The sequence below is a fragment of the Pseudomonas mosselii genome (assembly GCF_003205295.1).
Taxonomy (GTDB): Bacteria; Pseudomonadota; Gammaproteobacteria; order Pseudomonadales; family Pseudomonadaceae; genus Aquipseudomonas; species Aquipseudomonas mosselii_B.
This window is the reverse complement of record NZ_QJRP01000002.1, coordinates 282,845-340,515: the sequence shown is the minus strand read 5'-3', so window position 1 is coordinate 340,515 and position 57,671 is coordinate 282,845. Positions and strand designations below refer to the sequence as shown.

50 protein-coding genes and 1 tRNA gene (2 of these 51 running past the window's edge) are annotated in these 57,671 nt (G+C 64.6%); 31 read left to right on the top strand and 20 right to left on the bottom strand.

All coding sequences use genetic code 11. The annotated features are described in order from the left end of the window. Window positions 1–1,782: the 3' portion of an esterase EstP gene (estP, locus tag DMX06_RS03455; RefSeq protein WP_110734619.1), read on the top strand. It extends 120 nt beyond the left edge of the window; 1,782 of the gene's 1,902 nt are visible here — the last part of the coding sequence; its start codon lies beyond the left edge, outside the window; its stop codon occupies window positions 1,780–1,782. 114 nt (window positions 1,783–1,896) lie between these two features. Here estP and trpE read toward each other — a convergent pair whose 3' ends face one another. The 9 genes from trpE to DMX06_RS03410 all read right to left on the bottom strand — a co-directional run bounded on the left by trpE (window position 1,897) and on the right by DMX06_RS03410 (window position 12,945). Then, complete coding sequence (gene trpE, locus DMX06_RS03450; RefSeq protein WP_110734616.1) at window positions 1,897–3,378, bottom strand: anthranilate synthase component I; 1,482 nt, start codon at window positions 3,376–3,378, stop codon at window positions 1,897–1,899. A 71-nt stretch (window positions 3,379–3,449) separates the two neighbouring features. Next, window positions 3,450–4,268 carry a phosphoglycolate phosphatase gene (locus tag DMX06_RS03445; protein ID WP_050703527.1) on the bottom strand — a complete coding sequence of 273 codons (819 nt, stop codon included), beginning with the start codon at window positions 4,266–4,268 and terminating at the stop codon, window positions 3,450–3,452. Then, complete coding sequence (gene rpe, locus DMX06_RS03440) at window positions 4,265–4,939, bottom strand: ribulose-phosphate 3-epimerase (RefSeq protein WP_110734670.1); 675 nt, start codon at window positions 4,937–4,939, stop codon at window positions 4,265–4,267. The genes DMX06_RS03445 and rpe overlap by 4 nt, the downstream gene beginning before the upstream one ends. A gap of 195 nt (window positions 4,940–5,134) precedes the next feature. After that, complete coding sequence (locus DMX06_RS03435; protein ID WP_110734614.1) at window positions 5,135–5,962, bottom strand: ABC transporter permease; 828 nt, start codon at window positions 5,960–5,962, stop codon at window positions 5,135–5,137. Window positions 5,963–5,973: 11 nt separating this feature from the next. Next, entirely contained in the window at window positions 5,974–7,221 is a 1,248-nt protein-coding gene (locus DMX06_RS03430; protein ID WP_110734611.1) for an ABC transporter permease, read from the bottom strand. Between the two features lie 185 nt (window positions 7,222–7,406). Then, entirely contained in the window at window positions 7,407–8,441 is a 1,035-nt protein-coding gene (locus DMX06_RS03425) for an ABC transporter substrate-binding protein (protein ID WP_110734609.1), read from the bottom strand. Between the two features lie 40 nt (window positions 8,442–8,481). Continuing rightward, complete coding sequence (locus DMX06_RS03420) at window positions 8,482–9,594, bottom strand: ABC transporter ATP-binding protein (protein WP_110734606.1); 1,113 nt, start codon at window positions 9,592–9,594, stop codon at window positions 8,482–8,484. A 321-nt stretch (window positions 9,595–9,915) separates the two neighbouring features. Further along, on the bottom strand, window positions 9,916–10,548 hold the full coding sequence (locus DMX06_RS03415; protein ID WP_181427775.1) for a response regulator: 633 nt from the start codon (window positions 10,546–10,548) through the stop codon (window positions 9,916–9,918). A 9-nt stretch (window positions 10,549–10,557) separates the two neighbouring features. Beyond that, window positions 10,558–12,945, bottom strand: coding sequence for a PAS domain-containing sensor histidine kinase (locus tag DMX06_RS03410; protein WP_110734602.1), 2,388 nt, complete (start codon window positions 12,943–12,945; stop codon window positions 10,558–10,560). Window positions 12,946–13,040: 95 nt separating this feature from the next. On the opposite strand from DMX06_RS03410, the gene DMX06_RS03405 reads away from it, so the two are divergent. After that, window positions 13,041–14,039 (top strand): alpha/beta hydrolase family protein, encoded by a 999-nt coding sequence (locus tag DMX06_RS03405; RefSeq protein ID WP_110734599.1) that lies wholly within the window; start codon window positions 13,041–13,043, stop codon window positions 14,037–14,039. Between the two features lie 63 nt (window positions 14,040–14,102). On the opposite strand, the gene DMX06_RS03400 is transcribed toward DMX06_RS03405, so the two are convergent. The 3 genes from DMX06_RS03400 to DMX06_RS03390 are packed head-to-tail and all read right to left on the bottom strand — an operon-like array spanning window position 14,103 to window position 16,556. Then, window positions 14,103–14,867, bottom strand: coding sequence for a TerB family tellurite resistance protein (locus DMX06_RS03400; protein WP_110734597.1), 765 nt, complete (start codon window positions 14,865–14,867; stop codon window positions 14,103–14,105). Between the two features lies 1 nt (window position 14,868). Next, the gene (gene murU, locus DMX06_RS03395; RefSeq protein ID WP_110734595.1) at window positions 14,869–15,540 is read right to left on the bottom strand and encodes an N-acetylmuramate alpha-1-phosphate uridylyltransferase MurU; all 672 of its coding nucleotides are present in this window, start codon (window positions 15,538–15,540) and stop codon (window positions 14,869–14,871) included. Next, on the bottom strand, window positions 15,537–16,556 hold the full coding sequence (locus DMX06_RS03390) for an aminoglycoside phosphotransferase family protein (protein WP_110734592.1): 1,020 nt from the start codon (window positions 16,554–16,556) through the stop codon (window positions 15,537–15,539). The genes murU and DMX06_RS03390 overlap by 4 nt, the downstream gene beginning before the upstream one ends. A gap of 132 nt (window positions 16,557–16,688) precedes the next feature. Between DMX06_RS03390 and DMX06_RS03385 the strand changes: the two genes are divergently transcribed. The 11 genes from DMX06_RS03385 (at window position 16,689) to DMX06_RS03330 (ending at window position 30,673) form a co-directional block, all read left to right on the top strand. Beyond that, window positions 16,689–19,496, top strand: a complete 2,808-nt coding sequence (locus DMX06_RS03385) for an LPS-assembly protein LptD (protein WP_110734590.1) — start codon at window positions 16,689–16,691, stop codon at window positions 19,494–19,496. Beyond that, on the top strand, window positions 19,477–20,796 hold the full coding sequence (locus DMX06_RS03380; RefSeq protein WP_028689030.1) for a peptidylprolyl isomerase: 1,320 nt from the start codon (window positions 19,477–19,479) through the stop codon (window positions 20,794–20,796). Before DMX06_RS03385 ends, DMX06_RS03380 begins: the two co-directional genes overlap by 20 nt. Beyond that, window positions 20,793–21,782 carry a 4-hydroxythreonine-4-phosphate dehydrogenase PdxA gene (gene pdxA, locus DMX06_RS03375; protein ID WP_110734588.1) on the top strand — a complete coding sequence of 330 codons (990 nt, stop codon included), beginning with the start codon at window positions 20,793–20,795 and terminating at the stop codon, window positions 21,780–21,782. Before DMX06_RS03380 ends, pdxA begins: the two co-directional genes overlap by 4 nt. Continuing rightward, complete coding sequence (rsmA, locus tag DMX06_RS03370) at window positions 21,779–22,579, top strand: 16S rRNA (adenine(1518)-N(6)/adenine(1519)-N(6))-dimethyltransferase RsmA (RefSeq protein ID WP_110734585.1); 801 nt, start codon at window positions 21,779–21,781, stop codon at window positions 22,577–22,579. Before pdxA ends, rsmA begins: the two co-directional genes overlap by 4 nt. 189 nt (window positions 22,580–22,768) lie before the next feature. After that, window positions 22,769–23,149, top strand: coding sequence for a Co2+/Mg2+ efflux protein ApaG (gene apaG / locus DMX06_RS03360; RefSeq protein ID WP_110734581.1), 381 nt, complete (start codon window positions 22,769–22,771; stop codon window positions 23,147–23,149). Next, window positions 23,149–24,006 carry a symmetrical bis(5'-nucleosyl)-tetraphosphatase gene (locus DMX06_RS03355; RefSeq protein WP_110734579.1) on the top strand — a complete coding sequence of 286 codons (858 nt, stop codon included), beginning with the start codon at window positions 23,149–23,151 and terminating at the stop codon, window positions 24,004–24,006. The genes apaG and DMX06_RS03355 overlap by 1 nt, the downstream gene beginning before the upstream one ends. Window positions 24,007–24,019: 13 nt before the next feature. Beyond that, complete coding sequence (glpE, locus tag DMX06_RS03350; protein WP_110734576.1) at window positions 24,020–24,349, top strand: thiosulfate sulfurtransferase GlpE; 330 nt, start codon at window positions 24,020–24,022, stop codon at window positions 24,347–24,349. Window positions 24,350–24,632: 283 nt separating this feature from the next. Next, window positions 24,633–26,555, top strand: coding sequence for a PrkA family serine protein kinase (locus tag DMX06_RS03345; protein ID WP_110734574.1), 1,923 nt, complete (start codon window positions 24,633–24,635; stop codon window positions 26,553–26,555). A gap of 119 nt (window positions 26,556–26,674) precedes the next feature. Next, on the top strand, window positions 26,675–27,946 hold the full coding sequence (locus DMX06_RS03340) for a YeaH/YhbH family protein (RefSeq protein ID WP_110734571.1): 1,272 nt from the start codon (window positions 26,675–26,677) through the stop codon (window positions 27,944–27,946). Continuing rightward, window positions 27,943–29,511 (top strand): SpoVR family protein, encoded by a 1,569-nt coding sequence (locus tag DMX06_RS03335; RefSeq protein WP_110734568.1) that lies wholly within the window; start codon window positions 27,943–27,945, stop codon window positions 29,509–29,511. The genes DMX06_RS03340 and DMX06_RS03335 overlap by 4 nt, the downstream gene beginning before the upstream one ends. Before the next feature lie 58 nt (window positions 29,512–29,569). Beyond that, a complete protein-coding gene (locus DMX06_RS03330; RefSeq protein WP_110734566.1) occupies window positions 29,570–30,673 on the top strand; it encodes a multifunctional CCA addition/repair protein in 1,104 nt (367 codons plus the stop codon). Window positions 30,674–30,778: 105 nt separating this feature from the next. Here the strand turns inward: DMX06_RS03330 and folK are convergent, their stop codons facing one another. After that, the gene (folK, locus tag DMX06_RS03325; protein WP_110734564.1) at window positions 30,779–31,288 is read right to left on the bottom strand and encodes a 2-amino-4-hydroxy-6-hydroxymethyldihydropteridine diphosphokinase; all 510 of its coding nucleotides are present in this window, start codon (window positions 31,286–31,288) and stop codon (window positions 30,779–30,781) included. Then, the gene (folB, locus tag DMX06_RS03320) at window positions 31,279–31,635 is read right to left on the bottom strand and encodes a dihydroneopterin aldolase (RefSeq protein WP_110734561.1); all 357 of its coding nucleotides are present in this window, start codon (window positions 31,633–31,635) and stop codon (window positions 31,279–31,281) included. Before folB ends, folK begins: the two co-directional genes overlap by 10 nt. A gap of 74 nt (window positions 31,636–31,709) precedes the next feature. On the opposite strand from folB, the gene plsY reads away from it, so the two are divergent. Beyond that, window positions 31,710–32,279 (top strand): glycerol-3-phosphate 1-O-acyltransferase PlsY, encoded by a 570-nt coding sequence (plsY, locus tag DMX06_RS03315; RefSeq protein ID WP_050703505.1) that lies wholly within the window; start codon window positions 31,710–31,712, stop codon window positions 32,277–32,279. A gap of 25 nt (window positions 32,280–32,304) precedes the next feature. Here the strand turns inward: plsY and tsaD are convergent, their stop codons facing one another. Next, window positions 32,305–33,330 carry a tRNA (adenosine(37)-N6)-threonylcarbamoyltransferase complex transferase subunit TsaD gene (gene tsaD, locus DMX06_RS03310; protein WP_110734559.1) on the bottom strand — a complete coding sequence of 342 codons (1,026 nt, stop codon included), beginning with the start codon at window positions 33,328–33,330 and terminating at the stop codon, window positions 32,305–32,307. Window positions 33,331–33,535: 205 nt separating this feature from the next. Between tsaD and rpsU the strand changes: the two genes are divergently transcribed. From rpsU to DMX06_RS03285, 5 genes are all read left to right on the top strand, one after another. Continuing rightward, on the top strand, window positions 33,536–33,751 hold the full coding sequence (gene rpsU, locus DMX06_RS03305; RefSeq protein ID WP_003255575.1) for a 30S ribosomal protein S21: 216 nt from the start codon (window positions 33,536–33,538) through the stop codon (window positions 33,749–33,751). Between the two features lie 280 nt (window positions 33,752–34,031). Further along, complete coding sequence (gene dnaG / locus DMX06_RS03300; protein ID WP_110734556.1) at window positions 34,032–36,020, top strand: DNA primase; 1,989 nt, start codon at window positions 34,032–34,034, stop codon at window positions 36,018–36,020. A gap of 67 nt (window positions 36,021–36,087) precedes the next feature. Then, window positions 36,088–37,938, top strand: a complete 1,851-nt coding sequence (rpoD, locus tag DMX06_RS03295; protein WP_110734553.1) for an RNA polymerase sigma factor RpoD — start codon at window positions 36,088–36,090, stop codon at window positions 37,936–37,938. A gap of 120 nt (window positions 37,939–38,058) precedes the next feature. Further along, the gene (locus tag DMX06_RS03290; RefSeq protein WP_110734551.1) at window positions 38,059–41,802 is read left to right on the top strand and encodes an EAL domain-containing protein; all 3,744 of its coding nucleotides are present in this window, start codon (window positions 38,059–38,061) and stop codon (window positions 41,800–41,802) included. Between the two features lie 17 nt (window positions 41,803–41,819). After that, window positions 41,820–41,896: transfer RNA gene (locus tag DMX06_RS03285), tRNA-Ile, on the top strand. An 80-nt stretch (window positions 41,897–41,976) separates the two neighbouring features. Here the strand turns inward: DMX06_RS03285 and prfH are convergent. Together prfH and DMX06_RS03275 are read right to left on the bottom strand one after the other, a co-directional pair. Continuing rightward, window positions 41,977–42,597: a peptide chain release factor H gene (prfH, locus tag DMX06_RS03280; protein WP_110734667.1), complete on the bottom strand. Its 621-nt coding sequence runs from the start codon at window positions 42,595–42,597 to the stop codon at window positions 41,977–41,979. After that, window positions 42,597–43,733, bottom strand: coding sequence for an RNA ligase RtcB family protein (locus DMX06_RS03275; RefSeq protein WP_110734548.1), 1,137 nt, complete (start codon window positions 43,731–43,733; stop codon window positions 42,597–42,599). Before DMX06_RS03275 ends, prfH begins: the two co-directional genes overlap by 1 nt. Window positions 43,734–44,183: 450 nt before the next feature. Here DMX06_RS03275 and DMX06_RS03270 point away from each other — a divergent pair, with 450 nt between their 5' ends. After that, window positions 44,184–44,558, top strand: a complete 375-nt coding sequence (locus DMX06_RS03270) for a hypothetical protein (RefSeq protein WP_110734546.1) — start codon at window positions 44,184–44,186, stop codon at window positions 44,556–44,558. Between the two features lie 160 nt (window positions 44,559–44,718). After that, a complete protein-coding gene (locus tag DMX06_RS03265; RefSeq protein WP_028689050.1) occupies window positions 44,719–45,180 on the top strand; it encodes an Lrp/AsnC family transcriptional regulator in 462 nt (153 codons plus the stop codon). Window positions 45,181–45,196: 16 nt separating this feature from the next. On the opposite strand, the gene DMX06_RS03260 is transcribed toward DMX06_RS03265, so the two are convergent. Further along, complete coding sequence (locus DMX06_RS03260) at window positions 45,197–45,487, bottom strand: DUF3077 domain-containing protein (RefSeq protein WP_028689051.1); 291 nt, start codon at window positions 45,485–45,487, stop codon at window positions 45,197–45,199. A 549-nt stretch (window positions 45,488–46,036) separates the two neighbouring features. Here DMX06_RS03260 and DMX06_RS03255 point away from each other — a divergent pair. The 10 genes from DMX06_RS03255 to DMX06_RS03210 all read left to right on the top strand — a co-directional run bounded on the left by DMX06_RS03255 (window position 46,037) and on the right by DMX06_RS03210 (window position 56,696). Then, entirely contained in the window at window positions 46,037–46,351 is a 315-nt protein-coding gene (locus DMX06_RS03255; RefSeq protein ID WP_110734544.1) for a helix-turn-helix domain-containing protein, read from the top strand. 160 nt (window positions 46,352–46,511) lie between these two features. After that, complete coding sequence (locus tag DMX06_RS03250) at window positions 46,512–48,194, top strand: flavin monoamine oxidase family protein (RefSeq protein ID WP_110734542.1); 1,683 nt, start codon at window positions 46,512–46,514, stop codon at window positions 48,192–48,194. 16 nt (window positions 48,195–48,210) lie between these two features. Continuing rightward, window positions 48,211–48,993 carry a carbon-nitrogen hydrolase family protein gene (locus DMX06_RS03245; RefSeq protein ID WP_110734540.1) on the top strand — a complete coding sequence of 261 codons (783 nt, stop codon included), beginning with the start codon at window positions 48,211–48,213 and terminating at the stop codon, window positions 48,991–48,993. 53 nt (window positions 48,994–49,046) lie between these two features. Next, window positions 49,047–51,362 (top strand): pyrroloquinoline quinone biosynthesis protein PqqF, encoded by a 2,316-nt coding sequence (pqqF, locus tag DMX06_RS03240; protein ID WP_110734537.1) that lies wholly within the window; start codon window positions 49,047–49,049, stop codon window positions 51,360–51,362. Between the two features lie 171 nt (window positions 51,363–51,533). Then, window positions 51,534–51,605, top strand: a complete 72-nt coding sequence (pqqA, locus tag DMX06_RS03235) for a pyrroloquinoline quinone precursor peptide PqqA (protein ID WP_003243383.1) — start codon at window positions 51,534–51,536, stop codon at window positions 51,603–51,605. Window positions 51,606–51,696: 91 nt separating this feature from the next. Then, window positions 51,697–52,608: a pyrroloquinoline quinone biosynthesis protein PqqB gene (pqqB, locus tag DMX06_RS03230; RefSeq protein ID WP_110734535.1), complete on the top strand. Its 912-nt coding sequence runs from the start codon at window positions 51,697–51,699 to the stop codon at window positions 52,606–52,608. A gap of 133 nt (window positions 52,609–52,741) precedes the next feature. Next, complete coding sequence (gene pqqC / locus DMX06_RS03225; RefSeq protein ID WP_110734532.1) at window positions 52,742–53,497, top strand: pyrroloquinoline-quinone synthase PqqC; 756 nt, start codon at window positions 52,742–52,744, stop codon at window positions 53,495–53,497. Further along, window positions 53,494–53,769 (top strand): pyrroloquinoline quinone biosynthesis peptide chaperone PqqD, encoded by a 276-nt coding sequence (gene pqqD, locus DMX06_RS03220; RefSeq protein WP_050703489.1) that lies wholly within the window; start codon window positions 53,494–53,496, stop codon window positions 53,767–53,769. The genes pqqC and pqqD overlap by 4 nt, the downstream gene beginning before the upstream one ends. Next, a complete protein-coding gene (gene pqqE, locus DMX06_RS03215) occupies window positions 53,741–54,889 on the top strand; it encodes a pyrroloquinoline quinone biosynthesis protein PqqE (RefSeq protein WP_110734529.1) in 1,149 nt (382 codons plus the stop codon). Before pqqD ends, pqqE begins: the two co-directional genes overlap by 29 nt. Next, window positions 54,870–56,696, top strand: a complete 1,827-nt coding sequence (locus DMX06_RS03210) for a S9 family peptidase (protein WP_110734527.1) — start codon at window positions 54,870–54,872, stop codon at window positions 56,694–56,696. Before pqqE ends, DMX06_RS03210 begins: the two co-directional genes overlap by 20 nt. Before the next feature lie 138 nt (window positions 56,697–56,834). On the opposite strand, the gene DMX06_RS03205 is transcribed toward DMX06_RS03210, so the two are convergent. Further along, window positions 56,835–56,993: a YqaE/Pmp3 family membrane protein gene (locus DMX06_RS03205; protein ID WP_009681539.1), complete on the bottom strand. Its 159-nt coding sequence runs from the start codon at window positions 56,991–56,993 to the stop codon at window positions 56,835–56,837. A gap of 156 nt (window positions 56,994–57,149) precedes the next feature. Beyond that, window positions 57,150–57,671: the end of an aspartate aminotransferase family protein gene (locus DMX06_RS03200; protein WP_110734524.1), read on the bottom strand. The gene runs 756 nt beyond the window's last position; only the last 522 of its 1,278 coding nucleotides appear in the window; its start codon lies off the right edge, out of view; its stop codon occupies window positions 57,150–57,152.

The window sequence follows — 57,671 nt, the reverse complement described above, 5'->3', positions numbered from 1 at the left end:
GCCGGGCAGTTTCCCGACCTGACCGGCGGTACGGCGGGCATGCGCTTCACCAACCGCGATGCCGATGGCAACTATGCACCGGTCTCGCCGATGATCCTGGGTGGCAAGCTGGGCTTTTCCGCGACCAGCCTGGGGCCCTCGACGTCGCTGACCAACCAGTTGCAAGGCACGCCGGACGGAAGCAACTGGGCCGTGGGCGGCTATACCACGCAACAGATCCTCGACTCGATCACCGACACCTCGCAAGCCGTCATCCCACCCGGTCGCCCCGGCGCGGGCACGGTCCTGCGCGAGCGTGACGGCTACCTGGCCAACGGCCTGCGGGCCGACCCCAATGCCCTGTACTACCTGACCGGTGGCGGCAACGACTTCCTCCAGGGCCTGGTCAACAGCCCCGCCGACGCGGCCGCCGCCGGTGCCCGACTGGCGGCCAGCGCCCAGGCGCTGCAACAGGGCGGCGCGCGCTACATCATGGTCTGGCTGCTGCCAGACCTGGGGCAGACACCGAACTTCAGCGGCACACCCCAGCAAGGGCCGTTGTCGCAGCTGTCCGGCGTGTTCAACCAGTCGCTGGTCAACCAGCTCGGGCAGATCGACGCCCAGATCATCCCGCTGAATGTCCCGGTACTGCTGCGCGAGGCCCTGGCCAGCCCCGCCCAGTTCGGCCTGGCCGCCGACCAGAACCTGGTCGGCACCTGCTACAGCGGCGACGGCTGCGTGGGCAACCCCATCTACGGAGCGAACGGTACGACGCCGGACCCGAGCCGGCTGCTGTTCAACGACTCGGTGCACCCGACCATCGCCGGCCAGCAACTGATTGCCGACTATGCCTATTCGATCCTCGCCGCCCCCTGGGAGCTGACCCTGCTGCCGGAAATCGCCCACGCCAGCATCCGCGCCCACCAGGATGAACTGCGCAACCAGTGGCAGACGCCCTGGCAGGCGGTCGGCCAATGGCAGGCGTTCGTCGCCACCGGCGGCCAGGACCTGGACTTCGGCAGCCAGCGCAGCGCCGCCAGCGGCGACGGGCGCGGCTACAACCTGACCCTCGGCGGCAGCTACCGGCTCGATGACGCCTGGCGCGTGGGGCTGGCGGCGGGCATGTACCGGCAAAAGCTCGAGGCCGGCCAGGAAGATTCCGACTACAAGCTCGACAGCTACCTGGCCAGCGCCTTCGCCCAGTTCCGTCAGGATCGCTGGTGGGCCGACACGGCACTGACCGCCGGGCACCTGGACTATCGCGACCTCAAGCGCACCTTCGCCTTGGGCGTTGGTGAGCGCAGCGAGAAAGGCGACAGCGATGGCGAAGCCTGGGCCGTCACCGGCCGGGTGGGCTACAACCTGGCGGCCGAGAGCAGCCGCTGGCAACTGGCGCCGTTCATCAGCGCCGACTATGCGCGGGTCAAGGTCGATGGGTATGACGAGAAGAGCGGCCGCTCCACGGCGCTCGGCTTCGACGATCAGGAGCGCACATCACGCCGGCTGGGGGCCGGCCTGCTGGGGAGCGTGCAGCTCCTGCCGACGACCCGGCTGTTTGCCGAGGTGGCCCGCGAGCACGAGTTTGAAGACGACCAGCAGGACTTGCGCATGCACCTTACCAGCCTGCCGGCGAACGACTTCACCCTGACCGGGTATACGCCGCACAGCAACCTGACCCGCGCCAGCCTGGGGCTGACCCATGAACTGGTGCCGGGGGTGAACCTGCGGGGGAACTACAACTGGCGCAAGAGTGATGAGTTGACCCAGCAAGGGGTGAGCCTGGGGGTCAGCGTCGACTTCTAGCTCTTTGGGGCCGCTCTGCGGCCCATTCGCGGCTAAAGCCGCTCCTACAGGTACTACGCCAATCTGTGGGAGCGGCTTTAGCCGCGAATGGGCTGCAAAGCAGCCCCAATCGATCTACTTGACGGAGGTCTGCTCGGCCAGCGCCACCGCACGGAACATCGCCCGGCGCTTGTTGATGGTCTCTTCCCACTCCAGCGCCGGCACCGAGTCGGCGACGATGCCGCCACCGGCCTGCACATGCAGTTCGCCGTCCTTGATCACCGCGGTGCGGATGGCGATGGCGGTGTCCATGTTGCCGTTCCAGGCAAAGTAGCCCACCGCGCCGCCGTAGACACCGCGCTTGACCGGCTCCAGCTCGTCGATGATCTCCATGGCACGGATCTTCGGCGCACCGGAGAGGGTGCCGGCCGGCAGGATCGCCCGCAGCGCGTCCATGGCCGTCAGCCCGTCACGCAGTTGGCCGGTGACGTTGGACACGATATGCATGACGTTCGAGTACCGCTCGATCACCATTTTCTCGGTCAGGCGCACGCTGCCGGTGGCCGACACCCGGCCCACGTCATTGCGGCCCAGGTCGATGAGCATCAGGTGCTCGGCGATTTCCTTGTCGTCCGACAGCAGGTCGTCTTCCAGCGCCCGGTCGGCTTCTTCGGTGGTCCCGCGTGGGCGGGTACCGGCGATCGGGCGCACGGTGACCAGGTTGTCCTCGACCCGCACCAGCACTTCCGGCGAACTGCCGACCACATGGAAGTCGCCGAAGTTGAAGAAGTACATGTAGGGCGTCGGGTTGAAGCAGCGCAGCGCCCGGTACAGGTCGATGGGCGCGGCCTTGAAGTCGATGGACATGCGCTGGGACGGTACCACCTGCATGCAATCGCCGGCCAGGATGTACTCCTTGATCCGGCCCACGGCGTTTTCGTAGTCGGCTTGTGTGTAGCTGGAGCGGAACGCCGGCTCGGCGGCCATCGGCCCGCTCAGGTCCAGGCCACGGCGCGGGGTGATCGGCTGGCGCAGGGTGTCCAGAAGCCCCTGCAGGCGAGCCTGGCCTTGCTCGAAGGCCTGCGCCTGGGCCGGGTCGACCAGCACGATGGCGTGCATCTTGCCCGCCAGGTTGTCGAACACCACCACGGCATCGGAGACCATCAGCAGGATATCCGGCACCCCAAGCGGATCCGGGTTGGGGCTGGCGCCCAGGCGTTTCTCCACATAGCGCACGCAGTCGTAGCCGAAATAGCCCACCAGGCCACCGTTGAAACGTGGCAAGCCAGGAATGTCGGCGACCTTGTAGCGATCCTTGAACGCCTCGACGAAGGCCAGCGGATCCTCGACGTCGTGGCTTTCCACCTCGACGCCATCCTGCAGGATGCTGACGTGGTAACCATGCACCCGCAGCACGGTGCGCGACGGCAGGCCGATCATCGAATAGCGGCCCCACTTCTCGCCGCCCTGCACGGACTCGAGCAGGTAGGAGTTGGGTTGGTCGGCCAGCTTCAGGTAGATCGACAGCGGCGTGTCGAAGTCGGCCAGGGTTTCGCAGGCCAGGGGAATGCGGTTGTAGCCGGCAGCGGCCAGGCGCAGAAATTCTTCGCGGGTCATGTGTAGCCTCGGGGCAAGCAGCAATGGGGAGCGGGCAAACGGATGTACCGGCAGGCGCCGGTGGGCAGGCGTCAGGCGCGCCAGCGCCAGCGGGCCAGGGCCTTGATGACTTTCATCCAGAATTTGCCGGTAACCACCACGTTGTTGTCTCTGCTTTGCGGGGCTTGAAGGTCCGCCAACGTTATCCCAGTGTCGGTGACTAAGCAACCGGGCAGCAGCAGGCGCAGGTCGTCAATGACCAGGCTGGGCGACTCGTCGTCGATCGGCCGGCCATGGTTGTAGCCGTAGCTCAGGCCGACGCACTGGACGCCGGCGGCCTTGGCGGCCAGCACGTCGCTGCGCGAATCACCGACGAACAGCGATTGTTCGGCGCTGACGCCGGCCATCTTCATGACGAACAGCAGCGCCGCCGGGTCGGGCTTCTTCTGCGGAAGGGTGTCGCCGCCAATGATCCAGCGGAAATAGCGACCGATCTTCATCTGGTCGAGCAAGGGGGCGACGAAGCGTTCGGGCTTGTTGGTGATCAGCGCCATCTCCACGCCCTGCTTGCGCAGCCAGCGCAGGGTATCGCGCACGCCGGGGTAGACCACGGTGAGTTCATGGTTGTCGGCATAGGCTTCCATGAACAGCGCCAGCGCGCGTTCGGCCAGCTCGTCGTCCACCGCGGCGTGATCGATATCGCCGGCCAGGGCCCGGCGCACCAGCACCTGGGCACCGTTGCCGACCCAGTGGCGCACCGCCTCCAGGCCTGCGGGCGGTCGCCCGAGTTCGAGCAGCGTGCGGTCGACGGCTGCTGCCAGGTCGGGTACCGAATCGATCAGGGTGCCATCCAGATCGAACATCACCAGCCTGGGCAGTGTCCCCGGGAACAGCTGCTCGAAGCCGCTCATGCGCGTGCCAGCGCCATTTCGGCACGCATTTTGTCGATGACTTCCTTGTAGTCCGGGGCGTTGAAGATCGCCGAGCCGGCCACGAAGGTGTCAGCGCCGGCGGCGGTGATCTCGCGGATATTGCCCACGTTGACGCCGCCGTCGATCTCCAGGCGGATGTCACGGCCACTGGCGTCGATCAGCGCGCGGGCTTCGCGCAGCTTGTCGAGGGTACCGGGGATGAACTTCTGCCCGCCAAAGCCCGGGTTGACGCTCATCAGCAGGACCATGTCGACCTTGTCCATCACGTACTTCAGCGCATCCAGGCCGGTGGCCGGGTTGAACACCAGGCCAGCCTTGCAGCCGCCGTCGCGGATCAGTTGCAGCGAGCGGTCGACGTGCTGGGAGGCTTCCGGGTGGAAGGTGATGTAGGTGGCACCTGCTTCAATGAAGTCGCCGATGATGCGGTCGACCGGGCTGACCATCAGGTGCACGTCGATCGGCGCGGTCACGCCGTACTTGCGCAGGGCGCTGCAAACCATCGGGCCGATGGTCAGGTTGGGCACGTAGTGGTTATCCATGACATCGAAGTGGACGATGTCGGCCCCGGCGGCCAGGACCTTGTCGACGTCCTCGCCCAGGCGGGCGAAATCGGCGGACAGAATGGAGGGGGCAATAGCGTAGGGCTGCATGGCGCACCTGTTGGGCAGAATCACGGTGGCGCGCATTGTAACTCAGGGAAGCGGATGAGGGCTGATTGGTATCAACGCAGGCGTAGCAGGTGATTGAACGGATGGCATGGCAGCGGGCTTGCCCCGCGATTGCGATGGTGAACTCGATATGCCATCGCGGGGCAAGCCCGCTCCCACGCCACCCGCTTCGAAGACTCAACCCGGCTGCTGGGTCCTCAATTTCTCGCTGCGCCCACGCAACCATTCCAGGGTCAGCAGCAGGATCACCGAAAAGGCGATCAGCAAGGTGGCCGCCGCCGCGATGGTCGGGCTCAGGTTCTCGCGAATGCCGCTGAACATCTGCCGTGGCAGGGTCGCCTGCTCGGGCCCTGCGAGGAACAGGGTCACTACCACCTCATCAAACGACGTGGCGAAGGCAAACAGTGCCCCGGAGATCACCCCGGGGGCGATCAACGGCAAGGTCACCCGACGGAAGGCCAGCAATGGCGAGGCCCCCAGACTGGCCGCCGCGCGCACCAGGTTGTAGTTGAAACCCTGTAGCGTCGCAGACACGGTGATGATCACGAACGGCACGCCCAGCACCGCGTGTACCAGGATCAGCGAGGTGAAGCTGTTGCCCATGCCCAATGGGGCGAAGAACAGGTAGCTGGCCACACCGATGATCACCACCGGCACCACCATCGGCGAGATCACCAGCGCCATCACCAGCGACTTGCCGGGGAAGTCGCCGCGGGTCAGGCCGATCGCCGCCAGGGTGCCGAACACCATGGCCAGCACCGTGGCCGCCGGGGCGACGATGATGCTGTTCTTAAGGGCGCGCATCCATTCGGCGGAGGCGAAGAAGTCCTGGTACCAGTGCAGCGAGAAACCTTGCAGCGGGTACACCAGGAAGCTCCCGCTATTGAACGACAGCGGGATGATCACCAGTACCGGCAGTACCAGGAACAGCAGGATCAGGCCGCACAGGATGCGCAGGCTGTAGAACCACACCCGTTCCACGGGCGACATGTAGGGGCTCAGCATGACAACGCTCCTCAGCTCAGGCGCAGGCGGCTGGCGCCGACCAGCCAGCTATAGATCAGGTACAGCAGCACGGTCGCCAGCAGCAACAGCCCGCCCAGGGCGGTGGCCATGCCCCAGTTGATGCTGGTGTTGGTATAGAAGGCGACGAAGTAGCTGACCATCTGGTCGTTCGGGCTGCCCAGCAGCGCCGGGGTGATGTAGTAGCCGATGGCCAGGATGAACACCAGCAGGCAACCGGCGCCGACACCGGCATAGGTCTGTGGGAAGTACACCCGCCAGAAACTGGCGAACGGATGGCAACCCAGGGAAATCGCCGCGCGCATGTAACTGGGCGAAATACCCTTCATCACGCTGTACAGCGGCAGGATCATGAACGGCAGCAGGATGTGCACCATCGAGATGTACACGCCGGTACGGTTGAACACCAGCTCCAGCGGTTGGTCGATGATACCGATGGCCATCAGCGCGCTGTTGATCAGCCCGCCCGACTGCAACAGCACGATCCACGCCGCCACCCGCACCAGGATCGAGGTCCAGAACGGCAGCAGCACCAGGATCATCAGCAGGTTGCTCTGCCGGGTCGGCAGGTTGGCCAGCAGGTACGCCAACGGGTAGGCCAGCACCAGGCAGATGGCGGTGATCACCACGCCCATCCACAGGGTGCGGGCAAAGATATCCAGGTAGATGGCCTGGTCCGGCGTGGCCTTGGCCAGTTCGCCGAGGTCGTCGATGCGGTGATCGACGGAGGCCAGCAGGTAGAAAGAGGTCACCGTGCTGGTGTTGCGGCGGATTGCCTGCCAGTAGGCCGGGTCGCCCCAACGCTCGTCCAGCGCCTGCAGGGCATCTTTATAGGACGCGGGCTCGCCCTTGAACGGCAGCGCCCGCGCGGTCTTGGCCAGCAGGCTGCGGTAGCCGGCCAGTTCCATGTTCAGGCGCTTGGAAAGATCGCCCAGGGTCTGGTTCTTGCGCGACTCGGCCAGGTCCTGGCCCAGGGCCTTGTAGACCTCCTCGCCGGGCAGGCTCTTGCCGTCCCACTGCGCCACCGCCTCGACGGTGCGCGGCAGGCCGGCGACCACCTCGGGGTTGCCGACGCTCTTGTACAGCAGCGCCGCGATCGGCACCAGGAACACCAGCAGGAGGAACAGCGCCAGCGGCGCAATCAACGCCTGGGCCTTCCAGCGGTTGACCCGCTCGGCATGCTTGAGGCGCTGCTTGAGGCTCGGACCTGCGCCTTCTTTGATAGGCATTGCAATGGCCATGACGAACTCCAGGAAAACAGGGGTGGGGACTATCAGGCCGCACGTTACATACTGACTTGGCGCGGACCCTGTGGGAGCGGCCTTGCGTCGCGATGGGTTGCGAAGCAGCCCCGGCAAGCATGGATGATGCCGAGATCCCAGGGCCGCTACGCGCCCCATCGCGACACAAGGCCGCTCCTACAGGGTTACTTCTTCGCCGCCCAGGCGTTGAAGCGTTGCTCCAGCTGCTCGCTGTTGTCGGCCCAGAAGGCCACGTCGATCTGCACCTGGTTGGCGATGTTCTCAGGCGTGGTCGGCATGTCCTTCTTCACCGCATCGGCCAGCAGCGGGACGGCCATGGAATTGGCTGGGCCGTAGGCGATGTTCTCGGAGTAGGTCTTCTGCTGCTCGGGCTGGACGGTGTAGGCGATGAATTTCTTCGCCTCTTCCACATCCTTGGCGCCTTTCGGAATGGCCCAGGCGTCGAAGTCGTAGATGCCGCCGTTCCACACGACCTTGAGGTTGCTTTCTTTCTGCACCGCGGCAATACGACCGTTGTAGGCCGAGCTCATGACCACGTCACCCGAGGCCAGGTACTGCGGCGGCTGGGCGCCGGCTTCCCACCACTGGATGCTCGGCTTGAGTTCGTCGAGCTTCTTGAAGGCGCGGTCCTGGCCTTCCTTGGTGCCGAGCACCTTGTACACCTCTTTCGGCGCGACGCCGTCGGCCATCAGGGCGAACTCAAGGGTGTACTTGGCGCCCTTGCGCAGGCCGCGCTTACCCGGGAATTTCTTCGTGTCCCAGAAGTCTGCCCAGCTGGTGGGCGCGGTCTTGAGCTTGTCGGCGTTGTAGGCCAGGACCGTGGACCAAACGAAGAAGCCCACGCCGCACGGCTGGATGGCGCCTTTCACGTAATCGCTCTCCTTGCCGAAAAGGGCCGGATCGAGCTCCTCGAACATGCCCTCGTCGCAACCGCGCGCCAGCTCCGGCGACTCCACCTCCACCAGGTTCCACGACACGCTCTTGGTGTCGACCATGGCCTTCACCTTGGCCATCTCGCCGTTGTACTCCCCGGCGACGATCTTGCCCTTGCCAGCCTTCTCCCATGGCTCGTAGAACGCCTTGACCTGGGCCGCCTTGTTGGCGCCACCGAACGACACCACCGTCAGGTCCGCGGCCAGGGCCTGCCCGGCTGCGAACAGGCCAAGGGCCAGGGCGGTCAGTTTCAACTGCTTGCGCATTATTATTCTCTCCACAGTTCAGGGTTGGTGAAGCAAACCATCAATGGGCTTCGGCAATCGGGTCGAGCGCGCGGGCGTGCTCCACCGCCCAGCCCAGCGGCACCACATCGCCCACGGCCAGGGCCGGATCGAGCTCGGCGATCGGCTGCTTGACGAAGAAATCGGCTTTGCCGCAGACCTCCAGGCGCACCCGCACGTGGTCGCCCAGGTAGATGAACTCAGCCACCCGGCCAGAGAAGCGGTTCACGCAGCTTTCACTGTGGCCGTTCAGGCGCACGCGCTCCGGGCGGATCGACAGGGTTACCGGCTCGCCGGCCTGGCCGACGTTCACCGCCAGCGCCTCGACCCGCTCGCCCCGGGCCAGTTGCACCTGGCAACGCTTGCCGTCACTGGCCAGCAAGGTACCGTTGAGGCGGTTGTTCTCGCCGATGAAGTTGGCGACGAAGGTGTTGCGCGGCTCTTCGTAGAGGGTGCGCGGGTCGGCGATCTGCTGGATCTCGCCCTGGTGGAACACCGCCACCCGGTCGGACATGGTCAGCGCCTCGCCCTGGTCGTGGGTCACGTAGACCACGGTCACGCCCAGGCGCTGGTGAATGTGCTTGATCTCCATCTGCATGTGTTCGCGCAGTTGCTTGTCCAGGGCGCCGAGCGGTTCGTCCATCAGCACCAGCTGTGGCTCGAACACCAGGGCACGGGCCAGGGCCACGCGCTGCTGCTGACCGCCGGAGAGCTGGCCCGGGTAGCGCTTGGCGAAGGCGTCGAGCTGGACCATGCCGAGCACGCGCTTGACCCGCTCGCTGATGTCGGTCTTGCTCAGGTTGCGCACGGTCAGCGGGAAGGCCAGGTTCTCGGCCACGGTCATGTGCGGGAACAGTGCGTAGTTCTGGAACACCATGCCGATGTCGCGCTTGTGCGGCGGCACGTTGTTGATCGAGCGCCCGGCCAGCTGGATCTCGCCGGCAGTCGGGGTCTCGAAGCCGGCCAGCATCATCAGGCTGGTGGTCTTGCCCGAGCCGGACGGGCCGAGCAGGGTCAGGAACTCGCCCTTGCGGATGTCCAGGTTGAGGTCCTTGACGATCAGCGATTCGCCGTCGTAGCTCTTCTGCACACCTCGGAAGCTGACCAGCGTCTCGTTCGAATTCGCCTCGCTCATGCCCTGCACCTTCTTGTTGGAATGACTGCGTGGGCACAGCGTAGAAGAGGCGCAAGCGTCCGGAAATCGGGGGGACTGAGAGATTGCCATCATCCGGATGGAAGACTTGCTGTAGGGATTACCCTACAAGGATGACGCTTTCAGGACAGGCATATCTCCTTGTAGGAGCGGCCTTGTGTCGCGAATGGGCTGCGAAGCAGCCCCGGGCTTCAGCTTCAATGCACATATCGCTTGGGCTGCTCTGCAGCCCTTTCCGGCCGGTCCGACGCCTCGGCAAGGCCGCTCCTACAAAGAACCGTGTCAGCCGGATGCATGTCGCAATCAGACCAGCTTGTGCTCCATCGCATACTTCACCAGCTCCGCCAGCGAGTTGACCTTGAGCTTCTGCATCAACCGCGCCTTGTGGGTGCTGATGGTCTTGTTCGACAGCGCCAGCTGCTGGGCGATGTCGTTGACGTTGGCGCCCTGGGCCAGGCGCTCGAACACCGAGAACTCGCGCTCGGACAGCAGCGTGTGCAACGGTCGGGTTTCGGTCAGCCCCACCTCGAAGACCATGCGGTCGGCCAGGCTCGGGTCGATATAGCGCCCACCCCCGGCAACCCGGCGAATCGCGGTGAGCAACAGCGCCGGATCGCTGTCCTTGGTGGCGTAGCCCGCCGCCCCGGCCTTCAGCGCCCGCGCGGCCATCTGCGCCTCATCGTGCATCGACAGCATCAGGATCGCCGGCGGGTTGTTCAATGCCAGGATCCGCGGGATGGCCTCCAGGCCGTTCACCCCCGGCATGGAGATATCCAGCAGCACCACCTCGCAGGGGGTATGGCGCAGGGCCTCCAGCAACTGCTCGCCATTGCCCGCCTCGCCGGCGACCTGCATATCCTTGGCCAGGCCAATCAACTGCTTGATGCCCTCACGGACAATGGTGTGGTCTTCCGCCACCAGCACTCGAATCACGATCGTTCTCTCCTACGCCAAAGGAATCGCCACGCTCAGGCTGGTGCCTTCGCCGGGCTCGCTTTCCAGGGTCATGTCGCCGCCCAGCATCAGCACGCGCTCACGCACCCCTACCAGGCCGAACGAGGTCGGCCTGGCCGCATCGATGGCGAACCCCGTGCCATCGTCGATGACCGTCATGCGCAACTGCCCGCCCTCCTCGACCAGGGCAATCTGCACGGTGTGCGCCCGGGCATGGCGCATGACGTTGGTCAGCGCCTCCTGGAGGATGCGGAACAGGCCGATGGCCTTGGCATCGCTCAAGGGCGGCAGCTGCTCCGGGACCTCGACCAGGCAGGGTATCTGCGTGCGGGCCTCGAAACGCCGCGCCTGCCACTCGATGGCCGAGGCGATCCCGGCATCGAGAATCGGTGGACGCAACGCACTGGCCACGTCACGCACCAGCTGGAACAGCTGGGCGATAAGGCGCTTCATGCTGGCCAGGCGCTCATGCAGCCCGGCATCCAGCTCGGCGTAGGCCAGCTCGCACATCGACACCTCGAGCTTGAGCACGGTGAGCATCTGCCCCAGCTCGTCGTGCACCTCGCGGGCGATGCGGGCCTTTTCCTCTTCGCGCACGCTTTCCAGATGCGCCGACAACTCTCGCAGCTGTTCCTGGGAGGCGGCCAGGGCCAGCTCGGCCTGCTTGCCCTGGGTGATGTCCCAGACCACACCATCCCACACCATGCGCCCATCGACCAGGCGGCGCGTGGTCGCCTTGATGTCGGCCCAGCGCTGTTCACCCTGGCGGGTAAGGATGCGGCCCTGCCACGACCAGTCCCGGTCGCTGGCCAGGGCCAGGTCCTGGACCCGGTGATAGTCGGCGCGATCCTCGGGGTGGACCAAGTTGCGCAGCCCCATCTGCGGGTGCTGGATCGCCGCCGGGGTATAACCGACCAACGCCTCGCTGCCTTCGCTGATATACGGGAACTCCGGATCGCCTTCGGCCGGATCGCGCTCCAGACGGAACACCAACCCCGGCACGTTGCCGGCAATGCCCTTGAGCCGCGCCTCGCTTTCGCGCAACGCGGCCAGGTCGCGCTGGCGCTCGGTGACATCGGCGAGGAACACCACCAGGTACTCCGCATCGCGAAAGCGCAGGAACGACAGCGACAGTTCGACCGGGAACAGGCTGCCGTCGGCACGCCGGCACTGGCTTTCGAACTGCTGCTCGCCGCCATCCCCGGTGCGGGCACGCTTCCACAGCTCCAGCCAGCGATCCATTTTCAGGGTGGGCTCGATATCGACCAGCGGCCGCTCCAGCAACGCCCCCTCGGCAAAACCCAGCATGCGTTCGGCGGCATGGTTGGCGTAGCGCACGTGGCTGTCCCAGTTGACCCAGAGGATGCCCACCGTGCTCTGGTCGATGGAGAACTGGCTCAGGCGCAGGGCCTCCTCGCGCACCTGGCGCTCCACCAGGCTCTCGCGGGCCGCCAGCAAGCCCCGTTCCAGACCGCGCTGCTGGCGTCGCTGCCAGACCAGGGTGGCCAGGGCACACAACAAAAGCAGGCCGAACAGCAGAGCCAGGTTCTGCCAGAAGCCGGCCGATTCGGAGAAACGCGGGTACTTGGGCTGCAGCCAGCGCTGGTGCATCTGCTCCAGGGTCTTGGCCGGCAGGGCTTGCAAGGCGCGCTCGAGAATGTCGGCGAGCACGGGCCAGTCGCGTCGCGAACCAACCCGCAGCAACTGCGGCAATCCGATATCGCCCACTACCGCCAGGTCGGCGAACTCGCCTTCGCGGGAAAGCCGGCTCAGCTGCGCCTCATCCAGCACGGCGAAGCTGGCCTGCCCGCCCAGCACCAGCTGCAACGCCTCCCGCTCGTTGGGCACGCCCTGCAGGTTGAGATTGCCGTAATTGCCTCGCAGGTAGTCCGCCAGGGCACCAGGCATGCGCACCGCCACCCGTTCGTTAGCGGTCAGCTTCTCCAGCTCCACGGCCATCGCGCCGCTGCGCATCCCGACCACCAGTTGCGGCACACGCATGTAAGGGTCACTGAACAGCCACAGCCTCAGGCTGGCGGGGGTCTGGGTCAGGCCCGGGGCAAAATCGATTTCGCCCGCCTGCAACGCGTGCTCCAGCGCGGCCTGATCCGGGAAGCCGCGCCAGGTCAGGTCCAACCGTAATGCCTGGGACAGGGCCCCGACCAGTTCGACGTTGGCCCCGTAGAATTGCTGCAGACGACGGTCGAACTGGGCATAGGGCGCCTGCAGCACGAGGCCGACGCGCAGGCTGCGGTGTTCGTCCAGCCACTGCTGCTGGGCCGCTTCCAGCACCACGGGTGGCGGCGCCTCCGGCTTTGCCAGGGCGATCAAGGGTAGACACAACCAGCCGATAACCCACAGGCAACGCACTCGCTTCATCTATACGCTCGTCTTGGCAATGACGGCCGCCTGGCGTGGCCGTCGCGGGCAAATACCATTAGGCTGCCGGTATGATTCTGGCCTTGGATTGATCGATGTTCACACTTTATCGCACGACGCTGGCAATGTTCTGCCTGGCTTCGCTCCTGCCGCTCGGCGCTCAGGCCGCCGACGCCGAAGCACCGCAGGCCGCCACAGAAACGGCCACCTCCGCTCCCCGACCACCGTTGCTCGAACGCAGCCAGGACGGTGCCCTGGCTCTCGAGCGCCAGGTGCCCAAGGCCGAGCAACAGACCTTGCAGGCCAATGGCGAGAACTTCCTGGCGCTGTGGAAGCCGGCCAACGACAGCGATCCGCAAGGCGCGGTGATCATTGTTCCCGGAGCGGGCGAAAGTGCCGACTGGCCAACCACCGTCGGCCCGCTGCGCCGTGGCTTCCCCGATGTTGGCTGGAGCACCCTGAGCGTGAGCATGCCCGACCTCCTGGCAGAACGCCCGCAGGCCCGGGTCGAAGCCAAGCCGGTGGTCGAACCGAAAAAGGAAGATGGCGAATCGGCCCCGGCCAAGGACACGCCAGCCGATGCCAACGCCAATGTCGCCCAGGCCACCGCGCCCGAGGCAGATGCGGCCGACAGCACCGATGCGGTCGAGGCCGACGAGCACACCAGCGAGGAGGATGCCGAGCGCATCTTTGCCCGCCTCGACGCCGCCGTGGCCTATGCCCAGCAGCAAAAAGCACGCAGCATCGTGCTGCTGGGCAACGGCAGTGGTGCTTACTGGGCCGCGCGCTACCTCAGCGAGAAGCAGCCGCCCCAGGTACAGAAGCTGGTGATGGTCGCCGCACAGACACCGGCGCGGGTGGAACACGACCTGCTGAGCCTGACGCCGACCCTGAAAGTACCGACGGCGGATCTGTACTACACAACCCGAACCCAGGATCGACTGGCCGCCCAACAGCGCCTGCAAGCCAGCAAGCGAGAGAAAAACAGCCAGTACCGGCAGCTGTCGCTGATGGTCGTGCCCGGTAACAAGGCCGCCGAGCAGGAGCAATTGCTGCGCCGGGTACGCGGCTGGTTGAAACCCAAGGAAGAGTGAGGTGTATCGAGGGACAAGCCGACTCCAACAACGTGGGAGCGGGCTTGCCCCGCGATGGCAAACCTAAAGCCCGCGCCGCTTGCGAACCATGGCATAGGCCTGATGCAGCTCGCGGGTATGCTCGGTCGCCTCGCGCACCTTGGCCTCGCTGGCCCCGCTGCCCACCAGCTTGTCCGGGTGATGTCGACTGAGCAACCGTCGGTAGGCCTGCTTGACCTTGTCCGCCTCGGTATCCGGTTCCACCCCCAGCAGCCTCAACGCCGCCGCATAGGTCATGGCACCGCCTTCGATCGCCGATTTGCGCGGTTCATATTCCAGCGACATGGCCTGCACCTGGTTGCGACTGAGCCCCAGTTGCTGGCCCCAGCCCAACAACAGGTCGCGCTCCTGGCGACCTGCCTTGCCATCGGCCCAGACCATCCGCCAACAGGCACGCAGGGTGCCCTCGGCACCATGAGGCTGCAGCTTGATCCGGCGCAGATAATGCCCAAGCCGGCCTTTGCCCGACTTGCCGCGGTTGAACGCGGCAATCGCCCGCATCCGCGCGGGTTCGGCCAGGTCCAGCCGGGACATTTCCTGACGCGCCTGCTGGATATGCCCCTCAACCACCCGGCCGTCGCTCTTGGCCAGGCGTCCGAGCAGGACGAACAGCAGTTCCTCGTCACGCAGCGCCGGGCGCCCGCCCAGGCGTTCGCGCACATCATCCCACCCCTGCAGCCGCAGGCGCCGATCCATGGCCTGTCCCAGCAACGCCCCCAGCAACGCACCCGGAATGCTGGCCACGGCGAAACCGGCACCGGCACCAATCACTGTGCTCGGCCACCACATGTCAGGCACGCTCGCCGATCAGGCGCTCGACATCGGCCAGGCGCTCGAGGGTACCGACATCGATCCAGTGGCCACGGTAGTGCTCACCATTCACCCGTCCTTCGGCCATGGCCTTGCGCAGCAGTGGCGCCAACTTGAACGCGCCGGGCCGGCAGCCTTCGAACAGCGCCGGGGCCAGCACCGAGATGCCGCTGAAGGTCAGCGTTCCCGCAGCTTCGTCACCATCGCTCACCTGGCCATCCACCAGGCGGAAGTCGCCGCGTCCGTGATGACCGGGATTGTCCACCAGCACCAGGTGCGCCAGCCCTTGCAGGGGGGCATTCAGGCCAGCGAAGTCGTAGTCGGTCCAGACGTCACCGTTGACCAGCAGGAACGGCGCATCCCCCAACAGCGGCAACGCCTTGAAGATCCCGCCGCCGGTTTCCAGCGGCTCGCCCTCCGGGGAGTAGCGGATGCTCAGTCCGAAACGGCTGCCGTCGCCCAAGTGGTCCTCGATCTGCTGGCCGAGCCAGGCGTGGTTGATGACCACTTCACGGATACCGGCGCGGGCCAGTGCCTCGAGGTGATACTCGATCAGCGGCTTGCCGGCGGCGGGCACCAGCGGCTTGGGCGTATGCAGGGTCAGCGGGCGCATGCGCTCGCCCTTGCCTGCCGCCAGGATCATCGCCTTCATGAACGCGCCTCGCCCTTGAGCTCGGCAATCAGTTGCCCCAACTCGGCCAATTCGGGACGACGAGCGATCACTTCATCTATATAGGCGAAGAAGCGCGGCACGTCGGCGAGGTAGCGCGGCTTGCCGTCACGGTGGCAGATGCGGGCAAAGATACCGATGACCTTGAGGTGACGCTGCACGCCCATCAGGTCGCTGGCGCGGTGGAACGCTTCAAACTGGGGCTGCACCGGAATACCGGCGGCGCGGGCCTTTTCCCAGTAGCCGCGCAGCCAGCCTTCCACGCGCGGCTCCGGCCAGCTGAGGAAGGCGTCCTTGAACAGGCAGGTGATGTCGTAGGTCACCGGGCCGTAGACGGCATCCTGGAAGTCCAGCACGCCCGGGTTGGGGGTACTGTGCATCAGGTTGCGCGGCATGTAGTCGCGGTGTACCAGCACCTTGGGCTGGGCCAGGGCGCTGTCGATCAGCACCTGGCTGACCCGTTGCCAGGTGGCCTGCTGTGCTTCGGTGAAGTTCAGGCCAAGCTCGCGACCCACGTACCACTCGGGGAACAGCTCGACCTCGCGGCGCAGCAGGGCAACGTCGTAGCTGGGCAGTGGCGCGTCCATCGGCAGGCGCTGGAACGCCAGCAGCGCATCGATGGCATCGGTGAACAGTGCGTCGGCGTTGTCCGAATCAATGATGTCCAGGTATGTCTGGCGGCCCAGATCGCCCAGCAGCAGGAAACCACGCTCCAGGTCCTGGGCATGAATGACCGGCACATTCACGCCCGCCGTGGCCAGCAGGTGGTCGATATCGACGAACGGACGGCAGTTCTCCTGCGGCGGCGGCGCATCCATGATCACGAAGCTGTGGCCGGCGCCCTCCCAACGGAAATAACGGCGGAAACTCGCATCGCTGCTGGCGGCGGTCAGGTTGCCGGTGGGGACTTCACCCCAGGCGTTGCTACGGAACAGGCTCTCCAGTTGCCCGGCGAGCCAGGCGGTCAGTTGTTGCAGGCGTACATCGTGATCGGGCATTACGAGGGTTCTCCGACGGCCCTAGCCGTCAAGCGGGTCATGCTTTATTATCCAGCATCTTTTTCAGACCATCGAGAGGCGTGCGGCCCCCACACGCGGGCAGATGGCACGCAGGAAGCCCGGACTAATAAGATGGCATTGAAATCCCCCGCGTTTCGTAGGAAGTTTCCGTTGTTGGTGACTGGCGGTCTGCTGGCGCTGCAACCCCTGGCCACGTCGTACGTGGTGGCGGCCGAGCAGTTCGACTGCCAAGTGTCCGCCGCCGGTGGCTGGGACTGCAAGCCCAAGAGCGCCGCCAACCTGCCTCCGCGCCCGGTACATCCGGGCGCTGCCGCTGCCAGCTCGGGTGCCGAAGCGCCTGGCGAAGTCGCCGCGACCGAGGCCGAGAAGCCGATGCTGGTCACCGAGGCCAAGGGCCGTGGCCTGAAGTCGCGCAGCGAAGACTACAGCCACCTGGACTGGGTCCCGCGCGAGAAGCTCACCGCTGCGCAGCTGGCCGAGACCGGCCCGTATTGCGGCGGCGCCTACATCGAGCCGACCCGCCCAGGCATGAACGACTCCACGCCCAAGGACGAGTCGCCCACCTACATCAACGCCAAGGTCTCCAAGTACCAGCAGGAGCAGCAGATCGCCACCCTCGCCGGTGACGTGGTCATGCGCCAGGGCAGCATGCAGGCCGAGGCCGACGAGGCCAACCTGTACCAGGCCGAGAACCGTGGCGAGCTCAAGGGCAACGTCAAGATCCGCGACACCGGCACTCTGGTAGTCGGCGACGAGGCGCAGATCCAGCTCGACACCGGCGAAGCCCGGGTCGACAACGCCGAATACGTGATGCACAAGTCGCACATCCGCGGCAACGCGCTGTACGCCAAGCGCGCCGAGAACGCCATCATCCGCCTCAAGGACGGTACCTATACCACCTGTGAGCCGGGCAGCAACGCGTGGCAGCTCAAGGGCAACAACATAACCCTGAACCCGGCCACCGGCTTCGGCACCGCGACCAACGTGACGCTGCGGGTCAAGGATTTCCCGGTGTTCTACACACCGTACATCTACTTCCCGATCGACGACCGTCGCCAGTCCGGCTTCCTGCCGCCGTCATTCAGCTCCAGCAGCGACACCGGCTTCATGCTGGTCACGCCGTACTACTTCAACCTGGCGCCTAACTACGACGCCACGTTGTACCCACGCTACATGGCCAAGCGCGGCCTGCTGATGGAAGGCGAATTCCGCTACCTGACCAAGTCCAGCGAAGGCCAGTTCGGCGGCGGCTTCCTGAACGACAAGGACGACGACCGCGAGCTGCAGACCGACTACAAGAAAGATCGCTGGATGGTCAACTGGCAGCACAAGGGCGGCCTGGACGAGCGCCTGATGACCGAGGTGGACTACACCGACATCAGCGATCCGTTCTACTTCCAGGACCTGGAGACCGACCAGATCAACGTGGAGAGCCGCGACATCCTCAACAAGCAGGGTGCGCTGACCTACCGCGGCGACAGCTACACCGCACGCCTGAATCTGCACGCCTATGAAATGGCGACCATTTCGCAGATCACGCCGTATGACAAGCTGCCACAAGTCACCTTCAACGGGATGCTTCCGTTCCACCCGGGCGGTTTCGACCTGAGCTACGAAACCGAAGCGGTGCGCTTCGATCGTGACCTGAAGAATGACTTCGTCCTGGACAAGAATGGCAATCCGGACAGTTCCACCGGTTTCCCGGGCCGTCGCCTGGACGAAAACGTATCCGGCATCGCCCGCGCCAACGGCACCCGGCTGAACGTGGCACCCGCCATCAGCCTGCCCATGGAGGCCAGCTACGGCTTTGTCACGCCCAAGCTGAAGTACGTCTACACCAACTATGACCTTGACCTGGATAGCCAGGGCAAGGCCCAGGCTATCGCCCAATCGACGAACCCCGCCTACGGCAGCTACAGCAGCTCGTTGAACCGCGACATCCCGATCTTCAGCGTGGACAGCGGCCTGTACTTCGACCGCAACACCCAGCTGTTCGGCACGAATTACCGCCAGACCCTCGAACCACGCCTGTTCTATCTCTACGTCCCCTACAAGGACCAGAAGGACATCCCGCTGTTCGACACCGGCGAAAGCACCTTCAACTATGCATCGCTGTTCCGCGACAATCGCTTCAGCGGCACCGACCGCATCGGCGACGAGAACAAGCTGTCGCTGGGCGTGACCAACCGCTGGATCGAAGACAACGGCTTCCAGCGCCAGCGTTTCAGCATCGGCCAGGCGCTCTACTTCAAGGATCGCAAGGTCCAGCTTCCTGGCATCGACTATCGCACCCGCGCGGACAGCAAATCGGATGTCTCGCCGTACGCACTGGAATACGAGTACGCCTTCAACCGCGACTGGCGCTTCAACTCGGACTTCAACTGGGACCCGGACAGCCGCAGCACCCGCTCGGGCAGCGCGATGTTCCACTACCAGCCTGAAGACAACCCGAACAAAGTCGTCAACCTCGGTTATCGCTACCGCAACGACCTGATCACCTACGACACGGCGACCGGCCTGTGGAAAGTCGGTGGTGGCGACTACGGCACCCCAGGCGATCCGAACTACATCAAGGATTACTACAAGATCCAGCAGCACGACTTCTCGGTCATCTGGCCAATCGTGCCGCAATGGAGCGTGATTGCCCGCTGGCAGCATGACTACAACCGCAACCGCACCCTCGAGGCGATGGGTGGTTTCGAGTACGACAACTGCTGCTGGAAGCTGCGCCTGATCAACCGCTACTGGATCGACTACGACGACTTCAGCCAGGCCGTTCCGCAGAACGAGAAAGGCGACCACGGCATCTTCCTGCAGATCGTGCTCAAGGGCCTCGGTGGTGTAGTCGGCAACAAGGTCGAATCGTTCCTGGACCAAGGCATTCAAGGTTACCGTACACGTGAAGAGCAAGCTTATTGATCGTCTGCGCCCGCTGATGCTGGGCGCTGCAATGCTGAGTGGCGCGGTGCATGCCGCGGTGCAACCCATCGACCGCATCGTGGCCACCGTCGACAACGACGTGGTCATGCAGAGCCAGCTGGACCAGCGCGTGCGCGAAGTGCAGCAGACCATCGCCAAGCGCGGCGGTGGCGTGCCGCCTGCCGCTGCCCTGCAGCAGCAGGTACTCGAGCGCCTGATTGTCGAGAACCTGCAACTGCAGATCGGCGAGCGCTCGGGCATCCGCATCACCGACGAAGAGCTGAACCAGGCCGTCGCCACCATTGCCCAGCGCAATGGCATGTCGCTGGAGCAGTTCCGCGCCGCCCTGGCCCACGACGGCCTGTCGTACGACGATGCCCGCGAGCAGATCAAGCGCGAGATGGTCATCAGCCGCGTGCGCCAGCGTCGTGTGGCCGAGCGCATCCAGGTGTCCGAGCAGGAAGTGAAGAACTTCCTCAACTCGGACCTGGGCAAGATGCAGATGTCGGAAGAGTACCGCTTGGCCAACATCCTCATCCCGACCCCGGAAGGCGCTAACTCGGAAGCCATCCAGGCCGCCGCCCGCCAGGTCGGCGATGTCTACCAGCAACTCCGGCAGGGCAAGGACTTCGGCCAGATGGCCATTGAACGCTCCGCCAGCGAGAACGCCCTGGAAGGCGGCGAGATGGGCTGGCGCAAAGCTGGCCAGCTGCCACCCGACTTCGCCAAGATGCTCAGCAGCATGGCCATTGGCGATATCACCCAGCCGATCCGCATCCCCAACGGCTTCATCATCCTCAAGCTCGAGGAGAAGCGCGGCGGCAGCGAGAGCATCCTGCGCGACGAAGTACATGTGCGCCACATCCTGATCAAACCGAGCGAGATCCGCAGCGAAGCCGCCACCGAGCAATTGGCCGAGCGTCTGTACGACCGGATCCAGAACGGTGAAGACTTCGCCGAACTGGCGAAGAGCTTCTCGGAAGACCCGGGTTCTGCGCTCAACGGCGGCGACCTCAACTGGGTCGACCCGAACAGCCTGGTGCCGGAATTCCGCGAGCAGATGGCCAACGCCCAGCAAGGCGTGGTGACCAAGCCGTTCAAGACCCAGTACGGCTGGCATGTGCTGGAAGTGTTGGGCCGCCGCGCCACCGACAGCACCGAGCAGGCGCGCGAGCAGCAGGCCATGAACGTCCTGCGCAACCGCAAGTACGACGAAGAGCTGCAGAACTGGCTGCGCCAGATCCGCGACGAAGCCTACGTTGAAATCAAGCTGCCTGGCGCCGACCAGGCCGCCCAGTGAAGCCCCAGCGCTTCGCCGTCACGCCCGGCGAGCCGGCCGGCATAGGTCCCGACCTGTGCCTGCTGCTCGCCGCCGAGGCCCAACCTTACCCCCTGATCGCCATCACCAGCCGTGACCTGCTCGCCGAGCGGGCCGCGAAGCTGGGGCTGGCCGTCAGCCTGCTGCCCGTCACCCCCGACAGTTTCCCCAGCCTGCCGGCTCCCGCCGGCAGCCTGTACGTCTGGGACACGCCGCTGGCCAATCCGGTGGTGGCCGGACAGCTGGACAAGGCCAACGCCGCATTCGTCCTGGAGACGCTGACCCGGGCCGGCCAGGGCTGCCTCGACGGACAGTTCGCCGGGATGATCACCGCCCCCGTGCACAAGGGTGTGATCAACGAGAGCGGGATCGCCTTCTCCGGGCACACCGAGTTCCTCGCCGACCTCACCCACACCGCGCAAGTGGTGATGATGCTGGCCACCCGAGGATTGCGCGTGGCCCTGGTGACCACCCACCTGCCCCTGCGCGATATCGCCGACGCCATCACCGGCGAACGCCTGGAGCGCGTCACCCGCATCCTGCATGCGGACATGCGCGACAAGTTCGGTATCGCCAACCCACGCATCCTGGTCTGCGGGCTCAACCCGCATGCTGGAGAAGGCGGCCACCTGGGCCGCGAAGAAATCGACATCATCGAGCCGGCGCTGCAGCACCTGCGCGCCGAAGGCATGGACCTGCACGGTCCGCTGCCGGCCGATACCCTGTTTACCCCCAAATATCTGGAGCACTGCGACGCGGTGCTGGCGATGTACCACGACCAAGGCCTGCCCGTACTCAAGTACAAGGGCTTCGGTGCCGCGGTCAACGTGACGCTGGGCCTGCCGATCATCCGTACCTCGGTCGACCACGGCACCGCCCTGGACCTGGCCGGCACCGGTCGGATCGACACCGGCAGCCTGCGCGTCGCACTGGAAACCGCCTACCAGATGGCCGAGAACCGACCATGACCGAGCACTACCAACACCGGGCGCGCAAGCGCTTCGGCCAGAACTTCCTGCACGACGCCGGAATCATCGACCGCATCCTGCGGGCGATCAACGCCAAGGCCGGCGAACACCTGCTGGAGATCGGCCCGGGCCAGGGCGCCCTCACCGAGGGTTTGCTGGGCAGCGGCGCACAGCTGGACGTGGTGGAGCTGGACAAGGACCTGGTGCCGATCCTGCAACACAAGTTCGCCGGGCGCGACAACTTCCGCCTGCACCAGGGCGATGCCCTGAAGTTCGACTTCAACCAGCTGGGCGTGCCTGAGCGCAGCCTGAAGGTAGTCGGCAACCTGCCCTACAACATCTCCACCCCGCTGATCTTCCACCTGCTCAGCCATGCCGGGCTGATCCGCGACATGCACTTCATGCTGCAAAAGGAAGTGGTCGAGCGCATGGCGGCCGGCCCGGGTGGCGGTGACTGGGGGCGCTTGTCGATCATGGTGCAGTACCACTGCCGGGTCGAGCACCTGTTCAACGTTGGCCCTGGCGCCTTCAACCCGCCGCCGAAAGTGGACTCGGCCATCGTCCGCCTGGTACCGCACGAAGTGCTGCCACACCCAGCCAAGGATGCAAAGCTGCTGGAACAGGTGGTACGCGAGGCGTTCAACCAGCGCCGCAAGACCCTGCGCAATACCCTGAAAGGCCTGCTCGACAGCGCGGCCATCGAAGCCGCCAGTGTCGACGGCAGCCTGCGCCCCGAGCAGCTGGACCTGGCCGCCTTCGTGCGCCTGGCCGACCAGTTGGCAGAACAGCAAGCCTGATATCGCCTGTACCGGCCTCTTCGCGGGTAAACCCGCTCCCACAGTGACCGCGTGCGATTCCTGTGGGAGCGGGTTTACCCGCGAAGAGGCCGGTACTGATAACAACGATCTCAAGCCCCACCCCGCTGGCCCTCCCCCCTCTCAATGGCCTAGACTGCGTTATTGCGTCAGTTCGCCCAAGGCCCTTGCATGTCCGACCCCCGCTATCAGATCGACGTCAGCGTCGTGACCCGCTACCTCAAAGAACAATCCGACCCCGAAAGCAGCCGTTTCGCCTTCGCCTACACCATCACCGTGCAGAACAACGGCACGGTCAAGGCCAAGCTGATGTCCCGCCACTGGCTGATCACCAACGGTGACGGCGAGGTCGAGGAAGTACGCGGCGCCGGCGTGATCGGCCAACAGCCACTGATCGAGCCCGGCCAGAGCCACACCTACAGCAGCGGCGCGGTCATCAGCACCCGCGTCGGCACCATGCAGGGCAGCTACCAGATGTTCGCCGAAGACGGCAAGCGCTTCGACGCCACGATCGCCCCATTCCGCCTGGCCGTACCCGGGGCCCTGCACTGATGGCCACTTATGCGGTCGGCGACCTGCAAGGCTGCCTGCAACCGCTCAAGTGCCTGCTTGAACGCGTACGCTTCAACCCGGCCGTCGACCGCCTGTGGCTGGTGGGTGACCTGGTAAACCGCGGCCCCGAGTCCCTCGAGACCCTGCGCTACCTGTATTCGATCCGCCATGCTCTGGTCTGCGTGCTGGGCAATCACGACCTGCACCTGCTGGCGGCCTGGCACAATGTCGAGCGCCTGAAGAAAAGCGACACCCTGCGCGAGATCATCGAGGCCCCGGACGCCGACCAGCTGTTCGACTGGCTGCGCCATCAGAAGCTGCTGCACTACGACGAAGCCCGCGGCATCGCCATGGTCCATGCCGGCATCCCGCCGCAATGGACCCTGGGCAAGGCGCTGGAGCTGGCGGCCGAGGTCGAGGAAGTGCTGCGCGACGACGGCCGCCTGCAGCTGTACCTGGACGGCATGTACGGCAACGAGCCGAACAAGTGGAGCAAGGACCTGGCCGGCGTCGAGCGCCTGCGGGTGATCACCAACTACTTCACCCGCATGCGCTTCTGCACCGCAGCCGGCAAGCTCGACCTCAAGACCAAGGAGGGCGCCGACAGCGCCCCCAAGGGCTACAAGCCGTGGTTCGCTCACCCGGACCGCCGCTCGCGCCATGTGAAGATCATCTTCGGCCACTGGGCCGCCCTCGAAGGCCGTGTCGACGAGCCCGGCGTGATCGCCCTGGACACCGGCTGCGTCTGGGGTGGCGCGATGACCCTGTACAATGTCGACAGTGGCGAATTCCACCGCTGCGACTGCACCCGCGAGGGCTCCCCGCGCCCGCCGGCCCCACTCAACGAACACCCCTGAAGGAACCGCACCCATGAGCGAATTCAAGCGCATTCCCCCCGAGCAAGCCCTCGCCCTGCGTGCGCAGGGCGCGGTCGTGGTCGACATTCGCGACCCGCAGGCCTTTGCCGCCGGGCACATCGCCGGCGCCACTCATCTGGATAATCACTCGGTTGCCGATTTCATCCGCAACGCCGACCTGGACGCGCCTACACTGGTTGTCTGCTACCACGGCAATTCCAGCCAGAGCGCTGCCGCCTACCTGGTCGGCCAGGGCTTCTCGAACGTCTACAGCATCGACGGTGGCTTCGAGCTGTGGCGCAACACCTACCCGGCGGAAACCGCCCAGGGCAGCGCCGAATAATTTTTTTCATTTTTCCTCCAGCCCGCGCTTGGCGCGGGCTTGCGCCCGGCCTGACGAACGGTCGCAGGCGTCTTCTCCGCTACCCGCCCTTGACCTTGCGTATAACCAACTATCCTTAAGCCCAGGCCATCCAAAAAAGGGGAGAGCCGGTACACCGGCGTGCGGGTCATCGGTAGCGTTCCAAGGTGTTCTGGGGGGTATACAGCAATCGGCGAGCCCGGTTGCATGCCAGCATCAGCTGACTGATCCGGCGTCGTCTCCACGTATCGAGCGAGGTGACGTCATGAGCATTTTTAGCCACTTCCAACAACGTTTCGAGTCCACCCGCCAGGAAGAACTTTCGCTGCAGGAGTACCTCGAGCTGTGCAAAGAGGATCGCAGCGCCTATGCCTCGGCGGCCGAGCGGCTGTTGCTGGCCATCGGCGAACCAGAGCTGATCGACACCTCAAGCAACTCCAGGCTGTCGCGGATCTTCTCCAACAAGGTGATCCGCCGCTATCCGGCCTTTGCCGACTTCCATGGCATGGAAGAATGCATCGACCAGATCGTCTCCTACTTCCGCCACGCTGCCCAAGGCCTGGAAGAGAAGAAACAGATCCTCTATCTGCTGGGCCCGGTGGGCGGCGGTAAGTCGTCACTGGCCGAGAAACTCAAGCAGTTGATGGAAAAGGTGCCGTTCTACGCCATCAAGGGCTCGCCGGTATTCGAGTCGCCCCTGGGCCTGTTCAATGCCGCCGAGGACGGCCAGATCCTCGAAGAGGAATACGGCATCTCGCGCCGCTACCTCAACACCATCATGTCGCCCTGGGCCACCAAGCGCCTGCAGGAGTTCGGCGGCGACATCAGCAAGTTCAAGGTGGTCAAGCTCTACCCATCCATCCTCAATCAGATCGCCATCGCCAAGACCGAGCCGGGCGACGAGAACAACCAGGACATCTCTGCCCTGGTGGGCAAGGTGGATATCCGCAAGCTCGAGGAATTCCCGCAGAACGACGCCGACGCCTACAGCTATTCGGGCGCGCTGTGCCGGGCCAACCAGGGCCTGATGGAATTCGTCGAGATGTTCAAGGCGCCAATCAAGGTCCTGCACCCGTTACTCACCGCGACCCAGGAAGGCAACTACAACAGCACCGAGGGGCTGGGCGCGATCCCCTACTCCGGGATTCTGCTGGCCCACTCCAACGAATCGGAGTGGCACACCTTCCGCAACAACAAGAACAACGAGGCCTTCATCGACCGGATCTACATCGTCAAGGTGCCGTACTGCCTGCGCGTCAGCGACGAGATCAAGATCTACGACAAGCTGCTGATCAACAGTTCCCTGGCCAAGGCCCATTGCGCGCCGGACACGCTGAAGATGCTGGCCCAGTTCACCGTGCTCTCGCGCCTGAAAGAGCCCGAGAACTCCAACATCTACTCGAAGATGCGCGTGTACGACGGCGAGAACCTCAAGGACACCGACCCGAAAGCCAAGTCGATCCAGGAGTACCGCGACTCTGCGGGCGTCGACGAGGGCATGAACGGCCTGTCGACCCGCTTCGCCTTCAAGATCCTCTCCAAGGTGTTCAACTTCGACCCTCACGAGGTGGCGGCCAACCCGGTGCACCTGCTGTATGTGCTGGAGCAACAGATCGAGCAGGAACAGTTCCCAGCCGAGGTGCGCGAGCGCTACCTGCGCTACTTGAAGGAATACCTGGCACCGCGTTACATCGAGTTCATCGGCAAGGAAATCCAGACCGCCTACCTGGAGTCCTACAGCGAATACGGCCAGAACATCTTCGACCGCTACGTGCTGTACGCCGACTTCTGGATCCAGGACCAGGAATACCGCGACCCGGAAACCGGCGAGATCCTCAACCGCATCGCTCTCAACGAAGAGCTGGAGAAGATCGAGAAGCCGGCCGGTATCAGTAATCCGAAGGACTTCCGCAACGAGATCGTCAACTTCGTGCTGCGCGCCCGAGCCAACAACAACGGCAAGAACCCCAGCTGGCTCAGCTACGAGAAGCTGCGGGTGGTGATCGAGAAGAAGATGTTCTCCAACACCGAGGACCTGCTGCCGGTCATCAGCTTCAACGCCAAGGCCAGCAAGGAGGATCAACAGAAGCACAACGACTTCGTCACCCGGATGGTGGAGCGTGGCTACACCGACAAGCAGGTTCGACTGCTGTCGGAATGGTACCTGCGGGTCAGGAAATCGCAATAAGGCGACACGCTACACGCCGTGCGTCCAGGGTTGGCCTTGCCACCCCGGACGGCGGCGGCTGCTTTTACGCGCAGCTCGTAGCTTGAAGCATGCAGCTGTTCCCAGCTACCGGAGGGACCATGAGCTACGTAATCGACCGACGCCTGAACGGCAAGAACAAGAGTACGGTCAATCGCCAGCGCTTTTTGCGCCGTTACCGTGAGCACATCAAGAAGGCCGTCGAAGAGGCCGTGAGCCGCCGTTCCATCATGGACATGGAGCATGGCGAACAGATCAGCATCCCGGGTCGCGACATCGACGAACCTGTGCTGCACCACGGTCGCGGCGGCAAGCAGACCATCGTCCACCCCGGCAACAAGGAATTCACCGCCGGCGAACACATCGCCCGGCCACAAGGTGGCGGCGGTGGCGGTGGCCGCGGCAAGGCCGGCAACTCCGGCGAGGGCATGGACGACTTCGTGTTCCAGATCACCCAGGAAGAATTCCTCGAATTCATGTTCGAGGACCTGGAGCTGCCCAACCTGGTCAAGCGTCACCTGACCGGGGCCGACACCTTCAAGACCGTGCGCGCAGGCATTGCCAACGAGGGCAACCCGTCGCGAATCAATATCGTGCGCACCCTGCGCTCGGCCCACGCCCGACGCATCGCCCTGACCGGCAGCAGCCGCGCCTTGCTGCGCGAGGCGCAGAAGGAACTGGACCGGCTCAAGGTCGAGGAGCCGGACAACTTCACCGACATCCAGGACACCGAGGCCGAGATCGAACGCCTCAAGGCGCGCATCAACCGCCTGCCATTCCTCGACACCTTCGACCTGAAGTACAACCTGCTGGTCAAGCAGCCCAACCCCAGCTCCAAGGCGGTGATGTTCTGCCTGATGGACGTGTCCGGCTCCATGACCCAAGCCACCAAGGACATCGCCAAGCGCTTCTTCATCCTGCTGTACCTGTTCCTCAAGCGGAACTATGACCGCATCGAAGTGGTGTTCATCCGCCACCACACCAGCGCCCGCGAAGTGGACGAGGAAGAGTTCTTCTACTCCCGCGAGACCGGCGGCACCATCGTCTCCAGCGCGCTCAAGCTGATGCAGGAGATCATGGCCGAGCGCTATCCGGCCAGCGATTGGAACATCTACGCCGCCCAGGCCTCGGACGGCGACAACTGGAACGACGACTCGCCGATCTGCCGCGACATCCTCGCCAACCAGATCATGCAGCACGTGCAGTACTACACCTACGTCGAGATCACCCCACGCGAACACCAGGCGCTGTGGTACGAGTACGAGCGCATCGGCGAGGCGTTCCCCGACACCTTTGCCCAGCAGCAGTTGGTATCGGCCGGCGACATCTACCCGGTCTTCCGTGAACTCTTCCAGCGCAGGTTAGCCACATGACCGCCAGAGAACAGAGACGCCAGCCCATTTCCACCGGTTCCGAATGGACGTTCGAGCTGATCCAGACCTACGACCGCGAGATCAGTCGCCTGGCCGCCCGCTATGCCCTGGACACCTACCCCAACCAGATTGAAGTGATCACCGCCGAGCAGATGATGGACGCCTACGCCTCGGTTGGCATGCCGCTGGGCTATCACCACTGGTCCTACGGCAAACAGTTCCTCAGCACCGAGAAGTCCTACAGCCGTGGCCAGATGGGCCTGGCCTACGAGATCGTGATCAACTCCGATCCGTGCATCGCCTACCTGATGGAAGAGAACACCATGTGCATGCAGGCACTGGTGATCGCCCACGCCTGCTACGGCCACAACAGTTTCTTCAAGGGCAACTACCTGTTCCGCACCTGGACCGACGCCAGCTCGATCATCGACTACCTGGTGTTCGCCAAGCAGTACATCGCCCAATGCGAGGAGCGCCACGGCATCGATGCCGTCGAGGACCTGATCGACTCCTGCCACGCCCTGATGAACTATGGGGTGGACCGCTACAAGCGCCCCTACCCCATCTCTGCCGAGGAAGAGCGGCGCCGGCAGAAGGAGCGTGAGGAACACCTGCAGCGGCAGATCAACGACCTCTGGCGCACCATCCCCAAGGGTGCCGAAAAGGGTGGCGAGAAAGACGACGCGCGCTTCCCGGCCGAACCCCAGGAGAACATCCTCTACTTCATCGAGAAACACGCTCCGCTGCTGGAGCCCTGGCAGCGCGAAGTGGTGCGCATCGTGCGCAAGATCGCCCAGTATTTCTACCCGCAGCGCCAGACCCAGGTGATGAACGAAGGCTGGGCGACCTTCTGGCACTACACCCTGATGAACGACCTGTACGACGAAGGGCTGATCACCGAAGGCTTCATGATGGAGTTTTTGCAGTCGCACACCAGCGTGGTGTTCCAGCCAGGCTTCGACAGCCCGTACTACAGCGGCATCAATCCCTATGCCTTGGGCTTTGCCATGTACACCGACATCCGTCGCATGTGCGAGCACCCCACCGAGGAAGATCGCCGCTGGTTCCCGGATATCGCCGGCAGCGACTGGCTGTCGACGATCAAGTTCGCCATGAGCAGCTTCAAGGATGAAAGCTTCATCCTGCAGTACCTGTCACCCAAGGTGATGCGTGACCTCAAGTTGTTCAGCATCCTCGACGACGACCAGCGCGACGACCTGCTGGTCCCGGCGATTCATGACGAGGACGGCTACCGCACCATCCGCGAGCAGTTGGCCGCGCAGTACAACCTGGGCAACCGCGAGCCCAACGTGCAGATCTGGAGCATCGACCGACGTGGCGACCGTTCGCTGACCCTGCGTCACCAGCAGCACAACCGCAAACCCCTGGGCGACTCCACCGACGAGGTGCTCAAGCACCTGCACCGCCTGTGGGGCTTCGACATCCACCTGGAGACCGTGCAGGGCGACCAGGTGATGAAGACCCACCACATGCCGCCGCGCAGCGAGCACAGCGAGGCCGGCGACTACGGGCGCATGGACCTGGCGGTGGTACACCACCTCTAGCCCGGGCCGCACCATTTCTGCCGGCAAGGTATCCTGTCGGCAGAAATGGAGGTTTCACATGCAGATCTACAAGGTTGGCGGCGCCGTGCGTGACCGCCTGCTCGGCCGCCCGGTCAGCGACGTCGACTGGCTGGTGGTTGGCGCTACCGTCGAACAGATGCAAGCCCAAGGCTACCGCCCGGTGGGCGCAGATTTTCCGGTTTTTCTTCACCCCAAAACAGGTGAGGAATATGCCCTGGCCCGCACCGAGCGCAAGAGCGGCCGCGGTTACGGTGGCTTCACCTTTCACGCAAGCCCCGAAGTCACCCTCGAAGAAGACCTGATTCGACGCGACCTGACCATCAACGCGATGGCCGAGGACGAACACGGCCAGCTGTACGACCCCTACCACGGCAAGGCCGATCTCGAACAGCGGATCCTGCGCCATGTTTCCCCGGCGTTCGCCGAAGATCCCTTGCGGGTTCTGCGCGTTGCGCGCTTTGCGGCCCGCTACGCGCCCTTGGGTTTCCACGTCGCCGACGACACCCTGAAACTGATGCGCCAGATCGCCGAGTCGGGCGAGCTGCAGGCGCTGACAGCCGAGCGCAGCTGGAAGGAGATCGAACGGGCATTGATGGAAAGCGAGCCACAGGTGTTCGTCGAGGTGCTGCGCAGTTGCGGCGCACTGAAAGAGCTGATGCCAGAGCTGGAGCACGGCACCGATACACTGGCTGCGCTGCACCAGGCGGCCAAGCATCAGCAATCACTGCCGGTGCGTTGGGCATGCCTGCTGCGCGGATTGGAGCCAACGGCGATCAAGACACTCAACCAGCGCTTCAAGGTCCCACGCGAATGCCAGGAACTGGCGGTGCTGGTGGGGGAGTTCGCCGAAGAGGCCGATCAAGCTCTGGCACTGGAGCCGGTGAGCCTGCTGGAAATGCTGCAGAAGTTCGATGTGTATCGACGACCGCAACGCTTCGAGGATTTCATCGAAGCATGCAGGATGGACGCCTTGCTGGAGAACCAGGATTATCCACAGGCAGAATATCTGCGAGGCGCGGCAACCACAGCCAGGGCGGTGGACGTGAAGCCGTTGATGGAAAGTGGATTGAGTGGCCAGGCGCTGGGCGAAGCGCTCAAGACCGAACGCTTGAAAGCACTGATGGCTTATAGGAATCAATGATCGCCAGGCCCATTCGCGGGCAAGCCCGCTCCCCACAGTTGCGCATGACCCTGTGGGAGCGGGCTTGCCCGCGAATGGGCCATCAGCAACGAAGGATATCCCGGATCAGATCACGGTCAGCTGCAAACCCCGCCATTCGAACGGCACCGGCGCCAGCACCTGTTCAATGCTCGCCTCCCGCCACAGCTGCCCCATGGACTTGCCCTCGCCCGGATGCCCCAGTTCCGGTGCCAGCAACGACAACGGCCACAGCACAAAGGCGTTCTTCACGATCTCCGCCCGCGGCAGCACCAGACCATTGAACGTGCCACACAGGTCATCGAACATCAGCACATCGATATCCAGCGGCAGCCCTTTACGATCCGGGGCGTAGCGGCCATTTTCGGCCTCGATGAACTTGAGCCGGCGGTCGAGTTCCAGCAGTGGCAGGTCGGTGCATCCGCGCACCACCAGGTTGTAGAACGGGCCGCTTTTGATTCCCACGGCCTGGCTCTCGAACACTGCGGAGCAGTGCATGTCACTGAGCATGCCTGCCAACGCATCGAGCCCCGCACACAAGTGCCGCTCGCGCTCGATGTTGCTGCCCAGCCCGAGATATACCGTACTCAGAGACATCCGCGCTCGATCTCCACGCCTACACCGCCACGGGCCGCAGGCACCGCACCCGGCTTGGTCAGCTTCAGGCGCACCCACGGGATCTTGAACTCGTCCATCAGCACCGCCACCAGACGCTCGGCGAACGTCTCCACCAGCTCGAAGCGCGCCTGCTCGGCGAAGGCCTGGACCCGCGCCGAGACACTGGCGTAGTCCAGCGCCAGCGACAGGTCGTCACCGGCGGCCGCCGGGCGGTTGTCCCAGGCGAAGCTCAGGTCCAGGCGCAGGCACTGGCGAATATCACGCTCCCAGTCATAGGCACCGATGACGGTATCGACTTCCAGGCCTTCGATGAACACTCTGTCCAAGCACTTCTCTCCACAGCACGACAAGGGCGACGAGCGCCGTTAGAATCAGGGCGTCCTCGCCCGGAATAGTTAGCATGTTTTGGTCACTGGCGCTGCTTGCCTACCTGCTCGGCTCTCTGTCCTTCGCCATCGTCCTGAGCCGCCTCAGCGGCAGCCCCGACCCGCGCTCCAGCGGCTCGGGCAATGCCGGCGCGACCAACATGCTACGCCTGGCCGGCCGCAAACTGGCGATCCTGACGCTGCTCGGCGACCTGTGCAAGGGCATGTTGCCAGTACTGCTGGCCCGCCTGGCCGGGCTCGACCAGCAGGAACAGGCCTGGGTCGGCATCTGCGCAGTCCTTGGCCATCTGTTCCCGGTTTACTTCCGCTTCCAGGGCGGCAAGGGCGTGGCCACTGCCGCCGGCATGCTGATGGCGCTGTACTTCCCCGCAGCGCTGCTGGCCATCGGCGCCTGGCTGCTGACCTTCTACCTCACCCGCACCAGCTCGCTGGCGGCCTTGATCGCCACGCCGTTGACGCTGCCGCTGCTGGCCTGGCGCGAACCCGAAGCGTTGCTGCCGATGACAGTGTTGACGATCCTGATCGTCTGGCGTCATCGCAACAACCTGCGCGACCTGTTCGCCGGGCGCGAACGCCATTTCTGAGACGTGCGCATGAGTCCGGCACGGTTCACACCGCCGGCAACTGCTCCATCGGCCAGCGCGCCTGCACGCTGATGGCCAGGTCCTGCTGCTGCCCGGCCAACAGGCGCTGGCAACCGGCATAGGCGATCATCGCGCCATTGTCGGTGCAGAACCGTGGACGAGCGTAATAGACGTTGCCCTTGATGCTGGCCAGCATCTCTTCCAGCGAAATGCGCAAGGCCTTGTTGGCGCTCACGCCACCGGCGATGACCAGACGCTTGAGGCCAGTCTGCTTGAGGGCGCGCTTGCACTTGATGGTCAGAGTCTCCACCACCGCCTGCTGGAACGCCAGCGACACGTCGCAACGGGTTTGCTCGTTGTCGTCCCCGGCGTCGCGGCATTGCTGCCAGGTGTTCAGGGCGAAGGTCTTGAGGCCGCTGAAGCTGAACTGCAGACCAGGCCGATCGCACATCGGTCGCGGGAACACGAAACGCCCAGGCGTGCCTTGCTCGGCCAGACGGGCGATTTCCGGGCCGCCCGGATAATTGAGGCCGATCAGCTTGGCTGTCTTGTCGAAGGCTTCGCCAGCGGCGTCGTCCAGGCTCTCGCCCAGCAGCTCGTATTGGCCGATGCCATCGACCCGTACCAGCTGGGTGTGGCCGCCAGACACCAACAAGGCGACGAACGGAAACTCCGGCGGCTGCTCCTCGAGCATCGGCGCCAGCAGGTGGCCTTCCATATGGTGCACGCCGATCGCCGGAATATCCCAGGCGAAGGCCAGCGCCTGGGCGCAGGAGGCGCCCACCAGCAACGCGCCGACCAGGCCAGGACCCGCGGTGTAGGCGATGGCGTCGATCTCGGTGGCGACGCAGTCGGCTTCCTGCAGCACCTGGCGGATCAACGGCAGCATGCGCTTGACGTGGTCACGCGAGGCGAGTTCGGGCACCACGCCGCCATAGACGCGGTGCAGGTCGATCTGGCTGAACAGCGCGTCGGCCAGCAGGCCGCGCTCACTGTCGTATAATGCGACGCCAGTTTCGTCGCAGGATGTTTCCAATCCCAGTACTAGCATGGGTCCGTGCCTTGTTGAGGCTGAATTCGAAGGCGCGCATGATAGTCCCCGTGTCCGGTGCCGACCAGCGGTTTTCGATCAGAGGCTTTGCATTCCGGCCAGCTAAGGGTTAACATCCGCAACCCTTGAAAACCGACGTTCTCCAGCACACCTTATGTTTTGCCAGGAGCACGTCTACCCCGGTAATGAATTAAGGTAGCCCTGGATGCCAGCCGTCAAAGTTAAAGAGAACGAACCCTTCGACGTAGCTCTGCGTCGTTTCAAGCGCTCCTGCGAAAAAGCCGGTGTACTGGCTGAAGTTCGTAGCCGCGAGTTTTACGAGAAGCCGACCGCCGAGCGCAAGCGCAAAGCCGCTGCCGCTGTAAAGCGTCACGCCAAGAAGGTTCAGCGCGAACAGCGCCGCGCCGTTCGTCTGTACTAAGTACAGCCGTTCTACGCAAAGCTTCTGCCATGCCCGGCCTCGTGCCGGGCTGATGGCAGCGGTCGCTTCAAACCCTTGGCCATGCGCCCTGGGTGCCCCGGCAAAAGCCATGGGCAACCTGCATCAACGCGTCAGAACTGGTCCCCGACCAGGCGTGCACGTCTTTCTGACGAGCCCTTCATGGGCTGGTGACGAGCACACTCCTCTTCCTGCGAGATACCCCACGCCAAACCCGCGCACAAGCGTTTAGACTTGCCAGCTGCCAGATGACGAGACTGCCATGGCCGGGCTGATTCCCCAGAGCTTCATCGATGACCTTCTCAACCGCACCGACATCGTCGATGTGGTGAGTTCGCGCGTCCAGCTGAAGAAGACCGGCAAGAATCTCTCCGCCTGCTGCCCGTTCCACAAGGAAAAGAGCCCCTCCTTCACCGTCAGCCCAGACAAGCAGTTCTACTATTGCTTCGGCTGCGGCGCCGGCGGCAATGCGCTCGGCTTCATCATGGACCACGACAACCTGGACTTCCCCCAGGCAGTCGAGGAACTGGCCCGCGCAGCCGGCATGGAAGTGCCCCGCGAGGAAGGTCGTCGCGGGCAGAAACCGCGCCAGCCAACCGATTCACCGCTTTACCCGCTGCTGGAAGCGGCCAGCGAGTTCTATCGCCAGGCCCTGCGCAGCCACGCCACCCGCAAGGCGGCGGTGGACTATCTCAAGGGTCGCGGCCTGTCCGGCGAGATCGCCCGCGACTTTGGCCTGGGCTTCGCCCCGCCGGGTTGGGACAACCTGCTCAAGCACCTGGGCGCCGACTCGCTGCAGCAGAAAGTGATGATCGACGCAGGCCTCTTGATCGAGAACGCCGAGAGCGGCAAGCGCTACGACCGCTTCCGCGACCGGGTGATGTTCCCGATCCGCGACAGCCGTGGCCGGGTCATCGCCTTCGGTGGCCGGGTACTGGGCGACGACAAGCCCAAGTACCTGAATTCCCCGGAAACCCCGGTGTTCCACAAGGGCCAGGAGCTGTACGGCCTGTACGAGGCACGCAAACACAACCGCAACCTCGACGAGATCATTGTGGTCGAGGGCTACATGGACGTCATCGCCCTGGCCCAGCAGGGCCTGCGCAACGCGGTGGCCACCCTCGGCACCTCCACCAGCGAGGAGCACCTCAAGCGCCTGTTCCGCGTGGTGCCTAGCGTGCTGTTCTGCTTCGACGGCGACCAGGCCGGACGCAAGGCCGCCTGGCGCGCCCTGGAGGCAACCCTGTCGAGCCTGCAGGATGGCCGCCGCGCACGCTTCCTGTTCCTGCCCGAGGGTGAAGACCCGGACAGCCTGGTGCGCGCCGAAGGCACCGACGCCTTCCAGGCCCGCATCAACCAGCACGCCCAGCCTTTGGCCGACTACTTCTTCGAGCAATTGAGCAACGAGGCCGACCCGCGCTCGCTGGAGGGCAAGGCGCACATGGTCACCCTGGCCGCGCCACTGATCGAGAAAGTCCCAGGCGCCAACCTGCGCCAGTTGATGCGCAACCGCCTGAAGGACATCACCGGCCTCGACCCACAGCAGATGGAACAGCTGGCGCAGAGCGCGCCAGCGCCAAGCGTGCCGGACTACGACCCCGGTTACGACTACGACGCCATGGCCAGCTACACGCCGGACCACGGCGACATGCACTACCAGCCCGACTATGCCCCGCAGCAGCAGGAGCAACGCCCCTGGACACCGAACAAGGGCGGCGGCAAGAAGCAGTGGGACGGCAAGCCATGGGACAAGAAAGGCGGCAAACCCTGGCAGCGCGATGGCCAGCGCGGTGAAGCCCCGCCACGGGTACCAGCCCCGGTCGAACCGCCAACGCTCTCGGCCCTGCGTACCCTGCTGCACCACCCGTTACTGGCCGGCAAGGTCGAGGACGCCAGCCACTTCGCCGACGAAGAGCAGCTGTACAGCCAACTGCTGGTGGCACTGATCGAGGCCGCGCAGAAGAATCCTAAGCTAAGCTCAATGCAGCTGATCGCACGCTGGCACGGCACCGAGCAGGGCCGTCTGCTGCGCGCCCTGGCGGAAAAGGAATGGTTGATCGATGCCGATAACCTTGAACAACAGTTTTTCGACACTATAACTAGTTTGTCCGCTCGCCAGCGCGAGCGAAGCCTGGAACATCTGCTCAGGAAAGCGCGTCTAAGCGAACTGAGCACAGAGGAAAAATCTCAGCTGCTCGCCCTGCTGAGCCGCAATGTTCCAGCACAAAACCCGACCTCATCTGGCGCGTGAGGTCCAGGTTCGGGTATAATCCTCGGCTTGTTTTTTGCCCGCCAAGACCTTCAGTGGATAGGGTGTTATGTCCGGAAAAGCGCAACAGCAATCTCGTATCAAAGAGTTGATCACCCGCGGTCGTGAGCAGGGCTACCTGACTTACGCGGAGGTCAACGACCACCTGCCTGAGGATATTTCAGATCCTGAACAGGTGGAAGACATCATCCGCATGATCAACGACATGGGGATCAACGTATTCGAGAGTGCTCCGGATGCGGATGCCCTGTTGTTGGCGGAAGCCGACACCGACGAAGCCGCAGCCGAAGAAGCCGCCGCAGCGTTGGCGGCAGTAGAGACCGATATCGGCCGCACGACCGACCCGGTGCGCATGTACATGCGCGAGATGGGTACCGTCGAGCTGCTGACCCGCGAAGGCGAGATCGAAATCGCCAAGCGCATCGAGGAAGGCATCCGTGAAGTCATGGGCGCCATCGCTCACTTCCCGGGCACTGTCGACTACATACTCGGCGAATACGATCGTGTCACCAGCGAAGGTGGCCGTCTGTCCGACGTTCTCAGCGGTTACATCGACCCTGACGACAACATCGCCGCGCCGACCGAAGAAGTGCCGATTCCAGGTGCCAAGGCCGCTGCCGCGAAGGAAGAAGAAGACGAAGACGACGAAAACGCTGAAAGCAGCGACGACGAGGAAGAGGCCGAAAGCGGCCCGGATCCGGTCGTTGCCGCGCAGCGTTTCGGCGCCGTCAACGATCAGCTGGTCATCACCCTCAAGGTGCTGAAGAAGCACGGTCGCACGCACGCCGAAAGCCTGGGCGCCATGCAGGCGCTGGCCGACCTGTTCATGCCGATCAAGCTGGTGCCGAAGCAGTTCGACGCACTGGTCGAGCGTGTCCGCGGAGCGCTGGACCGTCTGCGCCAGCAGGAACGCGCCATCATGCAGCTGTGCGTGCGTGATGCCCGCATGCCGCGCGCCGACTTCCTGCGCCTGTTCCCGAGCAACGAGACCGACCAGACCTGGTCTGGTGACCTGGCCAAGCGCAACACCAAGTGGGCCGCCGCCCTGGGTGAGAAAGACGCCGCCATCGTCGCCTGCCAGCAAAAGCTGATCGACCTCGAGACCGAGACCGGCCTGACCGTCGCCGAGATCAAGGACATCAACCGTCGCATGTCCATCGGCGAAGCCAAGGCCCGCCGCGCCAAGAAGGAGATGGTCGAGGCGAACCTGCGCCTGGTGATCTCGATCGCCAAGAAGTACACCAACCGCGGCCTGCAGTTCCTCGATCTGATCCAGGAAGGCAACATCGGCCTGATGAAGGCGGTGGACAAGTTCGAATACCGTCGCGGCTACAAGTTCTCGACCTACGCCACCTGGTGGATCCGCCAGGCGATCACCCGTTCGATCGCCGACCAGGCACGCACCATCCGTATCCCGGTGCACATGATCGAGACGATCAACAAGCTCAACCGTATTTCCCGGCAGATGCTGCAGGAAATGGGTCGCGAACCGACCCCGGAAGAGCTGGGCGAACGCATGGAGATGCCTGAGGACAAGATCCGCAAGGTCCTGAAGATCGCCAAAGAGCCGATCTCCATGGAAACCCCGATCGGTGACGACGAAGACTCGCACCTGGGCGACTTCATCGAGGACTCGACCATGCAGTCCCCGATCGACGTGGCCACGGTCGAAAGCCTCAAGGAAGCGACCCGTGACGTGCTCTCGGGCCTGACCGCACGCGAAGCCAAGGTGCTGCGCATGCGTTTCGGCATCGACATGAACACCGACCACACCCTCGAAGAGGTCGGCAAGCAGTTCGACGTGACCCGCGAGCGGATCCGTCAGATCGAAGCCAAGGCGCTGCGCAAGCTGCGCCACCCGACGCGAAGCGAGCATCTGCGCTCCTTCCTCGACGAGTAAAGACGAACCCCGGCCCAGGCCGGGGTTTTTCTTATGTGACAGAAGGTCGTTGCCACGGTCTACCCAGCGGGCGGAATGCCCGTCTACACTCGAATCAGACCCCCTGTTCGAGAGGCCGCTATGCCCATGATGCCGGCCTTCCTGTTGCTGCTCCTGCTCGCCTGGAACACAACGGCCGGCGCCCTGACCCTGACCGACGAGGAACAAGCCTGGCTCAGCGCCCACCCGCAGCTGCGCCTGGGCGTCGATGCTTCATGGCCGCCGTTCGAATTTCGCGACCAGGAAGGTCACTACCAGGGATTGGCCGCCGATTACATCGCCCTGATCCAGGAACGACTGGGGATCACCCTCAAGCCGATCGAGCCCAGCAGCTGGACCGAAGTGCTCGAACAGGCGCGCAGCAACCGCCTCGACCTGCTCCCCGGGATCATGTCCACCCCGGAGCGCCAGAACTACCTGGCCTTCACCCGCCCCTACCTGGATTTCCCGATCGTCATCCTCGCCCATTCCGGCGGCGCGCAACCGCGCAACCTCAAGGACCTTTACGGCCTGAAGATCGCAGTGGTTGAGAACTACGCGCCCCACGAACTGCTGCGCACCCACCACCCGGATCTCAACCTGGTGGCCATGCCCAACGTCAGCTCAACCCTGCAGGCCCTGGCCACCGATGAGGTGGACGCGGTGGTCGGCGACCTCGCCTCGAGCATCTGGAGCCTGCGTCAGCTCAAGCTGGACGGCCTGTACGTCAGCGGTGAGACCCCTTACCGCTACCAGCTGGCCATGGCCGTGCCCCGCCAGCAAAAGGTGCTGGTCGGCATCCTCGACAAGGTCATGGCCGACATGAGCAGCAGTGAGGTCAGCCATATCCAGCAACGCTGGGTGGGCAACGTCGTCGATCAGCGGACCTTCTGGCACGATGTGCTGCTCTATGGCCTGCCGGCGGTGCTGGTGCTGATGGCCATCCTGGCGGTGGTGATTCGCATCAACCGCCGCCTGAGTTCGGAGATTTCCCGGCGCATCGCCCTGGAACAGGAGCTGCGCAGCAGCGAGTACCACTACCGTGGCCTGATCGAGAGCCTGTCGGCGGTGGCCTGGGAGGCCGATGCCAACGACTTCAGCTACAGCTATGTCTCGCCCCACGCCGAGGACCTGCTCGGTTACCCCACGGGTGAGTGGCTCAAGCCCGGCTTCTGGCGCAGCATCCTGCACCCGGAGGATGCCCTCTGGGCGCAGGCCTACTGCGACAGTGAAACGGCGGCCGGACGCGATCACAGCCTCGACTACCGGGTGATCCGCGCCGACGGCCATACCCTGTGGGTGCGCAATATCGTCAGCATGATCGAGCACGGCCACAAGTCGCTGATGCGCGGGCTGATGATCGACATCAGCGAGACCAAGCATACCGAGGATGCCCTGCGCCTGTCTGAACAGAAGTTCGCCTCGGTGTTCCAGCAATGCCCGGACATCCTGATCATCGCCCGGCACAGCGACGGCTGCCTGCTGGAGGTCAACGAAGCGTTCGAGGAGCTGATCGGCCTGAATCCTGCGCAAGTGATCGGCCGCACCGCCACCGAGCTCGGCCTGTGGGGCGTGGCCGGTACCGGCCCGGCATTGCTCGAACGCCTGCACCGCGGCGGCATCCGCAACCTGGAAATGACCTTCCGGCGCAACAACGGCGAACTGTTCACCGGCCTGACCTCGGCCGAAACCTTCGAACTGGACAGCATGCCGGCACTGGTGGTGGCGATCCGCGACATCAGCCAGCTCAAGGAAACCCAGCAGCAACTGCAGACCTCCGAGGAGAAGTTCGCCAAGGCCTTCCACGCCTCCCCCGACGGCCTGCTGCTGTCGCGCCAGAGCGACGGCCTGTTGCTGGAGGTCAACGAAGGTTTCTGCCGCCTGACCGGCTACGACATCAGTACCACGGTCGACCAGACCTCGCTGGACCTGGGCATCTGGGTCGACCTCAACGAGCGCCAGCGTCTGGTCGATCAACTCCAGCGCGATGGCTTCGTGCGCGACTTCAGCTGCCATATCCGCCGCAGCGACGGGCAGATCCGCCTCTGCGAGCTGTCCGCCCGGCCGCTGCCGATCGGCGGCGTCGACTGCATGCTGACCATCGCCCGCGACATCACCGAACGCCACCTGATGCAGGAGAAACTGCAACTGGCCGCCACGGTGTTCGAGAACACCGCCGAGGGCGTGCTGATCACCGACACCGACCAGCGTATCAGCGCGGTCAACCGCGCCTTCAGCGAGATCACCGGCTACAGCGAGATCGAAGCCCTCGGCCAGACCCCGCGCCTGCTCGCCTCCGGCCAGCACGACAGTGCCTTCTACGTTGCCATGTGGCACCAGCTGACCGCCGAGGGTCACTGGCAGGGCGAGATCTACAACAAGCGCAAGAACGGCGAGCTGTACCCCGGCTGGCTGACCATCAGCGCCGTGCGCAACCACGAGCGCGAGATCACCCACTTCGTCGCCGTGTTCGCCGATATCTCCAGCCTCAAGCACGCCCAGGCCAAGCTTGACTACCAGGCCCACCACGACCCGCTCACCGGCCTGCCCAACCGCGCCCTGTTCGAAAGCCGCCTGCAGGCCGCACTGAACTGCGCCCAGATATCCAACCGCCAGGGCGCGGTGCTGTTCCTCGACCTCGACCGCTTCAAGCACATCAACGACAGCCTCGGCCACCCGGTGGGCGACCTGCTGCTCAAGGGTATCGCCCAGCGCCTCAAGGAGCAGGTGCGCGACGTGGACACCGTGGCCCGCCTGGGCGGCGACGAGTTCATCATTCTCCTGCCCGGCCTGCACAAGCCCAGCGATGCCAGCGCAATCGCCAACAAGCTGCTGGCCGGTTTCCACGCGCCATTCCAGGCCGGCGAGCACGAGTTCTTCACCAGCGCCAGCATCGGCATCAGCCTGTACCCGCAGGACGGCAGCGATGTCGCTAGCCTGATCCGCAACGCCGATGCCGCGATGTACCGCTCCAAGGCCAAGGGCCGCAACCGCGTCGAGGCCTACACCCGCGAGCTCACCACCCAGGCCAGCGAACGCATCGCCCTGGAACACGAGCTGCGCCGCGCCATCGAACGCAACGAGCTGAGCCTGTGCTACCAGCCCAAGTTCAGCCTCAAGACCCAGAGCCTGGTCGGCGCCGAGGCACTGGTCCGCTGGACCCACCCCACTTTCGGCGAAGTGCCGCCCGAGCAGTTCATCCACCTGGCCGAGGAGAACGGCACCATCCTGCAGCTCGGCGACTGGGTGCTGGAACAGGCCTGCCGGCAGATGCACGCCTGGAAGAAGGCCTACCACGCCTTCGGCCCGCTCTCGATCAACCTGGCCGGCGCCCAGTTGCGCCAGCCCAATCTGGCCCGGCGCATCGAACAGCTGCTGCGCAGCTACCAGCTCAAGGCCGGCGACCTGCAGCTGGAGATCACCGAAAACTTCATCATGAGCCAGGCCGAGGAAGCGCTGAGCGTGCTGCACCAGCTCAAGCTGCTGGGTGTTCAGCTGGCCATCGACGACTTCGGCACCGGCTACTCGTCACTCAGCTACCTCAAGCGCCTGCCGCTGGATATCCTCAAGATCGACCAGTCGTTCATCCGCGGCCTGCCCGACGACCCCCACGACGCCGCCATCGCCCGCGCCATCATCGCCCTGGGCCGCAGCATGCAGCTGACGATCATTGCCGAAGGGGTGGAAAACCAGGCACAGCAGCGCTTCCTGGCCGCCGAAGGCTGCGAGCAGATCCAAGGCTACATCGTCAGCCTGCCACTGCCGCCGAACGAGTTCGCGGCGACCTTTCTTCGCATAGCACAAACGGATCTTTCGGATGGCACGCTATCGAAACCCTCGTTATAATCCTGCGCACCTGCTGAGGGCCTATAGCTCAGTTGGTTAGAGCAGAGGACTCATAATCCTTTGGTCCACGGTTCGAGTCCGTGTGGGCCCACCAAACTGAAAGCCGCGCACTGCGCGGCTTTCGTGTTTTTGGCGGGACCACCTCAGATCCAGTCCTATGATCTCGCACACAATCTACTCGTCAGCCGGCTCGAAGCGCTCACCACGAAACACCCGACGTGGATTGCCACGCTCGATGCGGTGATGGAACAACCGCCGCTCCGCGCGCAGTTCGCTGTCGACCTGCTCTGCCTGTTGCGCCAGGCGTTGACCGATGAGCAGCAGCGCCAAGCGCTTGTTGGCATGCTGGCTACGCTCGCTCTGTACCTTGACGCTGACGCCGCTGGCCAGGTGCGTGGCGCGCACTGCCGAGTCGGTGGTGTTGACATGCTGACCACCCGGCCCGGACGAACGCAAGGTCTCGAAGTGGATCTCGCTCGCCAGTTCCGGTGCCGGTGGCGCAAACCGTGCGCCCCCAAAGAACCAGTTCTTGCGCGCATGCCCCGGCCGGTACGGACTGCTGCACGTCCATTGCAGCGAGCCCGTCCAGTGATCTGCCAGGCGCTCGGCCTGCTCGCCATCCAGTGCCAGCAACACCGAGCGCAAGGTACCGCGCCGCGGCCCCGGCTCTTCTTCGAGTATCCGTACCGCCACGGCCTGGGCATCCGCTTCGGCCTGCAGCCTGAGCAATGCCCTGGCCACTGCCAGGGCACATTCTTCCGGCCCCTGAGCCGCCGAGAGTTGCAGTAGGATCATCAGCAGCACCCTCCGCGCGTCTTGTAGGTGAGCACCGGTTTCAGTCGTGCCAGCACGCGAACCAACCCCGCTTCACGCAAGGCACCCACCACCGAGTCGATAGCCTTGTAGGCCTCCGGCGCTTCCTCGTAGATCAGCGCCCGGTCGGCGCAGATCACGCGGCTGCCTAGTGCCGTACGACTCAGTTGCTCGACGCTGTAGCGCGAGACGAGGCGGTCCTTGCACTCGCTGCGCATCCATTTGCGTCCGGCGCCATGGGCCAGGGACAACAGGCTGCGCTCGTCGGCGATCGGCTGTACCAAGTAGCTGTAGTCACCGCGCGAACCAGGGATCACCACCGCCCCCTGATCCGACGGTGTGGCGCCTTTGCGATGCAGCCAACCATCGAGCCCGTCGACCTGCGCTGGCGACACCAGGTTGTGGTTGATGTCGAGCAGTACATCGCCATCGGCACGCAAGCGGTCGAGCATGCGCCGGGCAATCAACTGACGATTGGCTTCGGCAAAACGCAGCGCGCCGTCGTGCCGGCCCAGGTAATGAGTGCTGGCCTCGCTGCCCGCCTCCAGTCCGTGATGACCGAACAGGTCGACCTGCTCACGCAAGATCGCCTCGCCCAAACCACGCGAGCCGCTGTGCACCAGCAACAGCAGGTGTTTGCGCTCGATGCCCAAGGCTGCCAGGGCCGCATCGTCGTAGCTTTCATCGAGCTGCTGCAGCTCGGCGAAGTGGTTACCACCACCAATGGTGCCTAGAGAACGCTCGTGCCCCGTGGCAGGCAAACCGAAGCTGGCGACGGCCTCCTGCCACGTCTCGTCGAGCGGCAGGTCGAGGTTGCCAAGGCGTTTCTCCAGCTTGTCCAGATGCAGCTTGGCGGTCGGGATGTCCGTGCGCCACAGCGCCATGCCACAGCCGATGTCATTGCCGACCAGCGCCGGGTACAAACGCCCCACGGAAAAGAATGCCGCGCCGACCGGGTAGCCACGCCCCGGATGCAGGTCCGGCATGCCGGCCACCCGATGCATGCCCCCTAGGCGAGCGGTGGTTTCGAGTTGTTGGATCGCTTTTCCTTCGATCCAGGTGTCGTCCGCGGCGACCAATACGGCGCCGTCGGACAAATTGCGAATGCAAGTGCCCATAGTCCAATCCTGATGGGTTGAAACAAAAAGATGTTCGGATTGGCAGGCCAGAGGCCGGGCGTTGCGGTACCGCTAACGAGTAGCGGCGAATGCGTTCAAGCCAGGCGCGACCTGCAAAGGGTGATCGACTGTTGCATGATGTACCTCCTTTGCTGTCGGGTGAGAGAAGGCGGGCATCTTAGGTGTGTCATTGCCACCTTGCAACAACCTTGATCACATTTTCACCAGGAGAACAACGTCATGGCCGAAAAACCTGACCGCTCCGCGGTACAAAAACAATACCCTGGCGGTACAGTGCCCAGCTTCCCCTGGATCTGTAGCTCGGGTCGCTCTGACCAGCGGCAAAGTGCCTTTAGCACACCCGTTCTATTTCGCCGCCGACGCCTCGTTTCTAGAATCCCTCCATCGCTTCGGCACCGGGTCGAAGCCCAGTGATCGAGGGAACGTCACATGAACATCCAAGGAACGCTTGGGGCCCTGCTCATTGCACCCATGCTGGTAACACTTGCCGGTTGCGTGGCGCCGGGTTCCTACAACCAGGGCCAGCAGCCCAGCCAGATGGCCGGCGGCAATGCGCCCTGCACGCCCAGCACGACCGACAACCTGATCTCCACCGGCCGCAGCCTGCTGAGCATCGCCAACTCGGTGCTGGAGACCAAGCACAGCATGAATGGCACCTCGGCCACCTATGACCAGCGCATGCAACTGGCGGAAAACGCCCAGAAGGTCAACCAGGGCAACCAGATGCTCGACAACGTCGAGAGCATGACCGCCGGCCTGAAGTCGCCTTGCGCCACCACGGCGCAGACCAGCGCCGCACGCTGAGGCAACCCACCGACAGCCTTGGGGCAGGCGCCTTCAGTGCCTGGCCCAAGGCTGTTGGCGTAGCGTGACTTCACCACACGCCTGCTTCGAATGTTCCACCGGCCTCTTTCTCATCGGCCCCAGGCTGGCTAGGCTAGTGCACCCTATGCCGAGACTCGCCATGCCAGACGCCCGTGCCATCACCCTCGACGAAATCGACCGCCAGTTGATCGCCCTGTTGCAGATCAACGCCCGCGAAAGCGTCGCCACTCTTGCCCGCCAGCTGGGTATCGCCCGCACCACCGTGAACTCGCGTCTGGCGCGGCTGGAGAAGAGCAAGGTCATCACCGGCTATGGCGTGCGCCTGGGCCAGCGTCTGCTGGGCGGCGGACTGCAGGCGTACGTGGGGATCAAGGCGCAGCCGCGCTCGGGCAAGGACATCGTGCGCCGCCTGGGCGCCATGGGCCAGGTACAGCAACTGTGCGCGGTGAGTGGCGAGTTCGACTATGTGGCGTGGCTGAACAGTGATTCGCCAGAGCAACTGGACCAGTTGCTCGACCAGATCGGCAGCCTGGATGGGGTGGAGAAGACCACTACATCGATCATTCTCAGCAGCAAGGTGGACCGTGGCCAGCCGGGCTGACCACGCCCCCCGACCATCAGGCCTCCATCGCGTCGAGTAGCCCTTCCAGCAGCGCGCGCACCGTTTCCGCCGAATGCAGGATCGACCAGATCATCGCCCGCCCCGCCTCGGGGGCATGGTGCTGGGCGTAGTCGTCGGCGATTTCCTGGATGGCCCGGGCCAGCATGCTGGCGTGGACCAGGGCGTCGGCCGCATCGACGCCGGGGCGCACGGTGAAGATGGGGGGATGACTGGACTGGCAGGAGCAGAAGGACTGCTCGGTGGTCGGGTTCAGGGCGAGGGGTGGGTCGGGGACGATCTTTTTCATGGGTATTGCCTCCATTACCGGCTCAAGGAGGCCACCACGCAACCTTCTCACGGGAATAGGTGGCAGCCATGCGCGGGGTGAGAACCGGCGAAGTTGGAGGCTACATTCCGGCCAGGCAGAACCTGCCCGCGCACAGCTGCCATGACAGCATGCCTCCAATTTGATCGCCGGGTTCTCACGCCCGATCACCGAATAGGCGGTGACCGGCTGAAGTTAACCGCGAAGGGTTCTCCCAAACTGCCAGACCGAGGCTACATGGTTCGTAGGATACTTCCTGTTATTACATGTCTCTGTAGGACCAAGCTGATTCTCTCCAGCGCGAAGTAGATTTTGTGGGAGCGGGCTTGCCCCGCGATCACGGGCTGAGCCCGTGCCATAACCCGATAATGACTATGCGGCCCAATTCGCGGGGCAAGCCCGCTCCCACAAGGTATGCATCACTTCAAGGACTTGGGAACTCGCCAAGTGAAACAACTTGAAAGCAATCATCTATACGTAGATCACGTATAAAAGTGGCAACATGGCGCACCTGAAAAGCAGGAGCCACCAATGCCACGCAACATCTTCACTGAACTCACCGAAGGCTTCGACGCCCTCGCCGATGAGCGCGCCGGCAAACTGACCCTGCGCTCGCACAAGGTGACCTTCGAGGAGCTCGCCCCGCTGGCCCCCAACGAACTGACCGAACTGCGCCAGTGCCTGAACATGTCCCGGGCGGTGTTTGCCGCCTACTTGCGTACCAACGCCCGCACCCTGGAGAGTTGGGAACAGGGCCGCTCCATGCCCAACGCCCAGGCCGTGGCGCTGATCCGCCTGGTGCAGAAGTACCCTGAAACCGTCGAGCACCTGGCATCGCTGAGCTGATTCGTCAGTATTGAATAAAAATGAATCATTAAGACGAAACAAAGCACATAACGACGCCACTCTGCACCTTAATAACGAACACTCCACTTCATAAAATGGCCACCAGGCATTCTCTATACTCAGGCTCCGCCCGCTGCGCAGCCCCTGGCAAGGTCATTACATGAACAAGAAAAACCGCCACCCCGCCGACGGCAAGAAACCCATCACCATCTTCGGCCCCGACTTCCCCTTCGCCTTCGACGACTGGCTGGAGCACCCGGCCGGCCTGGGCAGCATTCCCAAGGAGCGCCATGGCGAAGAGGTAGCGATCGTCGGTGGCGGCATCGCCGGGCTGGTGGCGGCCTACGAGCTGATGAAGCTGGGCCTCAAGCCCGTGGTGTACGAGGCTTCCAAGCTGGGTGGCCGGCTGCGCTCGCAAGCGTTCAACGGCACCGACGGCATCGTTGCCGAACTGGGCGGCATGCGCTTCCCGGTGTCGTCCACGGCGTTCTACCACTACGTCGACAAGCTGGGCCTGGAGACCAAGCCCTTCCCCAACCCGCTGACCCCGGCATCGGGCAGCACGGTCATCGACCTGGAAGGCCAGACCTACTACGCCGAGAAATCCGCCGACCTGCCGCAGCTGTTCCACGAAGTGGCCGAGGCCTGGGCCGACGCCCTGGAGAGCGGCGCGCAATTCGGCGATATCCAGCAGGCCATCCGCGACCGCGACGTGCCGCGCCTGAAGGACCTGTGGAACAAGCTGGTGCCACTGTGGGACGACCGCACCTTCTATGACTTCGTCGCCACCTCGCGCTCGTTCGCCAAACTGAGCTTCCAGCACCGCGAAGTGTTCGGCCAGGTGGGCTTCGGCACCGGCGGCTGGGACTCGGACTTCCCCAACTCGATGCTGGAAATCTTCCGCGTGGTGATGACCAATTGCGACGATCACCAGCACCTGGTGGTCGGTGGCGTCGAGCAGGTACCGCAGGGCATCTGGCGCCATGTGCCGGAGCGTTGCGCCCACTGGCCGGCCGGCACCAGCCTCAGCGGCCTGCACGGCGGCGCGCCACGCACCGGGGTCAAGCGCATCGCCCGGGCCAGCGATGGTCGCCTGGCGGTCACCGACAACTATGGCGACGTGCGCCACTACGCGGCGGTGCTCACCACCTGCCAGAGCTGGCTGCTGACCACCCAGATCGACTGCGAGGAGTCGCTGTTCTCGCAGAAGATGTGGATGGCCCTGGACCGCACCCGCTACATGCAGTCGTCGAAGACCTTCGTCATGGTCGACCGGCCGTTCTGGAAGGACAAGGACCCGGAGACCGGCCGCGACCTGATGAGCATGACCCTCACCGACCGCCTGACCCGCGGCACCTACCTGTTCGACAACGGCGACGACAAGCCGGGGGTGATCTGCCTGTCCTATGCCTGGATGAGCGACGCCCTGAAGATGCTGCCGCACCCGACCGAAAAGCGCGTGCAACTGGCCCTCGACGCACTGAAGAAGATCTACCCCAAGACCGATATCGCCGGGCATATCATCGGCGACCCGATCACCATCTCGTGGGAGGCCGACCCGCACTTCCTCGGCGCCTTCAAGGGCGCGCTGCCGGGCCACTACCGCTACAACCAGCGCATGTACGCGCACTTCATGCAGCAGGACATGCCCGCCGAACAGCGTGGCATCTTCATCGCCGGTGACGACGTGTCCTGGACCCCGGCCTGGGTGGAAGGCGCGGTGCAGACTTCGCTGAACGCGGTGTGGGGTATCATGAACCACTTCGGTGGCCAGACCCACCCGGACAACCCCGGCCCGGGCGATGTGTTCCACGAGATCGGTCCGATCGCCCTGGCCGACTGAGCGTAGGAGTAGCGCCATGCGCATCGCCCTGTTCCAGGGCACGCCCAAGCCATTGGACGTGCCCGGCAATCTCGAGCGCCTGCAGCACCAGGCCCAGCAGGCCGCCGCCCGCGGCGCGCAGCTGCTGGTGTGCCCTGAGATGTTCCTCAGCGGCTACAACATCGGCCTGGACCAGGTGGAACGCCTGGCCGAGGCCGAGGACGGCCCCTCGGCCATGAGCGTCGTCGAGATCGCCCAGGCGCACCGGATCGCCATCGTCTACGGCTACCCGGAGCGGGCCGAGGACGGGTCGATCCACAACAGCGTGCAACTGATCGATGCCCATGGCCGCAGCCTGTGCAACTACCGCAAGACCCACCTGTTCGGCGAGCTGGATCGCTCGATGTTCAGCCCGGGCGCCGATCACTTCCCGGTGGTCGAGCTGGACGGCTGGAAGGTCGGGCTGCTGATCTGCTACGACATCGAGTTCCCGGAGAACGCCCGGCGCCTGGCGCTGAACGGTGCCGAGCTGATCCTGGTGCCGACGGCGAACATGGCGCCCTACGACTTCGTCTGCCAGGTGACCGTGCGCTCGCGGGCGCAGGAGAACCAGTGTTATCTGGTGTACGCCAACTACTGCGGCAGCGAAGGCGAGATCCAGTATTGCGGGCAAAGCAGCATCGTCGGGCCGGATGGCGATGTGCTGGCGATGACCGGGGACGAAGAGGGGCTTTTGCTGGCAGACCTGCAGCGCGAGCGGGTATTGAAAGGGCGAGAGGCGTTTCCCTACCTGGCGGACCTGCGCCGGGATCTGCATTAACAGCGACAGGGGCCAGGACAGACAACCCCGGCATTGCGCGCTAGCATGGCGTCATGTCCGACGCCATTCGCCACCTCACCCTCGCCAACGGCCTGCACCTGACCTTGCGCCAAGCGCCACGCCTCAAGCGCGCGGCGGCGGCGCTGCGGGTGCATGCCGGCAGCCACGACGCACCAGCGCGCTGGCCGGGCCTGGCGCACTTTCTCGAACACCTGTTCTTCCTCGGTAACAGGCGTTTTCCGCTGGACGACGGCCTGATGCGCTACGTCCAGGGCCTGGGCGGCCAGGTCAACGCCAGCACCCGCGAACGCACCACCGACTTCTTCTTCGAAGTGCCCCCCGCAGCGCTGGCCGGTGGGCTTGAGCGCCTGTGCCAGATGCTCGCCGAGCCGGACTTCGCCATCGAACGCCAGCGCCGCGAGCGCGAGGTGATCCATGCCGAGTTCATCGCCTGGTCGCGCAACCCCGAGGCACAGCGCCAGTTCGCCCTGTTGCAGTCGGTGTCGGCGCGCCATCCGCTGAGCGGCTTCCATGCTGGCAACCGTCATAGCCTGCCGCTGGAAAGCCAGGCCTTCCAGCAAGGGCTGAGGCAGTTCCACCACGATTTCTACCAGGGCGGGCAACTCACCCTGAGCCTGGCCGGCCCGCAGCCGCTGGATGAGCTGGCGCACCTGGGCAGGCAGTTCGGCGGCCTGTTCGCCAAGGGTGCGGGCGTCGCCCAGCAACGGCCACCCGCCTTGCTCGACGCGCCACTGCACCCGCCAGAAGCATGGGGCAAGCACCACGACCTGCTGTTCGCCCATGACGGACTCCCGGATGGCGCGGAGCAGGCGCTCGAGTTGCTGCTGGCCCAGCTCACTGACAGTCGGCCCGGCGGTTGGCTGGATGCCTTGCGCCAGCGCGGTTGGCTGCAGGGCTGCAAGGCGCAACAACTCCACGCCCATGCTGGGCAGTTGCTCTGGCATGTCCAGTTGCAGCTGTCGGACCAGGCCAGCCTGGCCAAGGCCCGGGAGTTGCTGCACGGCTGGCTGGGTTTTCTGCGGCAACAGGACCACAAGCTGCTGAACGACCGCTTCACCCGCCTGCAGCAACGCCGTGAACAAGCCACCAGCGCACTGGAACTGGCCCAGCGCGACAGTGCCGACCGACCTTTCGCAGGGCTCGGGACACAAGGCCTGGAAACCTTCGCTGCACTGCTGTGGGACTTGCCTTCCTCGGATGCCGGCGACTGGCAGTTGCCCCCCGATGAAGCGCTCCTGGCAACCAAACTTCCCATGATCAACACGCCGTTGCCAGCAGGACTTGGTCTCGGTGACTGCCTGCCGCCCTCTCGCCAGTTTGCGAGCCTCGACCTGCGTTGGCACATTCCTTCGCCGCTGCGTCAGCGCATGCAGGTCGTTCTGCAACACAGTCTGCAACCCCTGCGCGAGCGTGCCGATCAGGCAGCATTGCGACTGGGCTTCGAGGCCACTGGCGATTACTGGCAGTTGCGCCTGGCGGGGCATCCGCTGGCCGTGATCAATGCCACGCAGGAAGCCCTGACCTTGCTGCGCGCGCCAGCCCGGGAGCATTGGCACTCGCCAGCGGCAGCCGAAGCGCCGCTGATTCCGATCCGTGCCCTGCTGAAGGCACTGCCGGACGCTTTACTGATGGGTGAAGAGCAACCGCAGCCGGCCTGCCCCCTGGACCAGTCGCAGCTCGACGCACTCTGGCAGCAGGCGCGCTGGCAGGGATTGGCGCAAGGGTTCGCCCCCGCCCAACAGGGCGCCCTGGGCACGGCACTGCAAGGCCTCATGGGACAACCGATCGCCCCCTCGCCAGCGTGTCCGATCCTCGGACGCCACTGGCGGCAGATTCCGACCTTGGGCAGCGAGCCCGCGCTGTTGCTGTTCTGTCCGCTGCCGGCTGATCTGCAGGCCGCCGGTCGACTGCTCGCCCACGTGTTGCAAGGCCCGTTCTATCAGCGCCTGCGTGTCGAGCTGCAGCTGGGTTACGCCGTGTTCAGCGCCTTTCGTCAGATCGAAGGCTACGCCGGACTGCTGTTCGGTGTGCAATCGCCGCACGCCAGCCACGCACAGATCCTGGGTCATCTGCTGGACCTGCTGCGCCCGGGCGTCACGCTGGCCCCAGCGGCGCGAGCGCAGCTGGCCGATCAGTTCGACGAGACAGCGATGGCCAACGCCGATATCACGCAATGGGCCTGGCAGGCACATATCGCGACACACAATGCCGACCTGTCGCGCATGCAAGGGTCTATCCTCAATGTCGAACAAGGCCAGTTGGATGCGTTGCTCCAGCAGTTGCTCGATGCAAGGCACGGTTGGTTGTGCCTGGCCAATGCCACTGCCCCGGACGCCGAATGGCTATGAAAAAATGGCGGGATTGTTACCGCACATGCAATGGCGCTTTTCGAAGAATTAACCTTTCGGTACAAATTTTTCTTGTAAGATAGCGCAATCTCGGCCAATGGAACCTCTCTCTGCGGGGAGTACCCAATAGTGAGCCGACCACCCCAAACCCCATCCGGAAGGAGCAAGCCCATGTGGACCAAACCTGCATACACTGACCTGCGTATCGGCTTCGAAGTAACCATGTACTTCGCCAACCGTTAAGCGGCTGCGCGGTTCGACGCCCCGGCCCGCCGGGGCGTTTGCGTTTTTCCGATACGGCTTTCGGGCTAACCTTTCCGGCTAGAGAGTACCCATGTACATCCAGATCCTCGGTTCCGCCGCCGGTGGCGGGTTCCCCCAGTGGAACTGCAACTGCGCCAACTGCAAGGGCTACCGTGACGGTACCCTGCGCGCCACCGCGCGCACCCAGTCGTCTATCGCCCTGTCCGACGACGGCGAGCACTGGATCCTGTGCAATGCCTCGCCGGACATCCGCGCCCAGCTCCAGGCGTTCGCGCCGATGCAGCCGGCCCGCGCCCTGCGCGACACCGGTATCGACGCCATCGTCCTGCTCGACAGCCAGATCGACCACACCACCGGCCTGCTCAGCCTGCGCGAAGGCTGCCCGCACCAGGTGTGGTGCACCGACATGGTCCACCAGGACCTGACCACCGGCTTTCCGTTGTTCAACATGCTCAGCCACTGGAACGGCGGCCTGGCATGGAACCGCATCGAACTCAAAGGCAGCTTCGTCATCGACGCCTGCCCGAACCTGCGCTTCACCCCTTTCCCGCTGCGCAGCGCCGCGCCGCCCTATTCCCCGCACCGTTTCGACCCGCACCCGGGCGACAACCTCGGGTTGCTGGTGGAGGACACCCGCACCGGCGGCAAGCTGTTCTACGCGCCGGGCCTGGGCCAGGTCGACGCCAAGCTGCTGGAAATGATGCATGGCGCCGACTGCCTGCTGGTCGACGGCACCCTGTGGGAGGATGATGAGATGCAGCGCCGCGGCGTTGGCACCCGTACCGGCCGAGAGATGGGCCACCTGGCGCAGAACGGCGCGGGCGGCATGCTCGAGGTGCTGGACGGTTTCTCGCGTCAGCGCAAGGTGCTTATCCACATCAACAACACCAACCCGATCCTCGACGAAGACTCGCCGGAACGCGCCGAAGTGCAGCGCCGGGGCGTGGAAGTCGCCTTCGATGGCATGAGCATCGAGTTGTGACGGTGTTGTCCGATTCCTGTGGGAGCGGGTTCACCCGCGAATGCGTCGTAAGACTCACTGCCGCTTTCGCGGGTAAACCCGCTCCCACAGGATCCGCGCACAGCCGATGGTCTGTTCTACAGGAATCCGCTTGATGAATGACACTGCGCCGATGTCCCCTACCGAGTTCGAGCAGGCCCTGCGCGCCAAGGGCGCCTACTACCACATCCATCACCCCTACCATGTGGCGATGTATGAAGGCCGCGCCAGCCGCGAGCAGATCCAGGGCTGGGTGGCCAACCGCTTCTACTACCAGGTCAACATCCCGATGAAGGATGCCGCGATCCTGGCCAACTGCCCCGACCGCGAAGTGCGCCGCGAGTGGATCCAGCGCCTGCTCGACCACGATGGCGCGCCCGGCGAGGACGGCGGCATCGAGGCCTGGTTGCGCCTCGGCCAGGCCGTGGGCCTGGACCCCGACCAGCTGCGCAGCCAGGAGCTGGTGCTGCCCGGCGTGCGCTTCGCGGTCGACGCCTACGTCAACTTCGCCCGTCGCGCCAGCTGGCAGGAAGCCGCCAGCAGCTCGCTGACCGAACTGTTCGCCCCGCAGATCCACCAATCGCGCCTGGACAGCTGGCCGCAGCACTATCCGTGGATCGACCCGACCGGCTACGAATACTTCCGCACCCGCCTGGGCCAGGCCCGGCGCGATGTGGAGCACGGCCTGGCGATCACCCTGCAGCACTACACCAGCCGCGAGGGGCAGGAACGCATGCTGGAGATCCTGCAGTTCAAGCTGGATATCCTGTGGAGCATGCTCGACGCCATGAGCATGGCCTATGAACTGAACCGCCCGCCCTATCATAGCGTCACCCGCGAGCGGGTCTGGCACAAGGGGATCGCCTTATGAGTTTCGACCGTCAACAGGTGCCCGCCTGGCGCCCCGGCTACCGTTTCCAGTACGAGCCGGCGCAGAAGGGCCATGTGCTGCTGTACCCCGAGGGGATGATCAAGCTCAACGACAGCGCTGGGCTGATCGGCGGGCTCATCGATGGCCAGCGCGATGTCGCGGCGATCATCGCCGAACTCGAGCGGCAATTCCCCGGTGTGCCCGAAGTCGCCGACGACATCGAGCAATTCATGGAGGTGGCCCGTGCCGAACACTGGATCACCCTCGCCTGAGGTACCGGTAGGCCTGCCGCTGTGGCTGCTGGCCGAACTCACCTACCGCTGCCCGCTGCAGTGCCCGTACTGCTCCAACCCGCTGGACTTCGCCGAGCAGGGCAAGGAGCTGAGCACCGGGCAATGGTTCAAGGTGATGGCCGAAGCCCGCTCGATGGGCGCCGCGCAAATCGGCTTCTCCGGCGGCGAGCCGCTGGTGCGCCAGGACCTCGCCGAGCTGATCGGCGAAGCCCGTCGCCTGGGCTACTACACCAACCTGATCACCTCCGGCATCGGCCTGACCGAGCAGAAGATCGCCGCGTTCAAGCAGGCCGGGCTGGACCATATCCAGATCAGCTTCCAGGCCAGCGACGAGCAGGTCAACAACCTGCTGGCCGGCTCGAAGAAGGCCTTCGCGCAGAAGCTGGAGATGGCCCGGGCAGTGAAGGCCCATGGCTACCCGATGGTGCTCAACTTCGTCACCCACCGGCACAATATCGACAAGATCGACCGCATCATCGAGCTGTGCCTGGCCCTTGAGGCCGACTTCGTCGAACTTGCCACCTGCCAGTTCTACGGCTGGGCGCATCTCAACCGTCTGGGCCTGCTGCCGACTCGCGCCCAGCTGGAGCGGGCCGAGCGTATCACCAACGAGTACCGGGAAAGACTCAAGGCCGAAGGCAAGCCGTGCAAGCTGATCTTCGTCACCCCGGATTACTACGAAGAGCGCCCCAAGGCCTGCATGAACGGCTGGGGCAGCCTGTTCCTGACCATCACCCCGGATGGCACCGCGTTGCCCTGCCATGGCGCGCGCCAACTGCCGGTGCAGTTCCCCAATGTACGTGACCACGACCTGCGGCATATCTGGTACGACTCATTCGGTTTCAACCGCTTCCGCGGCTATGACTGGATGCCCGAACCGTGCCGCTCGTGCGACGAGAAAGAAAAGGACTTCGGCGGCTGCCGTTGCCAGGCCTTCATGCTCACCGGCGACGCCAGCAAGGCGGACCCGGTGTGCGGCAAGTCACCGGACCATGGCATCATTCTCAAGGCCCGTGAGGAGGCCGAACACGCAACGCTGGAGATCGAACAGATGACCTTCCGCAACGAGCGCAATTCCCATGTCATCGCCCGTGGCTGAGTTCAGCGCCGCCCAGGCGGTGGCCGCCGGCACCGATTTCGCCGAGCTCAAGGTCGGCGCGCAAGGTGTGTTCTGGAACGAGTTCCGCCCCGCCGATGGCGCCTGCCGGGTCTGGCACTGGCGCGATCAGCAGGCCCGCTGCCTGACCCCGGACGGGTTCAGTGTGCGCAGCCGGGTCTATGAGTACGGTGGCGGCAGCTTCTGCCTGGGTGGGGACGGGCTGGTGTTCGTCAACGAAAAGGACCAGCAGGTCTACCTGCAGGCCCTGGATGGCAGCCAACCGCGCCCGCTCACCCACGCCGACGACTGCCGCTATGGCGATGTGCAATGGCATGCCGGCAAGGTGCTGGCCGTCGAAGAGCAACATGCCGAACAGGTCGTGCATCGCCTGGTGAGTCTCGCGACAGCACATCGACAGATCCTGGCCGAAGGGGCCGACTTCTACGCCTCGCCCACACTGAGCCCCGACGGCTGCCGCTTGGCCTGGATCGAGTGGGACCGACCGGCCCAACCCTGGACCGTCACCCGCCTGATGAGCCGTGAACGCGAACCTTCCGGAGCCTGGGGACCGGCATGCTGCATCGCAGGGCAGGACGAATCGCTGCAACAGCCGCGCTTCGATGAACAAGGTCGCTTGTACTGCCTGTCCGACCGCAACGGTTTCTGGCAACCCTGGGGCGAACTCGACGGACACTGGCAACGCCTGCCCGCCGCGCCCGCCGATCATGCCGCCGCCCCCTGGCAACTGGGCGCCAGCACCTGGCTGGCCCTTGGCCCGGCCAGCTACCTGGCCAGCTGGTTCGAGGACGGTTTCGGGCAACTGGGGCTGCGCCGCGCCGATGGTGAGGTGGAGCGTTATGCCAGTGCGTATACGCGTTTCCGTAGCCTGGCGCTGGATGACGGACAGCTCTACGCCGTAACCGCCTCGCCGATCAGCCCGGCGGCCGTGATCGCCATCGACCGGCGCAGCCACGAAGTCCAGGTGCTGGCGGGTGGCGCCGAGGTGCTGCCCGCCAAGAACATCAGCCTCCCGCTGCCGATCCGTTACGCCAGTGGCGAAGGTAACGCCCACGGGTTCTTCTACCCCGCCGTGCAAGGCACAGGTGGGCCATCGCCGCTGGTGGTGTTCATTCACGGTGGCCCGACTTCAGCCTGCTACCCGGTGCTCGACCCGCGTATCCAGTACTGGACCCAGCGCGGCTTTGCCGTAGCCGACCTCAACTACCGAGGCAGCAGCGGCTATGGTCGCGCCTACCGCCAGGCACTGCACCTGAACTGGGGAGCGAGTGATGTGGAAGATGCCTGCGCGGCGGTCGCCCATCTTGCCGGCCGGGGCCTGATCGATCCTGAACAGGCGTTCATTCGTGGCGGCAGCGCCGGCGGCTACACCACCCTGTGTGCCCTGGCCTTCAGAGATGTTTTCCGCGGCGGCGCCAGCCTGTACGGTGTCAGCGACCCCGAGGCGCTGGGCCGGGCCACCCACAAGTTCGAGGGCGACTACCTGGACTGGCTGATCGGCGACCCCCGGCGCGATGCCGAGCGTTATCGCCAGCGCACGCCCCTGCTGCATGCCGGGCGGATCAAGGTGCCGGTGATCTTCTTCCAGGGTGAGCTGGACGCGGTGGTGGTGCCGGAACAGACCCGCAGCATGCTTGAAGCGCTCAAGGCCAATGGCATCGAGGCCGAGGGGCATTTCTACGCGGGCGAACGGCATGGTTTTCGCCAGGCGGCGAACCTGGCGCATGCGCTCGAGGAAGAGTGGAAGTTCTACTGCCGGTTGCTAGGCCAGGCAACACCATCCCTGTAGGAGCGGCCTTGCGTCGCGAAAGGGCCGCGAAGCGGCCCCGGCGATATCTGCTTTGTCGCTGAGATCCTGGGGCTGCTTTGCAGCCCTTTCGCGACGCAAGGCCGCTCCTACAGGGTCCGCGTGTCCCCGGCCGGGTCTTCAGCGCTTGGCGATGATGTACACCGCGTGCACGATCCCGGGGATATAACCCAGCAAGGTCAGCAGGATGTTCAGCCAGAACGCCCCACCGAACCCCACCTGGAGGAACACGCCCAGCGGCGGCAGGATGATGGCGATGATGATGCGGATGAAGTCCATGTGCTGCGCTCCTTGAGGGTGTATCAACACAGACTAGCCGTGCCTGGCAGAGGTTCCACCGGGCAAAAAAACGCCCCGGGCCATGTATTTCAGGCCAGGGGCGATGCGCAGGAACGCCAGACGGTTCGTTGAAATTCTGTTCGCCGGGGCAACCGGTCAGGCCGGCACTTCGCGGCGGTTGTGCTGTTGGGCATGCAGGCGGGCGAACGCCCGGGCCAGGCGCAGGAGCATCTCGTCGATATTGCCCTTGCTCACCGTCAGCGCCGGCGAGAACCGCACCACGTCGGCCTGCGGCGCATTGAGCAGCAAGCCCTCCTGCAGCGCGGCCTCGACCAGTTGCGCTGCGCTGTCTTCACGCAGTTGCAGGCCCCACAGCAGCCCCTGGCCACGCACCTCGCCCTGGCCGTAGCGACCCGCCAGGCGGCTCAGGCCATCGCGCAGGTGCCGGCCACTGTCCAGCACCTGCTCGCAGAAGCCCGCCTCCAGCACGGTCTGCAGCACGGCCAACCCGGCGGCGCTCATCAGCGCGTTGCCATGATGGCTGCCTTCCAGCTCGCCCGGCTCGGCGCAGCAGGCACGGCCACGGGCCAGCAGCGCCGCCAGGGGCACGCCACCGCCCAGGCCCTTGCCGAGGGTGATGATGTCGGCCCGCACGCCGTAGGATTCTTCTGCCAATAA

Bases quoted from the DNA above. Each gene is read 5' to 3' on its own strand.
- trpE (WP_110734616.1), bottom strand. From the start codon at position 3,378: ATGACCCGCGAAGAATTTCTGCGCCTGGCCGCTGCCGGCTACAACCGC.
- DMX06_RS03445 (WP_050703527.1), bottom strand. From the start codon at position 4,268: ATGAGCGGCTTCGAGCAGCTGTTCCCGGGGACACTGCCCAGGCTGGTG.
- rpe (WP_110734670.1), bottom strand. From the start codon at position 4,939: ATGCAGCCCTACGCTATTGCCCCCTCCATTCTGTCCGCCGATTTCGCC.
- DMX06_RS03435 (WP_110734614.1), bottom strand. From the start codon at position 5,962: ATGCTGAGCCCCTACATGTCGCCCGTGGAACGGGTGTGGTTCTACAGC.
- DMX06_RS03430 (WP_110734611.1), bottom strand. From the start codon at position 7,221: ATGGCCATTGCAATGCCTATCAAAGAAGGCGCAGGTCCGAGCCTCAAG.
- DMX06_RS03425 (WP_110734609.1), bottom strand. From the start codon at position 8,441: ATGCGCAAGCAGTTGAAACTGACCGCCCTGGCCCTTGGCCTGTTCGCA.
- DMX06_RS03420 (WP_110734606.1), bottom strand. From the start codon at position 9,594: ATGAGCGAGGCGAATTCGAACGAGACGCTGGTCAGCTTCCGAGGTGTG.
- DMX06_RS03410 (WP_110734602.1), bottom strand. From the start codon at position 12,945: ATGAAGCGAGTGCGTTGCCTGTGGGTTATCGGCTGGTTGTGTCTACCC.
- DMX06_RS03405 (WP_110734599.1), top strand. From the start codon at position 13,041: ATGTTCACACTTTATCGCACGACGCTGGCAATGTTCTGCCTGGCTTCG.
- DMX06_RS03400 (WP_110734597.1), bottom strand. From the start codon at position 14,867: ATGTGGTGGCCGAGCACAGTGATTGGTGCCGGTGCCGGTTTCGCCGTG.
- murU (WP_110734595.1), bottom strand. From the start codon at position 15,540: ATGAAGGCGATGATCCTGGCGGCAGGCAAGGGCGAGCGCATGCGCCCG.
- DMX06_RS03390 (WP_110734592.1), bottom strand. From the start codon at position 16,556: ATGCCCGATCACGATGTACGCCTGCAACAACTGACCGCCTGGCTCGCC.
- DMX06_RS03385 (WP_110734590.1), top strand. From the start codon at position 16,689: ATGGCATTGAAATCCCCCGCGTTTCGTAGGAAGTTTCCGTTGTTGGTG.
- rsmA (WP_110734585.1), top strand. From the start codon at position 21,779: ATGACCGAGCACTACCAACACCGGGCGCGCAAGCGCTTCGGCCAGAAC.
- apaG (WP_110734581.1), top strand. From the start codon at position 22,769: ATGTCCGACCCCCGCTATCAGATCGACGTCAGCGTCGTGACCCGCTAC.
- DMX06_RS03355 (WP_110734579.1), top strand. From the start codon at position 23,149: ATGGCCACTTATGCGGTCGGCGACCTGCAAGGCTGCCTGCAACCGCTC.
- glpE (WP_110734576.1), top strand. From the start codon at position 24,020: ATGAGCGAATTCAAGCGCATTCCCCCCGAGCAAGCCCTCGCCCTGCGT.
- DMX06_RS03345 (WP_110734574.1), top strand. From the start codon at position 24,633: ATGAGCATTTTTAGCCACTTCCAACAACGTTTCGAGTCCACCCGCCAG.
- DMX06_RS03340 (WP_110734571.1), top strand. From the start codon at position 26,675: ATGAGCTACGTAATCGACCGACGCCTGAACGGCAAGAACAAGAGTACG.
- DMX06_RS03335 (WP_110734568.1), top strand. From the start codon at position 27,943: ATGACCGCCAGAGAACAGAGACGCCAGCCCATTTCCACCGGTTCCGAA.
- DMX06_RS03330 (WP_110734566.1), top strand. From the start codon at position 29,570: ATGCAGATCTACAAGGTTGGCGGCGCCGTGCGTGACCGCCTGCTCGGC.
- folK (WP_110734564.1), bottom strand. From the start codon at position 31,288: ATGTCTCTGAGTACGGTATATCTCGGGCTGGGCAGCAACATCGAGCGC.
- plsY (WP_050703505.1), top strand. From the start codon at position 31,710: ATGTTTTGGTCACTGGCGCTGCTTGCCTACCTGCTCGGCTCTCTGTCC.
- tsaD (WP_110734559.1), bottom strand. From the start codon at position 33,330: ATGCTAGTACTGGGATTGGAAACATCCTGCGACGAAACTGGCGTCGCA.
- rpsU (WP_003255575.1), top strand. From the start codon at position 33,536: ATGCCAGCCGTCAAAGTTAAAGAGAACGAACCCTTCGACGTAGCTCTG.
- dnaG (WP_110734556.1), top strand. From the start codon at position 34,032: ATGGCCGGGCTGATTCCCCAGAGCTTCATCGATGACCTTCTCAACCGC.
- rpoD (WP_110734553.1), top strand. From the start codon at position 36,088: ATGTCCGGAAAAGCGCAACAGCAATCTCGTATCAAAGAGTTGATCACC.
- DMX06_RS03290 (WP_110734551.1), top strand. From the start codon at position 38,059: ATGCCCATGATGCCGGCCTTCCTGTTGCTGCTCCTGCTCGCCTGGAAC.
- prfH (WP_110734667.1), bottom strand. From the start codon at position 42,597: ATGATCCTACTGCAACTCTCGGCGGCTCAGGGGCCGGAAGAATGTGCC.
- DMX06_RS03275 (WP_110734548.1), bottom strand. From the start codon at position 43,733: ATGGGCACTTGCATTCGCAATTTGTCCGACGGCGCCGTATTGGTCGCC.
- DMX06_RS03270 (WP_110734546.1), top strand. From the start codon at position 44,184: ATGAACATCCAAGGAACGCTTGGGGCCCTGCTCATTGCACCCATGCTG.
- DMX06_RS03265 (WP_028689050.1), top strand. From the start codon at position 44,719: ATGCCAGACGCCCGTGCCATCACCCTCGACGAAATCGACCGCCAGTTG.
- DMX06_RS03260 (WP_028689051.1), bottom strand. From the start codon at position 45,487: ATGAAAAAGATCGTCCCCGACCCACCCCTCGCCCTGAACCCGACCACC.
- DMX06_RS03255 (WP_110734544.1), top strand. From the start codon at position 46,037: ATGCCACGCAACATCTTCACTGAACTCACCGAAGGCTTCGACGCCCTC.
- DMX06_RS03250 (WP_110734542.1), top strand. From the start codon at position 46,512: ATGAACAAGAAAAACCGCCACCCCGCCGACGGCAAGAAACCCATCACC.
- DMX06_RS03245 (WP_110734540.1), top strand. From the start codon at position 48,211: ATGCGCATCGCCCTGTTCCAGGGCACGCCCAAGCCATTGGACGTGCCC.
- pqqF (WP_110734537.1), top strand. From the start codon at position 49,047: ATGTCCGACGCCATTCGCCACCTCACCCTCGCCAACGGCCTGCACCTG.
- pqqB (WP_110734535.1), top strand. From the start codon at position 51,697: ATGTACATCCAGATCCTCGGTTCCGCCGCCGGTGGCGGGTTCCCCCAG.
- pqqC (WP_110734532.1), top strand. From the start codon at position 52,742: ATGAATGACACTGCGCCGATGTCCCCTACCGAGTTCGAGCAGGCCCTG.
- pqqD (WP_050703489.1), top strand. From the start codon at position 53,494: ATGAGTTTCGACCGTCAACAGGTGCCCGCCTGGCGCCCCGGCTACCGT.
- DMX06_RS03210 (WP_110734527.1), top strand. From the start codon at position 54,870: ATGTCATCGCCCGTGGCTGAGTTCAGCGCCGCCCAGGCGGTGGCCGCC.
- DMX06_RS03205 (WP_009681539.1), bottom strand. From the start codon at position 56,993: ATGGACTTCATCCGCATCATCATCGCCATCATCCTGCCGCCGCTGGGC.